Origin of the sequence: Claveliimonas monacensis (assembly GCF_014982975.1) — a bacterium.
GTDB classification, from domain to species: Bacteria; Bacillota; Clostridia; order Lachnospirales; family Lachnospiraceae; genus Claveliimonas; species Claveliimonas monacensis.
Window position 1 is genome coordinate 284,929 of record NZ_JADCKL010000002.1, and the last position, 54,309, is coordinate 339,237.

Sequence of the window (54,309 nt, forward strand, 5' to 3'; positions counted from 1 at the left end):
TGAGAGGCATGAATGCGTCGTATGTCCGGCTACGGATGATATCGCCGCCCTTTGTCAGATCCTGCAGGGCAATATAGCCGGATACAGAAGTCTCCTTCAGAAGGGAGATGAACTCATTTCCAAGTGCAGGGAGCACATTCTTGAATGCCTGAGGCATGACAATATAGATCATGGTCTGCCGGTAGTTAAAGCCAAGGCTTCTGCCCGCCTCAAACTGTCCGTTGTCGATGGACATGATACCGGACCGGAAAATCTCCGCCACATAGGCTCCCGAGTTGATACCGAAAGCCATGACTGCCACGGCTACCTTGTTTACAGTCGCGCTTGCGAATATACCGTAATAGATGAGCATAAGCTGAACAACCACCGGTGTTCCCCGGATCACTGTAAGATAAATCTGACAGATGGCATTCAGTATTTTCATTTTGCCGGTGCGGTCATGGGTAGCACGCACCATACCCACCAGAAAACCGAGAACAATACCAACGATCACGGCGCACAGTGTAATCTGTAGCGTCACAATGAGACCGTCTGTCAAATACTGCCACCGATTGTCTGTTATAAAATTGTTTATAAATTTTGACTGCAAATCCTGCAACATCTCTTACACCTTTTCTCTTTTACTCAGCGTCAGCTTCACTGTCCGCAGTGATGTATTTCGCAATGATCTCATCCAGCTCACCGGACTCTTTCAGTGTAGCCAGGGCATCGTTGATCTTATCTACCAGCTCTGTGTTATCCTTTGCTACCGCGATGGCGTAATCTTCCTCTGTAAATGCCTCGTCCAGGATCTTCAGCCCCTCGGCCTCTGCCACGAACTCTTTTGCCGGCTCGCCGTCGATGATAACCGCATCGATCTTATCCTGTGTCAGTGCCTGCACAGCTTCAAATCCCTTGTTGTACTGCTCTACTGTGGCATCCTCGATGTCTGTAGCGTAGATATCGCCTGTTGTCCCAAGCTGTACGCCGATGGTCTTTCCTGTCAGATCATCTGGGCCTGCAATCTCGCTGTCCTCTTTCACGATGATGACCTGTGTGGCGTGAGCGTAAGTGTCTGTGAAAGCCACGCTCTCCTCACGGTCCGGTGTGACAGTCATGCCTGCTGCCCCGATATCTGCTTTTCCGCTTGTAACTGCCGGGATGATAGCGTCAAACGCCATGTCTTCCACCTGCAGCTCCATGCCAAGCTCCTCGGCGATGGCAGAGGCGATGTCCACATCGATACCTACCACTTCGTCACCCTCATGGTACTCATAGGGCGGGAACTCTGCGTTTGTAGCCATGACAAGTGTGTTGTCCTCCTCTGATCCTCCCTCAGAACTTCCTCCGCAGGCTGCAAGCCCCATCGTACATGCAGCTACCAGCAGCATGCTCATTACTTTTTTCATCTTCATAATCCTTTCCCTCCAGAATATATTTTTTCACATTTAATGCATAAAGATACACGTCAGTAAATATTCTAACATGTTCCGAACAAAAAACAAGTGGCTTTTTCTATATAATTCATAGAAAAAACCACTAATTTTTTATGCAATGATCATCTGAACGATGGCCGCGATTATAATAATCGCACCAAGGACGATCCTGTAGTAACCAAACACTTTGAAATCATGATTCTTAATGTATCCCATCAGGAACTTGATCGCCAATACAGACACACCGAAGGAAACCACGCAACCCAGGATGAGAAGGCCCGCCTCCTTCGCCGTGAAGGAGAGTCCAAAGCCGATCAGCTTCAGGAAACTTGCGCCGAACATGACCGGAATGGCAAGGAAGAAGGTGAACTCTGCCGCCACGCCCCTCGATATCCCGATCATAAGGGCGCCCACAATAGTAGCGCCGGATCTGGATGTTCCGGGGATGAGAGCCAGCATCTGGAACACCCCGATCCAGACCAGCATCTGGACGGACAGCTCCGAGATCTTTGTCACCTTCGGGCGAACGTGTTTGTTCCGGTTCTCCACCACGATGAAAAGGACACCGTATACGATCAGCATGACCGCCACCGGAAGAGGCTTATAGAAGATGGCATCCAGGTAGTCGTTGAACAGGAGACCCACCACAGCTGCCGGCACGGAGGCGATCAGCACCTTGATCCACATCTGCCATGTCAGGAGCTTCTGCTTCTGTGTCTTCTTCGGCGAGAAGGGGTTCAGCTTGTGGAAGTAGAGCACCACGACCGCCATGATGGCGCCAAGCTGAATGACCACGTTGAACATCTCCATAAAGGCATCGCTCAGATCCGGCTGCAGGATGTCTCCCACAAGAATCAGGTGCCCGGTGCTGCTGACCGGAAGCCACTCTGTAATTCCTTCCACTATGCCAAGGATAATGACTTTGATAATATCTAACATTTTCTATCTCCTTTATTTTTTATCATTCTATGCATTCTTCCGCAGCGCCTGCAGGACGTACTTCTCGATCGCCGCCGCAGCGCCCTCCTGGTCGTTGGAAAGCGTGACCACATCCGCCGCAGCCTTCACGGCCTCCGTAGCATTTTCCATGGCAACGCCAAGCCCCGCTTCCCTGAGCATGGCGATATCGTTGGAGCCGTCTCCCACTGCCATGATTTCCTCTCTGTGTATTCCCAGGAGCTCTCCCAGGATCATAAGTCCTCTGCCCTTGTTCACGCCTTTCGCATTCACTTCTATATTATTGCTCAAAGCGCCTGTTATTTCAATATCAGGGATTTCTTTTTCTACCTCTTTCCAGGCTTTTTTACATTCCTCTGTCGTCCGGAACAGAGCCTGGACCTTGTCAGTGGGAGCCTTCCTCTCCTCATGCATGGCTCTGACGTCCGCCACCGGGCGCCTGGAGGATGCTATATAGCGGGCCATCGGGAGTCTGGGCACGTACTCGTCCAGATGCTTCAGCTTCTCCTCCTCCGCATATCCCACCCCGTCATAGTATATCTCCAGCATCGAGTCATAGCGGCTGCATATTTCCAACACTCTGCGCCCTGTCTCATAGGGGACAAGGTCCTCATAGAGCACCCGGCTCTCCTTAAGATCCACGATCCTGGCGCCGTTTGAGGCCACGGCGTACCGCACCCCGGGAAACTTAAGCACTTCCTCAGGAATTCCTGCCAGAGGGCGCCCCGTGGCGGGGAGCACTACGACTCCCCTGTCAATGGCCTCCCGCAGCACCTCCCTCGTGTGCTCTGTCAGCTCCTTTTCTGTTGTCAGGAGGGTACCGTCCATGTCCAGCCCTATCATCCTGATCCTGTACCCGTTAGTGCTGCACTTTGTCATATGCCAGTAATTCCTTCCCTTCTTTTGTAAAGATCATCAGGTTTCTGCTCACCTTGTCGTCACTCCTGTCATAGGCCTCTTTGCCGAACTCGACCATCCGCTCCAGCTTCTCCTCCTCTTTTGCAGGCACAAAGAGCACCATATCCTTTGAGGGCGCCATGATCACCAGATCGTCCTCCAGCTTCTGTGCACACACGTCCCATATATGCCTGAGGCACAGAGAGCTGGCCTCGTGGTGGCCGTCCGCAAGAACGGCAAATCCTCCATACCAGGTGTGACCAAAGACAAACTCCACATCTCTGGCAAGATTTTCACAGGCCTTGTAGTAGAGCTGCTCTATATCGCAGTCCGGCGGAAGCATATTATCCTTTATGATCTCATATGCATCCTCTCCCCTCTGTATGACCAACATTACTGTGAGATCCCCCACAAAAGAAATCAGGGGCGTGTCTTTTGCAGATATATTTTTCCCATTCAGAGCATGGCTGTCCCGAAGCTCTTCCTTCACCCAGGGATAGATCTTATCCCCGATATTTTCCATCCTGTACTTTTCTTCTTCGTATTTGTTCATAAACTCCGCAACCTCCCGGATAGATTTTATTCTATAAATTTATTCTTAATTATCATAACAAAATTTGCGAAATAAAGCAATTTGTTGTATAATGGTTAAGCGTTCGAGTACGGGAGAATCTGTATGCGGACGTTCGGAACTCGCCGACAGAAAGGAAATGTATATATGATGAGTACAAAATTCAAACGCATGCTGCGGGCCGGCGTTGTGGCCGGATGTGTCGCAGCCATGGGGTGTACAGGCACTCTGGTATACGCAGAACCTTCTACGGAAGAACTGGAAGAACAAAAGGGCGCCCTCGAAGATGAGGTCAGCAGCCTAAACAATGAACTGAATAGTCTGGGCAGCGATATCGAAGAGCTCTCGGCCAAAATGGAAGAGACCGCCGCTGCCATGGAAGAAACGCAGAAACAGATGGATGAAGCACAGAAGAAAGGCGAGGAACAGTACGAGGCAATGAAGCTCCGCATCAAATATATGTATGAGGCGGGCGACACCACATTCCTTGAGCTCTTATGCTCAGCGGAGGATATGACTGATTTTCTGAACAAGACCGATTTCGTTCAGAATGTCAGCGAATACGACAGGGATATGCTCCAGGAACTGGAAGATACCCAGAAAGAAATCAAAGAACAGGGCGATGCCCTCCAGGAACAGCAGGCATCTCTGGCAGAGATGGAGGAAGAACTGAACACGAAACGGTCAGAACTTGAACAGCAGATCGCTTCAAAATCCGATCAGATCTCAGAGTACAACAGCCAGATCCAGAAAGCTAAAGAGGCGGAAGCACTTCTCGCCCAGCAGCGGGCTGAGGCTGAAAAAGCAGCTTCCAGCGGAAGCGGAGGCGGCAGCACCGGCGGAGGCAACGTATCCACCGATGGCAAGCAGAGTCTTGGAAGGTTCAGGATCACCCACTACTGTCCCTGTTTCTACTGCACAGGCAGCTGGGGAGGCAGCAGCACAGCCAGCGGCACCGTTCCCACAGCAGGGCGGACTATCGCGGTAGATCCCAGTGTCATCCCTCTTGGCTCACAGGTCATCATTAACGGCCATGTCTACACCGCCGAGGATACCGGCGGCGCCATCAAGGGTAATGTGATCGATATTTTTGTAAATGACCACGGAACGGCATTGGCTTCCGGCGTCTATTACGCAGAAGTGTATAGAGCAAATTAATAGCAAAGAAGGCGCTCCCTTTTGGGAGCGCCTTCTCTTTGTGAGAAAAACTTATGAGAAAAACTATTTGCCGTAATAGCATTTGAGATAGATTTCTTTCATTTCCTTCATCAGCGGATATCTTGGGTTAGCGCCTGTACACTGATCATTGAAGGCCTGCTCTGTCATCTCATCCAGAGTATCCAGGAAGTATTTCTCGTCGATGCCGTATTCCTTGATCGATTTCTTGATACCGATCTTCTCTTTCAGTTCTTCCAGTTTTGCTATGAAATTCTCAAATACTTCCTTGTCTGTGTTGCCCTTGCATCCAGCATAGCGTCCAAGCTCTGCATAGTCTGCCAGTGCATGCGGATACTGATACTGTGAGAATGTTCCCATTCTTGTCGGAACCTCTTCTGCATTGTACCGCATAACCTCTGTCAGGAGCACTGCGTTTGCAATACCGTGCGGCAGGTGATGGAATGCACCCAGCTTGTGAGCCATGGAATGGTTCAGTCCAAGGAACGCGTTTGCGAAGGCCATACCAGCCATGCAGGAGGCGTTGCCCATGATCTCACGTGCCTTAGGATCTTTTGCACCGTTCTCATATGCAGATGGCAGATTTTCAAATACCATCTTCACCGCTTTCATGGAAAGACCCTTTGTAAAGTCAGTAGCCATGATGGATACGAAGGACTCGATAGCGTGTGTCATAACGTCGATACCGGATGCGCTTGTCAGTCCCTTAGGCTGAGTCATCATGTTGTCCACGTCTACGATTGCCATGTCTGGCAGCAGCTCGTAGTCAGCGATAGGCCATTTTACGCCTGTCGTAGCATCTGTGATGATGGCGAAAGGTGTCACCTCAGAACCTGTACCGGAAGATGTTGGGATTGCTACAAAATATGCTTTCTCGCCCATCTTCGGGAAGGTAAATACTCTCTTACGGATATCCATGAAATCCATAGCCATATCTGCGAAATCTGCTTCCGGATGCTCGTACATTACCCACATGATCTTTCCGGCATCCATTGCTGAGCCGCCACCCAGTGCGATGATCGTGTCAGGCTCGAATGCTCTCATCTGCTCTACACCTTTCTGTGCGCACTGCAGAGTCGGGTCCGGAGCAACCTCGTAGAAGCATGTATGCTTAATACCCATCTGGTCCAGCTTCTCCTCGATCGGTTTCACGTAGCCGTTCTGATACAGGAAGGAGTCTGTTACGATAAATGCTTTCTTCTTGTGCATAACTGTTCCCAGCTCATCCAGAGCAACCGGCATACAGCCTTTCTTAAAGTAAATCTTTTCTGGTGTTCTGAACCAAAGCATATTCTCTCTCCTCTCGGCTACTGTCTTAATGTTGATCAGATGTTTTACTCCTACGTTCTCTGATACGGAGTTTCCGCCCCAGGAACCGCATCCAAGAGTAAGGGAAGGTGCAAGTTTGAAGTTGTAAAGGTCACCGATTCCACCCTGAGAGGAAGGTGTGTTGATAAGGATACGGCAGGTCTTCATCGCTGCTGAGTGTTTTGCTATCTTCTCTGTCTCAGAAGGATCGATGTAGAGAGCTGATGTATGTCCATATCCGCCGTCAGCAACCAGCTTCTCAGCTTTCTCGAGCGCCTCGTCAAATGTCTTTGCCTTGTACATGGCAAGTACAGGTGACAGTTTTTCATGTGCAAACTCTTCGGAGATGTCTACAGACTCAACCTCGCCGATCAGAATCTTTGTATTTGCAGGAACTTTCACTCCAGCCATCTCTGCGATCTTCACGGCTGACATTCCGGGGATCTTGTTGTTCAGCTTGCCGTCGATGATGATGGTCTTGCGCACCTTGTCAAGCTCCTCGCCTGGTTTCAGGAAGTAGCATCCGCGGTAAGCGAACTCCTTCTTCACTTCCTCGTAAACGCTCTCCAGGACGGTCACAGACTGCTCGGATGCACAGATCATACCATTGTCGAATGTCTTGGAATGGATGATGGAGTTAACTGCGTTCTTGATATCTGCTGTATCGTCAATGATAACAGGTGTATTTCCAGGTCCAACACCTACGGCAGGTTTCCCGGAGGAGTACGCTGATTTAACCATTCCGGGGCCGCCCGTCGCGAGGATCAGGTCAGAGTCTTTCATAACTGTTGTGGTCAGTTCCAGTGAAGGAGCATCGATCCATCCGATGATTCCCTCAGGTGCTCCTGCCTTTACAGCGGCATCCAGAACAACCTTTGCAGCCTCGATCGTACATTTCTTTGCAGCCGGATGCGGGCTGATGATGATCGCGTTTCTTGTCTTCAGACAAATCAGTGTCTTAAAGATTGCTGTAGAAGTCGGGTTTGTAGTCGGAATAACGGCCGCTACCAGTCCTACAGGCTCAGCAATCTTCTTGATGCCGTAAGCCTTGTCTTCCTCAAACACGCCGCAGGTCTTTGTATGCTTGTATGCGTTGTATGTATACTCAGCCGCGTAATGGTTCTTGATGACCTTGTCCTCTACAAGGCCTCGCCCTGTCTCCTCCACTGCCATCTTTGCGAGAGGGATACGCATCTTGTTGGCCGCCATAGCTGCCTCAAAGAAGATCTTGTCTACCTGCTCCTGTGTGTAGGTTGCGAATACTTTCTGGGCTTCTCTCATTGCCTTCATCTTTGCTTCGAGAGCTTCCACGCTGTCAATAAATGTTGGTACCACCGCTTCTTCTTTCTTTTTCGCCATTTTGGTTTCCTCCGTAAATAGTTTTTCGTTGTTTTTCTTCAACCTGGGTTAAGTATACTTGATTGTTAAATATTTGTCAATAACTTTTTGATATTTTTTTAACAAATATTTATTTTTATCTTCTCTCTAATAATTCTTTTTTCCAGCCAACCTCCTTTGCAAATTTTTCTTTTGAATTTTTAAGTGAGCATATTCTATCATATTTTTCTTGATTTGTAACTATTATTTTGAAAAGTATATTATTTAACAATTAATTAACTGTCAATAGTTATCTCTTTCACATACTTTGACACAATAATAACATCTTCTGTTAATCAGAAAAACGGACAGCATTTCTGCTGTCCGCCTTTATCTCATATATAGATTTATCTCTGATATGCAGGAAACTCTTATACAAGCTCGATAAGAACTTCCATGGCAGCGTCACCTTTACGCTGACCGATCTTGATGATTCTTGTGTAACCACCATTGCGGTCTGCATACTTCGGTGCGATCTCATCGAATAATTTTGCTACCATATCGATCTCTTTTGTGTTTTTCTTTCTTCCAGCTGCTGTCTTCGGAACCTCAGTTACAGGGCACAGAACTTTCAGCATCTGACGTCTTGCATGAAGTCTGGAAGGCATATCCTTCTTGATCTTCTTCTCTACTTCGTCATATACTGTAACTTTCTTTCCGTCTACAACTTCTTTCACTCTCTTGCCATCTTTGTCCTTGCGGGCAACTTTAGCCATAACAGTAACTTCCTCGAAGTTATCCTTCTCTTTTACTGCCAGAGCGATCAGACCTTCTGCGATCTTGCGGATCTCTTTAGCCTTTGCCTCAGTTGTTCTGATCTTTCCGTTGTTTAAGAGAGCTGTTACCTGGTTTCTCAGTAATGCTTTTCTCTGGCTTGATGTTCTGCCGAGTTTTCTATATTTTGCCATTTTTCTTATCCTCCAATATTTAACATCTGGTTATGCATCTTCGGGCTTACTAGCCAAATGCCGCCGCCATGCATCTTTGGGCTTACTGACGGCTTACTCCTCGCCCTGGCTCAGCTCTAAGCCGAGTTCTTTTAATTTTGCCAGCACTTCTTCCAGGGATTTGCGTCCCAGGTTGCGGACCTTCATCATGTCCTCGGGGGTGCGGTTTGTCAGCTCTTCCACTGTGTTGATGCCTGCGCGCTTCAGACAGTTGTAGGAGCGCACGGAAAGTTCAAGTTCATCGATGCTCATCTCAAGAACTTTCTCTTTCTCATCGTCTTCTTTCTCGATCATAACTTCAGCGGCCTGTGCCACTTCAGAGAGATCGATGAACAGCTTCAGATGCTCGCTGAGAACCTTTGCGGCAAGGCTGACTGCCTCGTCCGGATGAAGTGTGCCATTTGTCCACACATCAAGTGTCAGTTTATCAAAGTCTGTGATCTGTCCCACACGGGTATTCTCAACCGTAAGGTTTACTCTCTCTACAGGTGTGTAGATAGAGTCAATAGGAATAACCGCAATAGGAAGATCCTCATTCTTGTTCTTATCTGAACTTACATATCCTCTGCCCTTTGTGATAGTCAGTTCCATGTAAAGTTTGCTGTCTGCGCCGCCATTTAACGTAGCGATGACAGTCTCCGGATTCATGATCTCAATGTCTGAGTCCGCTTGTATATCAGCACCAGTTACGACACCTTCACCTTCAAATTCAATGTAGGCTGTCTTTGGTTCATCTGTCTCAGATGTATTCTTTATAGCCAGGGACTTCAAATTCATGATAATCTCTGTCACATCTTCCTTCACACCCGGGATAGAACTGAATTCATGCAACACACCATCGATCTTCACCTGGCTGATAGCAGCTCCGGGAAGAGAGGAGAGCATGATCCTTCTAAGAGAATTTCCAAGCGTTGTACCATAACCTCTCTCAAGAGGTTCTACTACAAATCTTCCATATCTCTTATCTTCTGACATTTCTGTAATTTCAATATTTGGTTTATTAAAATCAAACACTATATAGTCCCTCCTTATGGGCTGATAATTTACTGAGGGTTAATACTTTTCTAAATTAATTATTTAGAATACAACTCGACGATCAGCATCTCGTCTACAGGAACGTCAATCTCATCGCGTGTCGGAAGTTCTTTTACAGTTCCCTTAAGAGCCTCATGGTCAACATCGATCCACGCAGGTACAAGACGGCCGCCTGTAACCTCGATGATATCTTTGTATCTCTGGGAACCTTTGCATTTCTCTTTGATCTCGATCACATCGCCTGCTTTAACAAGATAAGAAGGAATGTTTACCTGCTTACCGTTAACCAGTACGTGCTTGTGATCTACGATCTGTCTTGCCTCGCGGCGTGTTCTTGCAAGCCCCATGCGGAACACTACATTGTCAAGTCTGGACTCCAGAAGAACCATCAGGTTTGTACCTGTCATACCCTTCTGCTGTTTTGCCTTCTTATAGTAGTTTCTGAAAGGTTTCTCAAGAACGCCGTAGATGAATTTTGCTTTCTGCTTCTCGCGGAGCTGCAGTCCGTACTCACTCATCTTTCTGTTTGATCTTTTTAACTGTCTGTTAGACTTTTTATCAATTCCTAAATAGACTGGGTCCATGCCAAGTGAACGGCATCTTTTAAGAACCGGAACTCTGTTTACTGCCATGTTTTCGTTTTCCTCCTGATTTCTAGGGATATGAAATCCAATTCATTGTTTCTATTGTTAATATCTCTTCTATTAAACCTGAAACACAATCCGAAGACTAGACTCTTCTGCGTTTCGGCGGACGGCATCCGTTGTGGGGAACCGGTGTTACGTCTCTGATGCTTGTAACGTCAATTCCACATGCCTGAAGGGCACGGATTGCTGCCTCTCTTCCTGAACCAGGTCCTTTTACCATAACATCTACTGTCTTTAAGCCGTGTACCAGAGCTGCTTTTGCTGCAGTCTCAGCTGCCATCTGTGCTGCATACGGAGTAGATTTCCTTGAACCTCTAAATCCCAGACCACCAGCACTTGCCCATGACAGAGCATTTCCCTGTGCATCTGTTAATGTTACGATTGTATTGTTAAAAGATGACTGGATATGTGCTTGTCCGTGTTCAACGTTTTTCTTGACACGTTTCTTTGTCACTTTCTTTGTAACTTTCTTTGCCATTTAAACTAACCTACTTTCTTGAAATTTGCGTTGTTTGACTTTTATAAGGTAGTTCAGACCCGCGGCCTGAACAAAGAAATACTCATACACTTTCATCGTGCAGAGGGTTCGCTCAACTATGCTCAAGCTGCACTCTTCGAGTTTGCTTTCGCTAAGATTCGCGAACGGCCTCGCGCTAAAATTCGGGCTTCGCCATTGCTCGCCCTCATCAAGCTGCTTTCGGCCTACTTCTTTTTATTAGCAACTGTTCTCTTAGGACCTTTTCTTGTTCTTGCGTTTGTCTTTGTCTTCTGTCCACGAACCGGGAGTCCTTTTCTATGACGGATACCTCTGTAGCATCCGATCTCCTGTAATCTCTTGATGTTCAGCGCGATCTCTCTTCTCAGGTCGCCTTCTACCATCTGTGTCTCGTCGATCACTGCGCTGATCTTCTTTACATCCTCATCTGTCAGATCTCTGCAGCGGATGTCAGGATCTACTCCTGCTTCTTTCAGAATACGTGTTGCGCTCGGTCTTCCGATACCGTAAATATAGGTCAGTCCGATTTCTACACGTTTGTCTCTTGGTAAGTCTACACCTGCAATACGAGCCATGTGATTTTCCTCCATTGATCTTTGTTGTTTAATATTGTCCTAAATTGAGGCTGCGGGTACTGGATCCTCTCCTGTTCCCTACCAGAGCACATATCTCAAGGACATTTCTCCCGCGCTCCGATATCCCAGCCCAGGCGTGTCGGTATTCACGCCCTTTCCGGCAGCCGACTCCTCATCGGCTAATGACCGCCGGTATTGTAAGCAATATACTAGAAACCCCTGTGGAACATCCACACTCTCTCGGTGTTTCATGTATATTAAATAGTACGAACACTGCACACACACCCTGGCGTGTCATACTATCAGCCGCCCAAATTAACCCTGACGCTGTTTATGCTTTGGGTTCTCGCAGATAATGCGAATGCTTCCTTTTCTCTTGATTACTTTGCATTTCTCGCAAATTGGTTTTACTGATGATCTAACCTTCACGTCAAATCCTCCTTTCATCCACTGCCTGCTTGGTTCCAAGGCGCTTTTACCGGAAATCCCGTAACAAGGCATAAAAATCCCCGGGAAACGCGCCTATATAGTATAGCACTACCGTTCAAGCAAAGTCAATAGATTTTCCGGTTGTTTCTAAGATAATTTTACAGCTTTTATTTGTCTCTCCAGATGATCCTTCCCTTTGAGAGGTCATAGGGTGACAGCTCCAGTGTCACTTTGTCTCCCGGCAGGATCTTGATAAAATTCATACGCAGCTTTCCGCTGATATGAGCCAGCACCTGGTGTCCGTTCTCCAGTTCTACCTGGAACATTGCGTTTGGCAGTTTCTCTACTACGGTTCCTTCGATTTCGATAACGTCAGCTTTTGACATGTCTCCTTAATCCTCCTGTTTTCCTTTTTCCTGGTTCAAGTAGTTTTTCAGTATCCTTTTTACGGCCACATCGTCCAGCGGGGCCGCCTCATACCTGGTACAGACAGGCTGTACATGCTTCTTTTTCTTCCTTTTCGGCCGGTCTACTGAGCGGAGCATTCCATCTGCCAGATAAACATATGCACTGTCACTTTCCATTATAACATACATTTTTCCTGTGTCATGTCCCGCCAGTGATCTGGCCAGCATTCCTGCCTTATATCTGTCCATCCTTTTTCCTCTCTCCATAACCTGACAGGGACAGCAGCACCGGCTCCCCTTTTGTGATCAGCACAGTGTTCTCGTAATGGGCAGACAGGGAATGGTCCTTTGTGACAACGGTCCAGTCATCGTCCAGCCACTCCACCTCCCATGTTCCCGCATTGATCATGGGCTCAATAGCCAGGGTCATGCCCTCTTTGAGGAGAACCCCTTTCCTTCCCTGCTCGTAGTTGGGTATCTCCGGCGATTCGTGAAGATTTGTGCCGATCCCGTGGCCGCACAGGTCTCTCACTACACCGTAGCCCCTCTCGCTGGCATATCTGCCGATGGCAGACGATATATCAAATAGATGATTGCCTTCTTTTGCGTACTTTATACCTTCAAAAAAGCATTCCCTTGTCACATCGATCAGTCTCTGCGCATCCTCGCTGATATGCCCGATGCCGTATGTCCTGGCGGCATCGGAGTGGTAGCCTTTGTAGATGACTCCGGCGTCCAGACTCACGATATCTCCCTCTCGGATGAAGCGGTGGGGGCTGGGTATGCCGTGAACCACTTCCTCGTTCACAGAGACGCAGATGGAGGCCGGATATCCGTTGTAGTTCAGGAAGGAGGGCACGCAGCCGTGGCTGCGTATCAGCTCCTCCCCGATCTTATCTATCTCCAGGGTACTCATTCCCGGACGAAGCTCTTTTGCCAGTTCATTGTGGACAGCCTCAAGGATCCTGCCCGCTTCCGTCATAAGCTCGATCTCTCTGGGTGATTTTATCGTAATCGGCATGCTCTTACGCTCCTAAAATGTCCACAATTGCCTGGAATACATCGTCGATATCTAGTGTTCCATCCACCGTCTTCAGAATGCCTGCCTCTGTGTAATAGTCGATCAACGGCTGAGTCTGCTCATGGTACACATTCAATCTCTTCTGCACGGTCTCCGGCTTGTCATCGTCTCTTAAGATCAGCTCTGCGCCGCACACATCACAGATCCCTTCCTTCTTTGTGGGGGCATACTCTACATGGTATGTAGCGCCGCAGCCAACGCAGGCTCTTCTTCCGCCCATACGGCGAACGATATTCTCGTCCGGCACATTCACATCGATAGCGTAATCCATCTTCTGTCCCATCTTTGCCAGAGCCTCTGTGAGAGCCTCTGCCTGGGGGATCGTTCTCGGGAAGCCGTCCAGAACATAGCCGTTCTTGCAGTCATCCTGGTTCACACGGTCTACAACCAGATCCACAACCAGCTCATCTGGAACCAGAAGTCCCTGATCCATGTATGTCTTTGCCTTTTTGCCAAGCTCTGTGCCGTTCTTGATATTTGCCCTGAAAATATCACCGGTGGAAATGTGAGGGATCTCATATTTTGCAGCGATCTTTTTTGCCTGGGTTCCTTTTCCAGCTCCAGGTGCACCTAACATAATAATTTTCATATGTCACTTCCTCCTTATAGCATTTTAACCCGCGAAAAATTTTCCGCGAGTTTAAAACTGAAACATGCCCGGCGTGAGCGCCAGCGATGCACAAAATGCACCCTGGCAGATCACTTTGGACACAGCCCACGCAGGGGCTTAACTATTTAAAAATCCTTTATAATTGCGTACCAGCATCTGTGACTCGATCTGTTTGATCGTCTCCAGTATAACACTGACAATGATGATCAGAGATGTGCCGCCAAAGGAAACATTTGCTCCCAGCCATCCGTTAAAGAAAATAGGCACGATCTGCACAAGAATCAGTCCACATGCGCCGATAAAGATGATGTAATTTAAGATCTTCGTGAGATATTCAACTGTTGGTTTTCCCGGACGGATACCGGGAATAAATCCACCGCTCTTCTTCATGTTATTTGCGATCTCCATTGGATTAAAGGTAATGGATGTATAGAAATAAGCAAAAAACACGGTCAGGATGATATATACCACCAGGCCCCATGAATACTGGAGCTGCTGCGGATTACACCAGTTTGACTGGTTCAGTCCGCGGAGGATCTCACTTCCAATGCCATCCCCATCGCCTTTTCCAAGGAAGGTCACGATCAGGATCGGCGTCTGCATCAGTGAGGATGCGAAGATGATCGGGATCACACCTGCAGTATTCACACGGAGCGGAATGTAGGTGGACTGTCCACCAAACATTCTGCGTCCCTGCATTTTCTGGGAATACTGCACAGCAATCCTTCTCTGTCCATCCTGCAGGAAAATAACGAAAACGACAAGCGCCAGAATGATCGCAAGGATGATCAGCGCTGCCAAACCGCCTGATGCAAGACTCTTCCCTTTCACAAACTGCTCATAAAGAGTAGCCATGTCGCTGGGGATACGGGAGATAATATTGATCACCAGCACAATGGAGATACCGTTTCCGACACCCTTTTCTGTGATTCTCTCACCGACCCACATAAGGAAAGCACTTCCGGCTGTCAATGTCAGTACAACGATAGCTGCATTGACAAAGTTGAACTCTTTGAGAAGTCCCTGACGTCCAAATCCAACTGCCATAGCTGTTGACTGGATCAGTGCCAGGACGACCGTCAGATAACGGGTAATAGCCGCGATCTTCTTTCGTCCGTCTTCCCCATCCTTATGCATCTCCTCCAGTTTCGGAATCGCGATGGTCAGAAGCTGCATAATGATGGATGATGTAATGTATGGTGTGATGCTCAGAGCAAGTACGGACATCTGTTCAAAGGAACCACCGGTGATGGCGTTAAAAAAGTTAAACGCCTCACCAGTGTTCTGTGCAAAGAAGTCCTGGATGAAATCCGGATCCACACCAGGTGTGGGCAGCTCAGATCCAATCCTGATCACAATCAGCATCATGAGCGTATACAGGATCTTTTTTCTGATATCCGCAATCTGAAATGCCCTTCTCACTGTCTGAAACATTAGATCACCTCTGCTTTTCCACCAAGAGCCTCTATTTTAGCAGCTGCACCTGCGCTGAATGCATTTGCCTGAACTGTAAGTTTCTTTGTCAGTTCACCGTTTCCAAGGATCTTTACGCCGTCCTTAGGATTTTTTACAATGCCCTTCTCGATCAGTGTATCTACAGACACAACTGCATCGTTTTCAAATACTTCGAGAGCGCTCACATTGATACCAACAATTGTCTTGCTGTTTCTGTTTGTGAAACCTCTTTTCGGTATTCTTCTATATAATGGCATCTGTCCACCTTCAAAACCTGGTCTTGTGCCGCCTGAACGGGCCTTCTGTCCCTTGTGTCCCTTTCCGGCAGTCTTGCCGTTTCCGGAGCCATGTCCACGTCCTCTTCTGAAGTTGTTGCTCTGTTTTGCCCCGTCAGCAGGTCTTAAATTTGATAAGTCCATTATGACACCTCCTTACTTCTTGATAGTCTAAACTTCTTCTACCTTTACTAAATGCTGCACCTGTTTTACCATGCCTCTTGTAGCTGCATTGTCCGGTAAAACAACTGTCTTTCCAGTCTTTTTCAGTCCTAAAGCTTCTACTGTTTTCTTATGCTTCGGCACAGCACCGATCGTAGATTTTACTAAAGTAATCTTTAAATCTGCCATTTTTATCTGCCTCCTTAGCCTAAGATTTCCTCAATGGATTTACCGCGAAGCTTTGATACCTCTTCAGGTGTCTTTACTTCCTTTAATCCCTCGATCGTAGCAAGCACAACATTCTGCTTGTTGTTGGAGCCAAGAGATTTTGTACGGATGTTCTTGATTCCTGCCATCTCGATGACAGCACGCGCCGGACCTCCGGCGATCACTCCGGTACCGTCCGGAGCTGTCTTCAGAAGCACGGATGCGCTTCCGAATTTACCGATCTGATCATGTGTGATACTTCCGTTCTCGTCCAGTGCCACTTTGATCAGTTTCTTTGCTGCATCTTCTTTTCCTTTGCGGATCGCTTCCGGGATCTCAGCTGCCTTTCCTAAGCCTGCGCCCACATGGCCGTTACCATCGCCTACAACTACAAGAGCAGTAAATCTCATGTTGCGGCCACCCTTAACAACCTTGGTTACACGCTTAATTGACACTACTTTTTCATTTAATTCTAACTGACTAGCATCAATACGTTCCTGTTTCATGTGTGTTCTCCCTTCCTAGAATTCCAGTCCAGCTTCACGAGCTGCGTCTGCAAGTGCCTGGATCTTTCCGTGATATACAAATCCGCCTCTGTCGAATACGACTTCCTTGATGCCCTTCTCCAGAGCCTTCTCTGCGATCACTTTTCCCAGAGCAGCTGCTGCTTCAACATTATTGGTCTTCTCAAGGTTTGCTTTCACATCTTTCTGAAGAGTGGAAGCTGCAACCAGAGTGTTCCCTGCCACATCATCAATAATCTGTGCATACATATGATTATTGCTTCTGAATACGGCTAAACGTGGGCATTCAGGTGTACCGCTTAAACGGTTACGTAACTTTCTGTGCTTTTTAACACGTACTTCTGTTCTTGATTTCTTGCTAACCATTTTCACACTCTCCTTATTTATTTCTTACCAGTCTTACCAACTTTACGTCTGATAACTTCATCGGCATACTTGATACCTTTGCCCTTGTATGGCTCCGGTCTTCTCTTGTCTCTGATCTCAGCCGCATACTGGCCAACTTTCTCTTTGTCAATTCCCTGGACAGTGATCTTGTTCTGGCCTTCCACAACAGTCTCAACGCCTTCCGGATCGGTCATTTCTACCGGATGAGAGTATCCTAAGCTGAGTGTCAGCTTATTTCCGGCTTTTGCAGCCCTGTAACCAACACCGTTTACTTCCAGGACTTTCTTGTATCCTTCAGTAACACCAACAACCATGTTGTTGATCAGTGTTCTTGTCAGGCCGTGAAGGGATTTCATCTTCTTCAGGTCGTTCGGTCTTGTGACAACGATCTGATCTCCCTCCTGCTTAATTTCCATTTCAACCGGAAGCTCTTTCTCAAGAGTTCCCTTAGGACCTTTAACGGTCACTTTGTTATTCTCTGCAATCTCAACAGTTACGCCTGCCGGGATTGTAATTGGCAGTCTTCCTATACGTGACATACCATGTCCTCCTTAACTTAAATTTTCGGAGCAGATGCTTTAGCCTGCTCTGTTTTCAGTCACATTGAGCACTTAGCGAGGTTTTTTACGAGCTTAGTGCGAAAGTGCACTCGGCCCACTTGGCGAGGTCCCTCACGAGCCTAGTGGCCGTAGTGTGTCCTCTTCCCCGCATGCTCATTTATTTTTTATAAGGATGTTCTTCTCGCTCCGCTCGAAGAACGGCCTTCTCACTAGGTTCAAGCTGCGCCTTACGGCTTGCTTTCACCAAGTGTTCAGTGCCTACCAAACGAAAGCCAGAACTTCTCCGCCTACGCCCAGTTTTCTTGCTTCTCTGTCAGTGATCACGCCCTGGTTTGTGGAGATGATCGCTGTTCCCAGTCCACCGAGAACCTTGGGAAGCTCCTCGCTGCTGGCGTATACACGCAGACCCGGCTTGGAGATTCTCTTCAGTCCGGAGATGACTTTCTCGTTCTTATCTGCGCCATATTTTAATGTCACACGGATCGTGCTGAACGCGCCGTCCTCTACGATCTCGTATTTTGCAATATATCCCTCATTGTATAAGATGTCTGCAATAGCGACCTTCATCTTGGATGCGGGGATATCTACTGTATCGTGTTTTGCAGTGTTTGCATTACGGATTCTTGTAAGCATATCTGCAATAGGATCACTCATAGTCATGGATTGCTTCCTCCTTTACCAACTTGCCTTTTTCACACCCGGGATCTGTCCTTTGTATGCCAGTTCGCGGAAGCAAACACGGCAGATACCATATTTTCTCAAATATGCGTGCGGACGACCGCAGATCCTGCAGCGGTTGTATTCTCTTGTGGAGAATTTCTGCTTGCGCTGCTGTTTGATTTTCATTGCTGTCTTAGCCATAATTTACCTCCTTATTTTGTAAACGGCATGTTGAACTGTTTTAACAGCTCGCGAGCCTCTTCGTCTGTCTTTGCAGTGGTTACAAAGATGATGTCCATACCTCTCACTTTGTCAACCTTATCGTACTCGATCTCCGGGAAGATGAGCTGCTCTTTGATACCGAGAGCGTAGTTACCTCTTCCGTCAAACGCGTTCGGGTTTACACCTCTGAAGTCACGTACACGGGGAAGGGCAAGATTGATGAGACGGTCAACGAACTCATACATCTTCTCTCCTCTTAAAGTAACCTTGCATCCGATCGGCATACCCTCTCTGATCTTGAAGTTTGCCACAGATTTCTTGGCCTTGCAGATCACTGCTTTCTGTCCTGTGATCTTCTCCAGGTCAGCAACCGCTGACTCTAAAACTTTGTGATTGTCTTTTGCCTCGCCTACGCCCATGTTGATAACAACCTTGTCGAGCTTCGGCACTTCCATGATATTTTTATAACCAAACTTTTTGTTCATCGCGTCGATGATCTCGTTCTGGTACTGTTCTTTCAGTCTGCTCAAAGCACTGGACCTCCTTCCTCAACAATTAATCGATTACTTCGCCTGTTGACTTTGCAACGCGGACTTTCTTGTCGCCATCCATCTTGAACCCTACTCTTGTAGCTTTTCCTTTGTGGATGTACATTACGTTAGAAATATCAATAGGTCCTTCCTGATGAACGATACCGCCATTCTGATTGGAAACACTCGGTTTTGTGTGTTTTGTCAGCATGTTGATACCCTCAACGAGAACTGTACCGTCTTTCTGATTAACAGCGATAACTTTGCCTTCTTTGTCTTTGTCTTTTCCAGCAATAACCTTAACCATATCGCCCTTTTTGATCTTCATAGTTGACATCTTATTCTCGCACCTCCTTAAAGTACTTCCGGAGCCAGGGAAACGATCTTCATAAACTGTTTGTCACGAAGCTCCCTTGCAACGGGCCCGAAGATACGGGTTCCTCTTGGGTTTTTGTCTTCTTTAATAATTACAGCAGCGTTCTCGTCGAAACGGATGTAGGAACCATCTTTACGGCGAGTACCTTTTACAGTACGTACAACTACAGCCTTAACTACATCGCCTTTTTTTACAACGCCGCCTGGTGTTGCATCTTTAACGGAAGCAACGATCACATCGCCGATGCTCGCATATCTTCTTGTGGAACCGCCAAGCACACGGATGCAGAGTAACTCTTTCGCACCTGTATTGTCTGCTACTTTCAGTCTGCTTTCTTGCTGTATCATGCAGGTTTCCCTCCTTATACTATTTCACTTTTTCCATGATCTCGACAAGTCTCCATCTCTTATCCTTGGACAGCGGCCTTGTCTCCATAACTTTTACCTTATCGCCGATGCTGCACTCGTTTGCTTCATCGTGGGCTTTCAGCTTATAAGTTCTCTTTACGATTTTTCCGTAAAGTGGATGTTTTACATTGTCTTCAACAGCAACTACGATCGTCTTGTCCATCTTGTTGCTGACTACTTTACCAACACGTGTCTTTCTAAGATTTCTTTCCACGGTGTTACTCCTTTCTCTGCGTTTTACTCAAAAAGCTAGGCATTGCTCTTTTCTGTGATCACAGTCTGGATCCTTGCGATGTTCTTTCTAACTTCTTTGATTCTGCTGGTGTTGTCCAGCTGGTTTGTTGCGTTCTGGAACCGTAAGTTGAAAAGTTCCTTTTTAGCAGCTACTAATTCTTCGTTCAGCTCTGCAGCTGATTTTGTTCTTAAATCTTCTACAAATGCATTAATTTTCACTGTTATCACCGCCTTCTAAGTCTGCGCGAGAAACGACTTTACATTTACAAGGTAACTTGTGTGTTGCCAGGCGAAGAGCTTCTCTTGCCACTTCCTCAGGTACGCCTGCGATCTCGAACATTACGCGTCCCGGTTTTACAACTGCCACCCAGTATTCCAGGGTACCTTTACCGGAACCCATACGTGTTTCAGCTGGTTTTGTAGTTACTGGTTTATCTGGGAATATCTTAATCCATACTTTACCGCCACGCTTGATGTAACGTGTCATAGCGATACGGGCAGCCTCGATCTGGTTTGATTTGATCCAGCAGGGCTCTGTTGCAACGATACCATATTCACCATATGAAAGCGTGTTTCCACGAAGCGCTTTTCCTTTCATGGAGCCACGGAACTGTTTACGACGTTTTACTCTTTTTGGCATTAACATTATTTATCGCTCCCTTCCTTTGCTGCCTTTTCCGGAAGAACCTCGCCTTTGTAGACCCAAACTTTTACGCCAACTTTTCCGTAAGTTGTGTCTGCCTCGGCAAATCCGTAGTCAATGTCTGCTCTCAGTGTCTGAAGAGGGATTGTTCCCTCGCTGTAGAACTCTGTACGGGCCATATCTGCTCCGCCAAGACGTCCTGATACGGAAGTCTTAACTCCAAGAGCGCCAGCCTTCATTGTCCTGGACATACAGGACTTCATTGCACGTCTGAAGGAGATACGGTTCTCAAGCTGCTGGGCGATGTTCTCAGCTACCAGCTGCGCGTCTTTGTCCGGTCTCTTCACTTCTTTGATGTCTACAACCAGTTTCTTGTCTGTATATTTTGCAAGCTCGCCTTTCACTTTCTCGATCTCGGAGCCGCCCTTACCGATAACTACGCCCGGTTTTGCTGTGTAGACAATGATCTTCACGCGGTCAGATGCTCTCTCGATCTCGATTCTGGAAATGCCTGCGCTGTATAATCTCTTCTTCAGAAATGTTCTGATTTCATGGTCCTCTACAAGATTGTCAGCGAAATCTTTCTCTGCGTACCATCTGGAGTCCCAATCTTTGATAATGCCGACTCTTAAACCATGAGGATTAACTTTCTGTCCCATAATACCCTCCTTATCTTTCATCAAGCACAAGTGTGATGTGGCTCATTCTCTTCTCGATCCTGTAAGCCCTGCCCTGTGCTCTAGGTCTGATTCTCTTCATTGTTGGTCCCTTATTTGCATAAGCCTCTGCAATATAAAGGTTCTCAGCATTCATACCATTGTTGTTCTCAGCATTTGCGATTGCTGACTCTAACAGTTTCTTTATAATACTTGAAGCATATCTTGGATTGTAAGTTAAAATTCCAAGTGCTGTTGTTACATCCTTACCTCTGATGGCGTCCAGTACGAAGCATGCTTTCTGAACAGAAACCCTAGCATAGGATAACTTTGCTGAAGGTCTTGTGTCCTTGTTAGCATTTCTCTCTCTCTTGATCTGGGATCTATGTCCTTTTGCCATGGATGAACCCTCCTTTCAAATTAGCCTTATTTATCTCACTCTTGATTTCTTTTCGTCTTTTCCATGTCCTCTGTATGTTCTGGTTGCTACGAACTCACCGAGTTTGTGTCCAACCATATCTTCCGTCACATATACCGGCACATGTTTTCTTCCGTCATGAACGGCGATCGTGTGTCCTACCATGCTCGGGAAGATCGTAGAACGGCGAGACCATGTCTTGATAACGGACTTCTCTCCGGATGCGTTCATTGCATCGATCTTTTTAAGCAGGCTTGCGTCTGCGAATGGTCCTTTTTTAAGTGAACGAGCCATTAGTTCTACCTCCTTGTGAAACTATTTATTTGATTCCTTTACCGTCACGTCTTCTTACGATCAGCTTGTTAGAATGTTTATTCTTCTTGCGGGTCTTAAGACCAAGAGCCGGTTTGCCCCAAGGTGTACACGGACCCGGACGGCCGATACCGGTCTTACCTTCACCACCACCGTGCGGATGGTCATTCGGGTTCATAACAGAACCGCGCACTGTAGGGCGGAAGCCCATGTAGCGTTTACGTCCCGCTTTACCGATGTTGATCAGGTTGTGATCTCCGTTTCCTACCACACCGATAGATGCGCGGCACTCGATCGGAACCATTCTCATTTCACCAGATGGAAGTCTGAGGGTTGCATATTTTCCTTCTTTAGCCATTAACTGGGCGCTGTTTCCAGCGGAACGAACAAGCTGTCCGCCCTTGCCCGGGTAAAGCTCAATGTTGTGGATCTGTGTACCAACCGGGATGCGTGAAAGCGGCAGGCAGTTTCCTACTCTTACCTCAGCCTCAGGTCCGTTCATGACTTTCATGCCATCTGTCAGTCCCTGGGGTGCCAGGATGTATGCTTTCTCACCATCCTCGTAGCAGATCAGCGCGATGTTTGCAGATCTGTTCGGATCGTACTCAATACCAACTACTGTAGCCTGGATACCATCTTTTCTTCTCTTGAAATCGATGATCCTGTATTTTCTCTTAGCTCCGCCTCCGCGGTGTCTTACTGTAATCTTTCCCTGATTATTACGTCCTGCCTGGCTGCTCTTGGAAGCAAGCAGAGATTTCTCTGGAGTCGTCTTTGTGATTTCAGCGAAATCAGATCCAGTCATCTGTCTTCTGGAAGGCGTATATGGGTTATAGGTTTTAATTCCCATGATTGCTTCTCCTTTCAATGCTAATTATTTGTGTCACGGAATTGCACCGTATATCCGCGATAAGCAGAGTGAGAATTATTGCGGATAAGACTGCCACGCTTGCGTGAGCAGGCTTATGCGAAATAATTTGAGCGTGTAACGCGACTGAGGGACCGCAGGTCCCGAGGTCACGCTGCTTATCGCTGTGGATCCATTGGAGTTATCCGCAATGGATTTACAGGTTCGCTCAACTAGGCTCGAAAGCACCTCGCCAAGTTTCGCGAACGGGGTCCGACTAAGCTTCAGCCTTCGCTATCGCTCGCCTTCAGCAAGTCTTATAACCCCTCGAAAATCTCAATGTCAGCGCTCTCCTCTGTCAGCTGAACGACAGCTTTCTTTGTCTTTGCTGTCTTGCCGAACTGCATGGTTCCGCGGACTCTTCTTCTCTTTCCTTCGTTGTTCATGGTGTTCACGCTCTTAACTTTTGTTCCGGCGAACATCTTCTCAACGGCCTCTTTGATCTGAGATTTTGTAGCCTCTGTGTGTACGAGGAATGTATATTTCTTCTCGCCCATCAGCTCCATACTCTTCTCAGTCACTACTGGTTTAAGGATTACATCATAATATTTGATATCAGCCATTATGCGTACACCTCCTCGATACTAGCAACAGCAGCTTTTGTTGTGATCACTGTGTTGTATTTTAAGATGTCGTACACATTAATTGTATTTGTCTTTGTGGTCTTTACATCAGCGATATTCTTTGCAGAAATCTCAGCGTTTGTATTTCCGTCTTCTAATACGACTAATGCTTTCTTCACATCCAGGTTCTTCAGAACATTTGCAAAGTTCTTTGTCTTGTGATCTGCAAATGCGATCTCATCGATAACGATGAACTTGTTCTCCGCAACCTTAGCAGAAAGTGCAGACTTGAGAGCAGCTCTCTTCTCTTTTCTGTTCATTTTGAAAGAGTAATCTCTCGGAACCGGTGCGAATACTACGCCGCCGCCTGTCCACTGGGGAGCTCTTGTTGAACCCTGTCTTGCGTGACCTGTTCCCTTCTGCCTCCACGGTTTTCTTCCGCCACCGGAAACCTCTGAGCGAGTCTTCGCTTTCTGTGTTCCCTGACGATTATTTGCAAGCTGGCTTACAACTGCCATGTGTACCAGGTGGTCATTTACTTCCACGCCGAATACAGCATCGTTCAAGTCGATCGTACCAACTTCTTTACCTTCGATATTGTAAACAGATACGTTTGCCATCTTAAGTGTTCCTCCTTCCTCGCAAAAACTAGTTAGCAGCTTTCACTGTTTCTTTAATAGTTACCAGAGATTTCTTCGGTCCCGGTACAGAACCCTTGATGAGCAGCAGGTTGTTCTCTGCGTCTACACGCACAACCTCAAGATTCTGAATTGTGATCTTCTTGTTCCCCATCTGTCCAGGCATCTTCTTGCCCTTGAACACCTTGCTCGGATCAGATGCAGCTCCGTTGGAACCTGCGTGACGGTGGAACTTGGAACCATGAGCCATGGGTCCTCTGTGCTGTCCGTGTCTCTTGATCGCGCCCTGGAAACCTTTACCTTTGGAGATTGCTGTAGCGTCTACTTTATCGCCAACCTCAAAGATGTCAGCCTTGATCTCCTGTGCCGGAGCATACTCCTGTGCGTTCTCAAATCTGAACTCTTTTACGTATCTCTTTCCAGAAACACCGGCCTTTGCGAAATGTCCCTGCTCAGCCTTTGTCAGGCCGTGGCGGTGAACGATCTCTTTCTTGCCGCTTTTATCTTTGTTGATGATCTTGTCTTTCTTGTCAACAAATCCAACCTGAACTGCATCGTAACCGTCGTTTTCAACTGTCTTAACCTGTGTTACTACACAAGGACCAGCCTGAAGAACTGTTACAGGTGTCAGCACGCCGTCTTCGTTGAAGATCTGTGTCATTCCGACTTTTGTAGCTAAGATAGCTTTCTTCATTATAAATACCTCCTGTGATTTACAGCGGAACACCTTTTGGTGTTCATCCTAAATTTTAGGAATACTGCTTTTGTGATTGATGCAGAGCTTATTTGCTCTTCATTTTGATATCAATATAAACACCAGCCGGCATCTCCAGTCTTGACAGAGCGTCTACTGTTTTCTGTGTCGGTGTGATGATATCAATCAGTCTTTTGTGAGTTCTCTGCTCGAACTGTTCTCTGGAGTCTTTGTACTTGTGAACAGCACGCAGGATCGTAACTACTTCCTTCTTTGTCGGAAGCGGTACAGGTCCGCTCACCTTTGCTCCATTTTTCTTTACAGTTTCGATGATCTTTTTCGCGGATGCATCAACAAGCTGATGATCATACGCTTTGAGTGTGATTCTCATTACTTGACTTGCCATAAAAAAAGTCGCCTCCTTTTCGTACTTTTGTTTTCAGTACGACAAGCGGTGACTGTACACTCTCCCGTGTGTGTCGTGAGAAACACGCACGTTGTTACTGCATCTCAGCAGCTGTTATAGTAGTTTCGTACAGTGACTTGTCGCCAGTTTCCTAACTTGACATTCGCTCCACGGAAAACCCGCCCTCACTTATGACTTTGCCGGGGCGGCAACCTCACGCTTCACAGCTATCATGTCACAGCCGTTTTATTATATATGAAATGCCTTGTGTTTTCAAGTGTTTTTTTACTTTTTTTTAATAATTCATCTTATATAGATATTTTACTTGTTTTTTTCCCTCTCATCCTCTACCATTTACTATCATGGCACCCTATTAAAATACATTATATATAGAAGGAAAGCAAGTTATGGATATCAAAAGATGGAAAGTTATGCTGGCTGTTGACGACTACGGCAGCTTCACCCGGGCGGGCGAGGCCCTGGGCTACACCCAGTCCGGCGTCACACAGATGATGAAAGCCCTGGAGAAGGAGGTCGGTTTTTCGCTCTTTATAAAAGGAAAGAAGGGCGCCGTCCTGACCCCCGAAGCTCAGTCTCTGATCCCCTCCGTCCGGGCACTCCTCAGTGCGGATGAGGTTGTCCGCCAGGAGATATCCTCTCTGAAGGGGACTCCCACCGGCACCATAACGATCGGTACATACTTAAGCTGCTCTATCCACTGGATCCCGGAGATCATCCAGAAATTCAGGGAGAGCCACCCGAATATCGTCTTCAAGGTCATAGAGGGGGCCGAGGACGACCTTCCGGACTGGATCCAGGAGCGCCGGGTGGACATTGGATTCCTCAGCCACCAGGAGGGACATCATTTTCAGTTTCTGCCGGTCATGGACGATGAGCTTTTCGCTGTTCTCCCCAAGGGTCATCATCTCGAAGGCTGCAGCTCTGTCCCCATGGAAAAATTCAGCGGCGCTCCCTTTGTCACGACAGAATATGCGCCTGGCAGCGACATCTACAGGATCCTGAAGGAATTTCACATCAGACCTGACATCCGCTTTCTCTCCATCAACGAGTTCTCTGTCCTCTCCATGGTGGAGCACGGACTGGGCATCACCATCCTCCCCGGCCTCCTCCTGCGGGGGCAGACCGGCAGCTTTGTAAAACGCAGGCTGGAGCCGCGCTCCTTCCGCCGGCTTGGGCTGGGCTACTCTTCCTACGATGACCTCTCTCCTGCTTCCAGGATCTTTCTGGAATACGCAAAAAGCTTTCTTCTGGATGACTGATCTTTTGCGCGCAAAACATTAGTTATTCTAATGCTGGCATTAACTTTTTTCATGTTTTTATTGACATCTCGCCTCTTTTCATCATATACTAGAAGGGAGGATTGAGATGTAACGGTGCTCTCGCAAATGCTGAGAGTGCCGTTTTTTTATTTTCTCCCTCGATCAAGGGAGGCACAGAAGGCAGAAACAGCCAACTCCCGAAAGAAAGGAAGTATCTTTATGAGTAATCAGACAAACCAGGAAACTCGTCAATGGGGCTCCCGATTTGGCTACCTCATGGTTGCCGCCGGCGCTGCGATCGGCCTTGGAAACATCTGGAGATTCCCCTATCTTGCCTACCAGGGGGGCGGTGGTGTATTTCTTGTGGTCTACATCATCGTGGTAGCACTGATCGGTCATCCCATGGTACAGATGGAGACTGCCATCGGCCGCTATACAGGCAAGGATGCGGTCAGCGCCTTCCAGCGCATCAACAAAAAGTGGGGCTTTGCAGGCTGGATGGCCAATGTCTGCACTCTGATGATCAACATGTACTACGTCGTTGTGGGAGGCTGGGTTGCCAAGTACGCGTTCCAGTATCTCACAGGCGGCGACTTCGGCGCTGACAAGCAGGCCTATTTCGACAGCTTCACCTCCTCGACCGTAGAGCCCATCGTCTGGGCCATGATCCTCCTTCTGTTCGTCTCGGTGCTTCTGTATTTCGGCATCACCAACATTGTGGAGAAGATCTCCAAGGTCATGCTGCCGCTCCTCTTTGCCCTGCTCATCATCTGCGGCATCTGGGCCTTCTTTGTAAATGAGAACGCCATCGAGGGCGTGAAGTATTACCTGCTTCCTGATTTCAGCAAGTTCAGTTTCACCACCTTCGCCCAGGCAGCGACGCAGGTGCTGTTCTCCGTGGGCATCGGCTGGGGCCTCTATGTGACCCTGGGCGCCAACATCCCCAAGCAGAACAACCTGAAGAGCGACGCAGTCATGGTCTCCGTCTTTGACACGGCCGCCGCGATCCTGGCCGGCTTCGTCATCGTTCCCTCCGCCTTTTCCGGCGGCGTGGACATCGAGTCCGCAGGCCCCAGTCTTGTGTTCAATGTCATGACGGACATCTTTGAGAAACTGCCGGGCGGCCGGATCATCGGCTTCTGCTTCTTCCTGGCCATCCTCTTCGCCGTGATCTCCTCGCTGTTCAGCTTCTTCGAGATCTCTGTGCGCACCTTTGAGGATAACCTGCACATGGGACGGCTGAAGGCCTCCGTCACGACGGCTGTCATCGTCGGCATCGGCAACATCTTCGCCTCCCTCGGTTTTGGGCTCTTAAGCGGTGTGAAGCTTCCCTGGATCGATGCAGGCGGCTTCAAGACCCTGGGCATCTACGACTGGCTGGACACCTTCACAGCCTACCTCCTAATGCCCATCGGCTGCATCCTCGTCTGCATCTTCATCGCGAAAGTATGGGGCTTTAAGAACTACGAGAAGGAGGCCACCAACGACGGAAAGTTCGGCCATGTGAACACCTATGAAAAGTTCCTGACCGTCTTCGTGGTTCCCTTCTTCATGATCATCATCCTGCTGACCGTGTTCGGCTTCATCAAATAAGAGCGGAAGCAGTAATTTGAACAATCAGGCGTTTGTTTTTATCGCTCAAATTAGACAGAATGCTCAGTTTCAGTTGACTTGTTAATTTTTTGATGATACAATGGCAGTGATAACCGGGTTCGCCTCCGCTATAATCGGGGGTAGCTTTAGGGGGGCGGGCTCTGAAACAATTTTTATTCATAATCTGGAGGGATGTTTTTATGGCAATGTACATCATGAAAGGGTTATGCGTGATCGGTATCATCCTGAACATTGTTCTGATGATCCGCAAGAACAAAGAGCTCCGCGCCAACCCTGAGAAAGACCCTGAAATCGGTTTAACCGGCGAGGAACTGTGGCAGAGAGGTAAACAGCCGAAGAACCTTGTCGCAACGATCATCACCGGTTTTGTAGCGAACTTCCTGGATACCCTTGGAATCGGTTCCTTCGCTCCGTCATCTGCTTCCTTTAAGCTGACGAAGTCTGTAGACGATATCCTGGTTCCCGGTACTCTGAACGTAGGCGACACTGTTCCTGTATGTGTGGAGGCTTTCCTGTTCTTCGGTTTCGTAGATATGGATATCCTGACACTGGTTCTGATGCTGGTTGCTTCCGTAGTCGGATCCTTCGTAATGGCTGACATCGTAACAAAGTTCGACAGAAAGAAAGTTCGTTACGCACTGTTCATAGGTCTGTTCATCCTGGCTACCGTGATCCTGATGAAGGTTATGGCCATCGGACCGTTCGGTACGATCGGTACAGAGCTCGGACTTCGTGGAGCGAAGCTCGTGATCGCTGTTGTCGGCAACTTCATCTTCGGCGCTCTGATGAGCATCGGCGTTGGTCTGTACGCTCCTTGTATGGCTATGGTTCTGGCTCTTGGTATGGATGCCGGATGCGCATTCCCCGCTATGATGGGTTCCTGCGCATACCTGATGGCATTCGGCAATGGCCCGAAGTTCATCGCTCAGGGAAGATACGACATGGTTGCATGCTGGACACAGGCTATCTTTGGAGCCATCGGCGTTTACTGCGCATACGCTTTCGTATCCAGTCTGCCGCTTGACGTACTTACAAAGGTTATCGCTGTTATCGTTTACATCACAGCATTCCTGTACCTGCACGACGCTATCAAGAAAGGTTCTGCAGCGTAAGCAGACTCATAAAAACTGCATATTGAAAGAAAAAAAGGTTCTGCGTGGTCATCCCACACAGAACCTTTTTCTTATCTTCTTTCTTTTTCTCTCTCCTGCGCCTCGATCCGCATCCGCGTGATGTGGCCGCGTATCTGCATTCCAAAGTTCTTAAACCGGTTCCAGAGCCCCACAGGCAGCCAGCGGTAATCCGCGCCGCTCTTCTCAAGGATAAACTCCTTAAATTCCCTCTCCTCACCTTCGGTAAAATTTGCCTTCGGCAGGATCAGCAGATCGTCCTCGTTCATACCTACGTAGTATGTCTTTTCATCCTCCCAGATCCGGTAGATCGTCTTGTAGTAACCCATATTGTCCACAGACCCGTTCTGCCGCACCCGCACGCCTGTATTGCCGAACAGGTAGGTGAGCTCCTCGTTTTCCTTCACCGCCGGGTCCCCTCTCATCGTGCCAAGCGCCAGATACTGCCGGAACAGTCCCGTCGCAACAAGCAGGGCGCCCACGCCGTAGCAGACGATCACGCCGGGCAGCGCCATATTCTTTACCAGAGTCGGCACAAGCGCCAGCAGGATGCCCGTCATAACCAGGTTGAAGGTGACACGCGGGTGTTTCACCCGGTTATAGAATTTGATATATTTCATCATCATGGCCTTGTCCCGCCGGATGTCCACCACATACCGGTTCTTCCGCGGATCGGCCGCCGTCTGCTGCTCCATTTTCACTTCTTCCAATTTCTCTATTCCTCCCTTTCGTTTCGACAGGATTGCCGTCTCGTGGATATTATACCACATCTCCGGGCATATGCCTACAGAAAGTGCGGTCTGCCGTCGCTTTTGTCTGATAAAGTGATAATACGTCACTTTATTAAATTTATACAAATTCAGCATCTGACAATACACTTTATTTGTATAAACATACAATTTTTCCCCACCTTCTCCAGGTGTCTTGACACCCGGGCCATCTTGTGCTATAGTTAACCCGATCTTAATAAAGGTTGCAGTTGCAGTTAATCCAGTGCCGACCGTTTTCCCCAAGAATGATCCTGCACTGGAGAGCTACAATTTATATATACTTTTTTCTCCATAAGGAGAGACTTTTCCCCAGCTTTGTATATATACATACAAACTGCAATGCAACGAGGAAAAACCTCTCAATGACATACCAAGAAGAAAGGGCACGACATGAGCAGATGTCGTGCTTTTTCTTTTCTGTTTTTCCATGGTTTAAAATTTATCTGTGCTGCTCCATCTTTCTCATCTTGAGTTTCAGCAGCGCAAGCGCTTTCTTGCAGTCCAGCTCAACCATATTGTTTTCCCCAACCACATTGGTCTCTGTGCCGTCCGCGCTCTTATTGATATCGATGATACCGTCCAGATAATCGTTGGTAACGACAAACTGGGCCACTGTACCACTGAAGTTCAGACCAGTAACAGCTATTCCCCTTGTACCAAGCTGCTCGCATGTATTTGTAAAGTCCACATCGCTGTTTCCCCAGCCGTCGGAGGAAATAATCACACCGTCCGCGCGCATGGCTTCTGCCCACACAGCTGTTCTTGTTCCCACAAGCATTTTATCTACGTTATCGTCCGGTGTTCCCACAATGACAATACCCATCAGATCCACGTCCGTGTCCTGAGAAACCACATCCAGAAGCGGGTCTCTGAAATGATGAAGTGATGTTTCTTTTGTTGATGGTCCGATACCCATACTGTTCACCTCCTACTGCATGGAACGGATAATTCCGTCTCTGTATTCATTGGGCGTAACAAGGATCGGCATATTGCCCATATCTATGATGGAACGTCCGCCTTCCACACCTGATGGCTCTTTCGCAAACAGATGCGTATCGTACATAGCGCCCTGTCCGGCCACCTGTTTTACAATAAGTACTCTCTTCTTGCCAGGTCTCACGATATCGTGGTACTCGTGGCGCTCTGTGCATTTTTCGCCCTTGAATTTCTTCAGCTTCTCGCGGTATGTCTGGATAAACTTATCACACGCTCTGTGAGCGGCTGTCGGGCCGGGTCTCTCCTGTCCCATTCCCTCTTTCAGCGTAACATCAAAGGAGATGATATAGTCATCGTCACCCGGTGTTCCTGCTCTGTTCAGATAAAGCTGATCCTTCAGATTTCCCTCAGAAGATCCGAATTCGTGGCACTGTTTTCCAACTGTATCTACACCAGTCAGGATCACATATACTCCTGTGACTGTGTGGGTGATGCCCTCTCCGATCTTTCCGAGAACTTTTGTGGAAATCGGAATGATATCCATGATCGTATTTGTCCAGCGGTCGTGATCTCCCGGTTTGATGATCTGAATATCGATCTTCTCGATACAGTCTTTCTCCTCAGCAGCAAGCCCGTCCAGCATCTCTTTGCTGACAGTCATGTGCCCATCCACCGTGATATCGTTGTGCTCTCCCCACTCCACATCAGTCATATGGAATGCTTTGATCACAAGGCGGCGTAAATCTTTTACCTGTTCTGGCATTTTTCCACCTCCGTTACATTGTTATAATGTTAACATCTCATTTTTACAAAAAGGGCAGATGCTAAAACATCTGCCCTTAAAATCCTGTCTAGCGTTTAATCCAATATCTCAAATATTAGATCTTAGCAACGTATTCATACGGCAGCGGTACGATCGTTCCAGGTGTCTGGATCTTGATTAACTGCTCAAGAGTAGCTTTTACGATCTGTGTCTGCTGTTCTACGTTGTGAGGACCACCCGCATTAGCACCCATAGGTACTAACGGAGCTACCGCACGAGGAGTTCCGGTCTGACGTACAACCGGAGGAAGAGCTGCAATAATGATTGTAGGAATTCCAGCCTCTTCAATCGCTCTCTGCACCAGTACTGCAGAGCGGTGGCAGGTACCTCAGCCAGCGGTGAGGATTACTGCGTCAACATCCTCTTCTGTAAACATTTTAGCGATAGCCGGACCAGTCTCGTGTTTGAACTTCTCCTGGTTTCCGCCGCCGCCCATGAAACCTGCATGTACCGGAGCGCAAGCTCTGATAAATCCTTCTGCTGCAAGTTCATGAATTCTGTCGATGGGGAACATACAATTGATGTCTTTGTTAACATCACTGTTGTCATATCCACCGTGTGATACCATCAGCTCGCTGGATGGTGTTGTGTTCTCTATCTTTCTCCATGTGAAGTCACCGGCAAGATTAAATCTCTCCTGTGATTTCTTATGAACACCAGCCGCTGTTGCAAGAGCGATTGACATATCTTTCAGCTCTTTTGTAACAGGCGCCCATACTGCAGGAGGAGTAATAGGAACGAAAATTTCAGATTGTAAACCTTTAACAACCGTTAAACTCATTTTGAAACCTCCTTATTCTCCAATTGTCCACGCATCTTTTCCTGATTGCGTCGTTCTTTCTCTATATTGCTGACATATTTCTCATTTACTTCAGGACCGAGCTGCTCCGGAAAACTCATGTTCCATCCAAACTCCTGTCCCACTTTCGGCTCTGTGTCGCATATGAACATCCGCTTCGGAGCCTTGAAGAATCCAAGACGTCCTTTCAGATCCACGCTGATGCTGCAATCGTCAACATCCACGACAACGCCTTCCATGTAAATGATCCTGTCGCCATAGTGCAAGCGTTCGTTATTCATGAAACCGCCTCTGATTAGTCGTATTTTTCCTTACGTTTCTGGCTCATCGGCAGGGACTGCTCATTATCAACAAGCTCTACCTTCTTGCCGTATGCACCCTCGATCAGCTCTACGTTTGTAGACTTAACGTTCGGGTTCCACTTCTTCTCAGCAGCTTTCACTTCCTCGCCTGCCATAGCTGTCTTCAGCATAGCAAGTGCACGGATAGCATCCTCTTCACACAGAGTGTTGCATCCAAGAACTTCGTTCTCGATACCGGACTCGGATTTGTTGTTGTCAACCATGTATGTCATGTACTTGTTACCAACAACGAGAGCACCCTGTACTGCACAGTAGGACATTCCAACTGTCGGAACGCCTCTCATACCGATCTGCTCGATATGGCTTGCGAAGTCGATGTGGTTGTTTCCGAAACCTTCCGTTGTAACGAATGCTCCGTCAACGTCCATCATCTCTACCGTATGTCCTACACGTTTGGATACGTAGAATTTCTCAGCGTTGATCTGCGGGCTTCCTACGAATACTACACCGCAAAGGTCAACTTCCGGATCATGCAGAGCCTCAAGTACGAGCGGCTCTCTCCAGTAATGTCTGGACATCTCTTTGGATGCAGGTCCGATACATGTCAGAGCATGGATACAGCCATCCAGAACCTCAAGCGGAGATACGCATACAGGAACATTTCCTAAGTCAACGTTTGCTCTTGCTCCAAGGATACCAACCGGCTCTACAGGAAGGATGAAGTTGTCATGCATAGCTCCCTGTCCCATGATCTCTTTTACGATAACGACTTTCTTCTTGCCAGGACGACGAACCTGTTTCAGTTCCTGAGTCTCAGCAACAAGGCTCTCGTCAAGCTCTTTCATAACCTCGCGGATTTCCTGTGTAATAACATCAAATGCTGTGTGAGCAGCCATAGGTCCACGACGCTCCATGTTTGTCTTCTCCTGGATAACGATGTTACCCTTGATGAAGATCTCGCCTTTATCCGGGCATCCCGGACGGCCCCACATGATGTTCTCATCCAGATATCCTTCGGAAGAACCGAACTCACCGATCTGAACTCCGCCTTCATCTGTACCTGTCAGCATCATAACAACACCGTCAAGGACACGTGTTACACCTGTACCAAGGTCAGCATCGCCCTCTTTTGTAGCGATCGGCTGTACGTCCATGATTGTCTCAGAATATGTGTGGTATTTGTCAGGAGTGATGATCTCCAGGTGGAAATCTTTAACCAGTTCCTGGTTGTCGATTACTTCCTGCTCAATTCCCTCACGGATGTAAAGAGTTGTTCCCTCGATCTTTGTCTCAGGTCCTCTCTTAACTTCTGTGATCTTGAAATGTTTTCTTGTTAAGGTTCTTACTACCTTCTCTTCCTCTGCCTCAGCTGCCGGTGCTGCTGCGCCTGCAACTGCTGCCTGTGCTGCGGGGATCTCTGCTACTGCAGCTCCGCCGTTTCCAAGTGCTCCTACCGGGATCTCAAGGTCGATGTCCTTTCCTTCTCCGATGTGGATCTTCAGCATACCGCCTGCTGCAACCGGTGCTGCTGCCGCCGGTGCTGCTACAGGTGCTGCCTCCTCCTCTGCAGGAGCTTCCTCTGCTACTGGTGTGCTTGGTGCTTTTGCTCCCTCTACTTTGTCTGCAGTAAGCGGGCAAAGAGAATCGCAGGTCTCTTTCAGTTTCGCACCTAAAACTTCCTCGATGGTAAGGCATCCATCAAGGTTCAGTAATCCTGAATCTACAAGATCGTCAAAGATTGCCGGATCTTCCAGATTAGCTGGCTCGATTGTAATGCCGCCTTCGGCTCTACAACAAAGTACTGCAGGATCATGTGCATGTGCTTTAGCTGTTTCAGCTGTGATTGACATATTTTTTCCCTCCTTGTTTTGTTGCCTGTGGATATCCCTTAAGGGATACCCCGTTTTTTATCCATGCTTTGCACGGATAAGGGTGTATATTTGCAGCCGCCGATAAACAAAAGAACACCTCTCATTTTTTCTCACCTGCGGAAGTATCGGGGTAGCTCCCGCAGGGTTTATCCGCGACAGAAATACCGTTTTTTTTAGAAATCGATATCCTGGCTTACTTCTTTGGATATCTTCAGTGTTCTGTAAAGAGGATGTCCAATTGTCCTCATTACGTGGTCTGTCTGATGGAAGACTTTCAGTCCCATCTTCGGGCCGGAAGCCATAACTGTGTTGGAGCAGTCAGAGCAGTTACCGATGATGATGTACTCGCATCCGTCTTTCTTGAACTGCATGTTGTTCTTAACCTGTCCAGGACAGTTACCAGGTCTTAAGCATTTCAGCGGAGCGCCCGGCTTGTTCTCGATAGCCTGTTTGCATCTGCATACAGATATGACATTGGCATTCATCTTGGAAGCGATCTCACGCATACGCTCCTCGCTTCCGCCGCAGGCACAGACAAGAAGTCCTGTCTTTGCGCCGTGGAGATCCGGGAATTCCATTGTCACAAGGATACCGCCGGTAGTCTTTGTGATAGGAGCATCCAGTTCTGTGGATTTCCCTGTGAAAGCTCCTCCCATGATGATCTCGCCGTACTCGCCGTCAATACCGCCAGCCTTCTCGATCAGCTCTCCAACGCTTACACCAACCGGAACATCCATGAATACGTGTGCTTCATTGCCGCCCACCAGTTTGCCGCGAACGGTTACGTTCTTTGTGATGCATGGTTTTCTCTCATCGATAGCTTCTGCTACTTTTGCAACTGTCTCCAGGTTTACAACCACGGATCTTGCTGCTGACGGAAGCTGTGTTGTCGTAAGGTTCACGCCAAGGCACTCTCTTACTACGGCACGCTCCTCGCCCATCGGATAGATATCTGCCATCATGTGCATGGAGATATCAGGCTCGCTCTTCAGAGCTGCATCCAGGATCTTGATGGCTTTGTGATGTTTCTTCTTAATAGCAAAGATTGCTTTGTCGGCATGTGTGATCTCCATACAGTATTTCACACCGCGGATCACTTTATCCGTCTGCTCCTCAAGCTGCTGGATGTTGTGCTCCAGTCCGGGCTCACACTCTGCCGCATTGATCAGGATGTAGCTGTGCTCCAGCTTGAATCCTTCCGGCAGCTCCGGGTTGATCTCCGGATCCATCTCACCCATGGGAGTCTCAGCAAGGTTGATGTTCAGCTTAATGCCTGTCGGGAAACCGGCGCCGCCCATTCCGACGATTCCTGCTTCCTTTACCATCTCAAGTTTTGTTCCCTCTTTGATAGGAACGAATTCTTCTTTCTGTTCTTCGTCTGGTTTGATGATGATGCGATCATCTGTCACTTCCTCTACCACACCGTAAACACTGGAAAAAATATTTGCCCCAAGTCCAGTCGGTGTGGCGATCAGTGTGCCTTTTTCCACTGCATCGCCGGCTTTCACGATAGCCTGGCATGGCGCGCCCACATGCTGGCGCAGTAAGATCTGTACATTTCCCATGACACTCTTCTCCTTTTCTTTTTTATTAAGCAAAAACAGATACGGTTCATCCGTTTCCATTTACTTATCACATTCAAAACTTCAAAAGAAGACTTATCGGTCAGATTAATAAATTTTATCTATAAATCGCTTCTGCTACTTTTTTAACAGAATACCGCTGTTTTCTGGCGGAGGCATGTGGGAATCGAACCCACCCAGGACGCTCCTAACGCCCTACACTAGTTTTGAAGACTAGGAGGCACACCAGTCACCCATCTACCCCCGTATTCATTTCTCATGCTCATTAACAATAGCACAGGTTTTTTCAGAATTCAAGCCTTTTCTGAACACTTATATATTAACAAAAAATCATTGACTTTTCAAGGCATTTACCCCATAATAGTGATTATAAAGATGAACTGCGTACTAGAATGCAGTCTAATCGTTAATTTCCTGTCATTCAGAGGGTGATTTTTGTATAAGGCACAGAGGAAACATGGGGGTTTTCAATGTGTTTTTATAAAAACTTATAGTTTTTGTCTATAAGGAAACATTTTAACAATTTAAGGAGGTAGTAATTATGGAGTTAAAAGCTAATGTTAACTTCGACCGCTTTGAGGCTGCACTTCAGGTAGTGGACGCTCACACTGAAGGAGAATTCTGCCGTGTAGTAATCGGTGGATTCCCGGAGCCAGAAGGCAACACAATGATCGAGAAAAAGAAATGGATGGAGAAGAATTACGACCAGGTTCGTACTGCTCTTATGTTCGAGCCAAGAGGACATCACGACATGTTCGGCGCTTTCCTCTGCACACCAGTTAACCCCGAAGCTTCCTTTGGTGTTATGTTCATGGATACAGGCGGATACCTGAACATGTGCGGACACTGCACCATCGGCGCTGTCACAGTTGCTGTTGAGGCTGGTCTTGTTGAGTCCCACGAGGGCGAGAACGACGTTGTTCTCGAAGCTCCTGCCGGACTGATCCGCACAAAAGCCATCGTTAAGAACGGTAAGGTTGAGAGCGTTACTCTGACAAATGTTCCTGCATTTGTTTACAAAGAGAACCAGAAAGTTACGATCGACGGCAAAGAGATCAACTTCACCATCTCCTTCGGCGGAAGCTTCTTCGCTCTGGTTGATACTGCACAGCTTGATATCGGAGAGATCAACGGAAAGACAGTTCCCGCTTACACAGAGCTGGGTATGAAGATGCTGGATGTCATCAACAAAGAGATCCCTGTAAAGCATCCGCTGCTTGACATTGACACCGTTGACCTTGTTGAGTTCTACGGACCTACTCCAAACCCGGACAAGGCTGACTTAAGAAATGTTGTTATCTTCGGCGATGCTATGGCTGACCGTTCACCATGCGGAACAGGTACAAGCGCTAAGCTGGCTACTCTTCATCACTGGGGAGAGATCAAAGTCGGCGAGGAATTCCGTTATGAGAGCTTCATGGGAAGCCTCTTCAAAGGCGTGATCAAAGAGACAACAAAGGTTGCTGACTATGATGCAGTTATCCCGATGATCACAGGAAGCGCATATCTGACAGGTGTCGCTACATACCTGATCGATCCGGAAGATCCGCTGAAATACGGCTTCCAGGTTGGCTAATCCAGGCAGAGCCGGGGATATTCAGAATATTCTTTATATCAGGACAATCAGGGAGAGCGGTTCGTACCGCTCTCCTTTTGCATTAACCTCTTTCAGAAAGGGATGAGAACATGGCAAGAAAACGGCAATCCACAAAGAGCCGGATCGTAAAGGCGGCGTGGAACCTTTTTTATAAAAACGGTTACGACAATACTACCGTGGAGGATATCATCAATGCTTCCAAGACCTCCAAGGGAACTTTTTACCACTATTTCAAGGGAAAAGAAGCGCTTCTGAACACGCTCTCCAACTTATTTGACCAGAAATACGAGGAACTGTCCGCCACCATCGAGCCGGGCATGAGCGTCTATGACAAGCTGCTCTTCTTGAACCATGAACTGTTCTTTATGATCGAAAACAGTGTGGATCTCCACCTGCTGGCTTACCTGTACTCCTCCCAGCTGATCACCAAGGACAAAAAGTCCCTCTCCGACAAAAAGAGGTTCTATTTCCAGTGGCTCACCCAGCTGATCCAGGAGGGACTGGACAGCGGGGAGTTTGCCGATACGTCAACAGCCGCTGAGCTGATGGATATCTACGCCATGTACGAGCGGGCTCTTTTGTACGACTGGGCCCTATTCAAGGGAAAGTTCTCCCTGACCGCCCGGAGCGACAAGCTGCTCCCCCATGTTCTGGATACGTTCCGCCAGGGCGTCTGACATTTCAACTGTCGGCCGCCGCGGATTTTACAAGACACAAAGAGAGACTGCAGGGCAACTTTGCCTCTGCAGTCTCTCTTTGCATTCTTTTTTCAATTGTCATTCCACAGGGAATGGGATCACACCATGCACTCGTGGAGAGCCTCACTCTCTATCCCCGCCTCCCCCATTACAGAAAGGATGGCTTCCCGCTCTTCCAGGGCCGCACACCACGCAAGGCCGCATCCGGCGGATATGGCTCTGGGCACAGGAATGAGACGGCCGGGGGCATTCTTTTCCTTGCACGTCTTCTCCATGGCCATGGCATCGGCTGTTGTGTGAAAAGTAACAACCAGTTTTAATTCTTTTTTTCTCATTATTCGATCACTACTTCAAAGCAACCGTCTTTCTCTGTTGACACTGCCTTCTTGCCGTGGTCTTTTGCGTATTTCTCCACGTTCATCTTCTGATGGGGCTCACTTACAAGCACCTTCACAGGGCCGTCTGCATTTTTGAGAGCCTCGGCGGTCAGCATCAAAGGTTCCGGGCAGGAAAGACCTCTTGCATCTACTTCCTTCATATTATTTTACCTTCTTTCTTAGAATAACATATCTGAAACTATTTTGCACTCTCTCTTTTATTTGTGAATGCAATGATAAAGCACACGATGATACAGATGATCACAGCTACTTTTCCGGCAGGTGTGGCTGCTCCTGCAACAACATCTCCCGTCTCTGCATTAAGGGCTGTACCGCTGGATGCAAGTCCAAGGTTGTGGCACAGTGCAGCTCCAAAGAACAGGCCAAGAACTGTCACCGCAGAGTCAGAAGATCCCTGTCCGGCAAGGACAAGCTGGCGCAGCGGGCATCCTCCTGCAAGTACAGCAGCAAAGCCTACTGCGTACATGCCCAGGATGTTCCACAGATGCTCAGAGTGGGCAATGATGCCCGGTGTATCAAATCCCAGTACGAAGTTTCCTGTTGCAATGTTGTAGATCAGCATCACAACAAAGAGTCCGACGATCACAGTGAGAAGATCAAAGTTCTTCATCAGGATCACGTCTCTGATGCTTCCTGCGAAGCACATTCTGGACTTCTGGGCAAATGCGCCGAAGATCAGTCCGCCGATCAGAGAGATGATAATGGGTGCGTGCATGCTTCCCGGGCCAGCCTCACTGGACTTAAGAAGCGTTGTGCACAGCGCCAGCAAAAGGATACCTACCATAATAGCCGGCAGCACTACGCCGCTGGACTTCTGGGTCTCATGTGCTCTTCCCAGGCTGAAGCCTTTTTTCAATGCAAAAGCTCCTGTAGCAACACCCAGGATAAATCCGATCAGTGCCACCCAGGCGTTCAGATCGCCTGCGGACATACGGATCACCATACGGAGCGGGCATCCAAGGAACACAAGGGAACCGATCATAATGACCATTCCAAGGACAAAACGGATCATAGGTGAAGATCCGGCTGTGGAACGGTACTCTTTTGTGGCAGCCGAGATCGCAAAGGCTCCGAGAACGATGCCAATGATCTCAGGACGTGCATACTGCACAGTGTCAGCCTGGTGCATGCCCAGGGCACCGGCTGTGTCGCGGACAAAGCAGGCGATACAGATCGCCATATTGGCCGGGTTTCCAAAGTATGCAAGTGCTGCCGCTACCAGACCGCATACCACCCCTGCCAGCGCAAGTTTTTTCTTTGAGTCTGACAAGTTAAAATTCATTTGTACTTCCTCCTTTACTCTCTTTCACTCAAGAAAACAGATTTACCGAAAAGCCTGCAGGAACTGCTATTCCTCATCCTGAGCAAGCTCGCGGATGGCTCTTATGGCCGTCTCTACCTCCTCATCTGTGGTATAGTGGGAAAAACTGAACCTTACCGCCCCCTGTTCCACCGTTCCGAGAGCCTGGTGCATCAGAGGCGCACAGTGTGCTCCGGGTCTTGTGGAAATTCCATATTCTGTAAGAAGTTCATCACCAACTTCCGAGGAGTCATAGTCACCGATATTGAGGGAGACGATAGGACATCTCTCCCCTCCGGAAAAATCTCCATACACAGTAATGCCGGGAATATCTTTTACTCCATGGTAGAAATTCCACATACATTCCTGTTCTCTTCTGCGGATCTTGTCTATGCCTGTCCGCTCAATGTACTCCACGGCTGCGTGGAGTCCCGCTATGCCGTGTCCGTTCATAGTACCCGCCTCCAGAGCTGTCGGCATCTGGGAGGGATGAGTCCTGCTGTAGGTCTGAACGCCGCTGCCGCCGCTTTTTAAGGGCCGAACCCTAACTCCTTCCCGCACATACATGCCGCCGGTCCCCTGGGGTCCCAGGAGGCCCTTATGGCCTGTAAAGCATAGGATATCTATATGCATCTTCTCTACATCAATAGGGAATACGCCTGCCGTCTGGGAGGCGTCCACAACAAAGAGCAGACCATGCCTTGCAGCAATCTCCCCGACTCTCTCAATGTCCACCAGATTGCCTGTCAGGTTGGACCCGTGTGTACACACAATGGCCTTTGTCTCCGGACAAATGGCTTTCTCAAAATCTTCATACTCAATGCATCCCTTTTTATCGCTTTCCACGATGGTCAGGCGGACACCCCTTTCCTCCATCTCATAGAGAGGCCGCAGCACGGAATTATGCTCCAGCATGGTGGTGATCACATGATCTCCGGGATTTAAGACTCCCTTGATAGCTATGTTCAGACTCTCTGTGGAATTGCTGGTGAACACCAGCTGACGGGGATCTTTCCCCCCAAAAAAGTGACAGAGCTTCTCTCTCGTGTCATATATCGTTCTCGATGCTTCCAGCGAGGCTGCGTGCGCTCCCCTGCCGGCGTTCCCCATGGACTGCATGGCTGTCACAACCGCCTGGATCACTTCCTCCGGTTTCTGCATCGTCGTTGCCGCGTTATCCAGATAGATCATTTTCATTCCCCCAATCTGTCTTCTGGCCTTTTACCTACTTAGTATACAGCTCTTTTATTCCTCGCGTCTAATCATTAAAATCAATATGTGTCATTCATATATCGTTTTTTTCTATCACGCAGAAAGCGCTCTGTGGTTTTCTCTCCACAGAGCGCCCACTCATCTGTCACAGATGAAATCCTTATTTTTCAATGTGATACATTTCTTTCACTGTGCGGATAAACCGCTGCGCGGATTTGGACAGAGGATGATTCTTATTGTACACAAGATTCAGGTCTCTCCCGTCATCCGCTTCAGGTATGGGAAATTCCAGCACCCTGCCACTCTCCACCTCGTTTTTGGCCGCCAGTCTGGACAGGATGGAGATGCCCATCCCCTGCACCACTGACTTTTTGATGGTCTCCTGATTGGCGATGCTGGCAATGATGCGCAGCCTTTCGGAGCGGATTCCCAGATGGCGCAGCTGCTTTTCCGCCTCCTTGCGGGTTCCGGATCCCTCCTCACGCATGATCACGCTCTCTTCCTGTATCCAGTATATATCGCTTCCCATCCGCTTATATTCCCGGTATTTTTCCGTGTTTGGCGTGATCACCACCAGCTGGTCTTTGTAGAACGGAATGTATTTGCAGAATTTCTTCTCAAGCACAGTGCCCGTAAAACCGATATCCACGGAACCTTCCGCCACCTGTTCTGCTACCTGAGAGCTGTCCGACTCAATAATCCTCAGCTGTTCGCCGGGATGCTTTTCATTGAATTTTGTCAGGATGTCCGGAAGAAGATATTCTGCAGGGATCGTGGAGGCCGCGATCGTGACGCATTTTGGTTCCTGCTCGTCATGCCTTCCAAACTCTTCTCTTATTTTTTCTGTCAGATCCAGGATCTGGCGCGCATAGGTGTAGAGCTTCTGTCCCTCCGGAGAGAGCGACACTTCTTTTGTGTTCCGCACAAAAACCCGGGTATCCAGTTCTTTTTCCAGAGATGCAATGTGGGCGCTGATGGTGGGCTGTGTCAGGAACAGCTTTTTCGCAGCTTTCGAGAAACTGCCGGACTGCGCCACTTCCACAAATGCTTCCAATTGTTTTAAATTCATCAGTATGCTACCCTTTCACTTTCCGCGCCCGTCTTTCTGGTCACCTTGACAGTATCCATATACTCCAGAATAGGCTTTGCGCTTTTTCTGCTTGTCTGGAACATGTCCCGGACCTGGGCGATTGATATGACAGGCTCTTCTTTCAGTTTCTCACGGATCCGCTCTTTTGCCTGCTCCATGTAGGATGACAGCGTATACATCTCCTCTGTCACCTTCACAATCTTATTTTCTTCCAGAAGGATGTTCAGAATATCGTCCTCCACCTCCTGGCTTACATTCTTCACGGGAATCTCACCGTAACGCACGAAATCAAATCCCGCTTTTTCCATGGCGCCAAGAAGTGCCGCTGACACCTGGTCATAGGTCTTGTCCTTGCGGACCTGATACTCCGGTGTGGAGAGGAACTCATCCGTCCTCTTAAGCACCCCTTCCGCCTCCAGTCTGTCTATATAGAGGTCAAATATATTGGGCCTGATCTTCCGGAAATGGCTGGTGTGTATCTGCGCCTTCTTCACACCATAGCGATAGGGATATTTCTCCTCGTAGTCCCGCATCTCGCCAAGGATCATCTCCCGGGCTTTCATCTCAGCCTGCCTGTGCCAGACATAGGAATCTTTGCGCATGGGGAATACAAGAATCCTGCCTTCTTTTTCCAGCTCTTCCACATCCCGGGCGATTTCCTCCCCGGTAAGGGCTGTCAGCTTTGCCAGTTCCGCCAGGGTGATCATCGTCTCCCCGTGGGATCTGACGTGCATCTCCACCACGTCCGCTGTTGAGCCCGACTCTTTCCTCTCCAGGTCCTCGATGACCTGCTGCTGGAAGCGCCTGTGGACAGAAGGGTTAGGCTCCAGGATCACGCCGCCTCCGATGGTCTCCATGGGCGAGTAGAAGCGGACCACAAACTTGTCCCCCTTCTTCACCGCGATCTCTTCCTCCAGGCGAAGCTGCACGTAGCCGCTCTCCCCCGGCCCCAGTTCTTCCTTGTCCAGAAGGACGGCGCGGCAGAGGATCTCGCTTGTCCCAGTAAAAAGGTGCAGCCTTGTATGGTTTGTCAGCACCCGCATGGAAGAGTCCAGGATCTGCATCTTAACATCCAGAAGATCCGTGTTTTTCATGCTGTCGGGAGGCGCCAGGACACAGCCTCTGCTTATCTCCCTCTTCTTGATGTTAGAGAGGTTGATGGCGACACGCTGTCCTGCGTAACACTTGTCCACATCTTCTCCGTGCACCTGTATACTGCGGATCTTGCTGCTCTTTCCGATGGGGTACATCTCCAGTGTATCGTCTTTTGTGATGGTACCGCTCAGGAGCGTTCCTGTAATGATAGTCCCAAAGCCGGACAGAGAGAAGGCTCTGTCTATGGGAAGACGGGGAATGGTGGCTGTATCTTTCTCCTCCACCTCTTCCTCCGCCATCTTCTGGATCACGTCCACCAGGTGGGGAAGGCCTTCCCCGGTAGCCGCCGACACCCGGACAACCGGCGCCTTTTCCAGGAATGTACCTGCAAGCTCTTCCCGGATTTCCTCTTCCACCAGCTCCAGCCAGTCCTCCTCTACCAGATCACACTTATTGAGGACAATAATACTCTTCTCAATACCCAGCAGGTTCAGGATATCCATGTGTTCCCGGGTCTGGGGCATGATACCCTCATCTGCCGCCACCACAAGGAGCACCATATCCATGCCCACCACGCCGGCCACCATGTTGTTGATAAATTTCTCATGGCCCGGCACATCGATAATACCGGCCCGGTCTCCTCCCGGCAGGTCAAACCAGGTAAAGCCCAGATCTATCGTAATCCCCCGGCGCTGCTCTTCCTCCCACCGGTCCGTGTTTCTGCCGGTAAGGGCCTTGATGAGTGTGGTCTTGCCGTGGTCGATATGTCCGGCTGTTCCGATAATGATATGCTTCACTGCTCCAGCACCTCCAGTTCTTTCAGCTCCCGCGCCGTCAGATCCGCATCCTCCGCTGACACTGTACGCATATCCATGAGGATGGTATCATTGACAGTCCTTGGTATGATGGGAACTGGGAGATGGCGCATCCGCTCCTCCAGCTCAGGCACAGAGATCTTCTCCGGCGCAATGGCCACGCCCCAGCTCTCAAGTCTCTCCATCGGCAGGGAGCCTCCGCCGATCTGGGACTGGCAGGGTACCAGGCTGATCCCGGCCGGAAGGCCCAGTCTTCGAAGCTTCCGGGCAAAGGAGGCCGCAGACTTCTTCACGTCCTCAGCCGGGCGGGTGATCATCCGCAGAACCGGAATGTTCTGCACCGCCTTCTCCTCCGACAGGTACTCATGGAGCACCAGCTCCAGGGCCGCAGCCGTGAACTTATCGATCCGCAGCGCCCTGGTAAGCTGGTTCTTCTTCATCATGTCAATATACTTCTTTCTGCCCACGATAATACCTGCCTGGGGGCCGCCCAGCAGCTTGTCCCCGCTGAAGCAGACCACGTCCGCTCCCTTTTCTATGGAGCTGCGCACCGTGGGCTCGTATGTAAGCCCGTATCTGGACAGGTCGATGAGGACACCGCTTCCCAGATCCTCGATGACCGGGATGTCTTTTTCCCTTGCAAGGGGGATCAGTTCATCGATATCCACTGTCTCTGTAAATCCCACAATACGGTAGTTGCTTGTGTGAACCTTGAGGAGGGCTTTTGTCTCCTCCGTCACCGCCTCCTCGTAGTCTGAGAAATGGGTCTTATTTGTAGTCCCCACCTCCACAAGAGAGGCGCCGCTTTGTTCCATCACATCGGGAATACGGAACTTGCCGCCGATCTCCACCAGCTCGCCTCTGGAGACCACTACCTCCCCGCCTTTCGCCAGGGAGCTTAAGATCAGCATCACAGCCGCCGCATTATTGTTGACAGCCATGGCAGCCTCCGCGCCGGTCAGGCGGCAGAGCAGTTTCTCAAAGTGGGAGTATCTCTCTCCTCTCCTTCCCGCCTCAAGATTGTACTCCAGGTTGGAATATCCGCTGACAAGATCCGCCGCTCTCCTCATGTGTTCACCGGAAATAGGGGCACGTCCAAGATTTGTGTGAAGGATCGTTCCCGTCCCGTTGACTACTTTCTTCATATTCGGCGTATTGATGGCCTGCACTCTGGCCTCAATATACTTTACAAGAAGACCGGTTCTCTCCTGCGCCTTCTCTTCCTCCTGGCAGGTTCCGATAAAGGCCCTGAGGGCGTCTGTCTCGAGCCGTATGGCCTCCATGACAGTCTCCCTGCTGTAGTCCCTGATCAGCTCCTGTATTTTCTCGTCCGCAAGCAGAATGTCCACCTTGGGTATGCTGCGGTATAACTTACTTTTATCCATATTCCCTTCCTCGCATCCTGTTGGATCTGACCGCTAAGACAGGACGATCAGCTTGTCGCTTTTTGGTCCTACCTTTCCGATCACGGATACTTTTGTATCCATATGCGCGTGCTCAAAATCACGCATCACATTTTCCAGATCTTCCGGCGCCACAGACAGGAGAAGTCCACCCGATGTCTGCGGATCGTACAGAAGATCGATATAATGTTCCTCCACGCCCCCGGTCTCAACCTTGTTCATAGAGTAGCCCCTGTTCTTGTATGCTCCGGCCGGGACAAGGCCCATCTTTGCATAGTCTATGGCATCCTCCATGTAGGCGATGTCGTGGACGCGCAGTTCAAATGTCACTTCACTGGCCTCTGCCATCTCCACACAGTGGCCCAGAAGCCCGAACCCTGTGATATCCGTGCAGGCAGATACCCGGTATCTCTCCGCCACTTTCTTTGCCTTTTTATTCAGAGAGGCCATCACTGTCTGAGTCTCTCTTATAGCGGAAGGAGACGCCATCTCAGCTTTCACAGCCGTGTTGACGATGCCGCTTCCGATCTGCTTGGTAAGTACCAGGATATCCCCCGGTCTGCATCCGTAATTTTTGAATATCTTCTGCGGGTGCACAAAGCCGGACACGCACAGCCCGTACTTGGGCTCATCGTCCTGAACGGAGTGTCCGCCTACCAGGACAGCGCCGGCCTCTTTCACCTTGTCTGCACCCCCCGCCAGGATGTCTCCCAAGATAGCAGGGTCGAGACAGTTGGGGAATCCCACGATATTCAGGGCCACCGCGGGCTCACCGCCCATGGCCCAGACATCACTCAGGGAGTTGGCCGCCGCGATCTGGCCGAACATGTAGGGGTCGTCCACAATGGGCGTAAAAAAGTCCACTGTCTGGATCATGGCGATATCGTCTGTCACTTTATAAATGGCTGCATCGTCGGACGTCTCAATGCCGACGATCAGGTTGTCATCCTGGAATTTTGGCAGCTTGCTCAGAACCTGGGCAAGGGTCTCCGGACCTATCTTGGCCGCTCAGCCTGCCGTCTTGCTAAGTGTGGTCAGTCTGACATCTGATTTCATAATAAAAATATCCTCCTTCGCTCTCCCGTCCCGTTTATGGGCGCAGGATCTTAGCAGCGCCGGCCATCGTCTCCACGATGCTGTACATATTTGTCACAGATCCCACTGCCAGCTTCTCTTTCAGTCCGTAATAGTCCAGGCATGTACCGCATGTCTGGATCTCCACGCCCTGTGCCTCCAGGGATTTCAGATCCTCCAGGCAGTCTGAGCCTTCACATGTGAGTGTAGCGCCGCCGTTATAGAATAACATGGTCTTCGGCAGTTCCTCAAGCTGTGTCACTGCAAAAATGAAGCTTTTTGCCAGAACTTTTCCAAGTTCGTCATTTCCCTCTCCCATCCGGTCGGAAGCCATGACAACGATCATGTTTCCTCTTGCATCGGGAATGCAGGCTGTATCCTCCGCTGCGTCAGATGCGGCCGGAGCTCCCTCCATCTGGATCGTCACTTTGTATTCTCCTTCTCCCAGCTTCTCGGATGTCACTTTTCCGCCGCTTGAGGAAGCCATCTTTGTCACGTTCTGTACAGAGATTTCGTTATCAACCAGAACCTCGATGGTCTCCGGGCCTGTCAGGGCCTGCATGGCCTTCTTTGTCTTGATAACCGGTACCGGACACTTGTCTCCCATTGCATTTACTGTGATCATACTGTATTCCACCTTTCTTTTGCGGGCTGACGCCACTTATAGAAACATTCTATCACTGATAGTGCAAAAGGTAAAGGTCATATCCATAATATTCCACAAATTTCGCAAACATATTCCCAATAGAATTGAAGGCATGCGCAAGGTATGCTATAATTCTCCGCACAAGAGACATGTTACTAATCAGGAAACGAGGTTGATATATATATGTGGATAGCTGATAACTGGAAAGATTACGAGGTACTGGACTGCAGTCAGGGCGAAAAACTGGAACGCTGGGGGGATTATCTCCTGATCCGGCCGGACCCCCAGGTCATCTGGGATACCCCAAAGACACTGAAGGGCTGGAGGAAATGCAATGCCCACTATCACCGCAGCAAGAAGGGCGGCGGAGAGTGGGAATTCTTCGACCTCCCCTCCCAATGGGCCATCCACTACCGGGATCTGACATTTAATCTGAAGCCCTTCAGCTTCAAGCACACCGGACTTTTCCCGGAGCAGGCTGCCAACTGGGATTGGTTTTCTGAAAAGATCAGACAGACAGGGCGGCCTGTCAAGGTACTGAACCTTTTTGCCTACACTGGCGGCGCCACTTTGGCTGCAGCTGCGGCAGGAGCTGCGGTGACCCACGTGGACGCCTCCAAGGGTATGGTCACCTGGGCGAAGGAGAATGCTGTCTCCTCCGGTCTGAAGGACGCGCCCATACGATGGCTGGTGGACGACTGTACCAAGTTCGTAGAGCGGGAGATCCGCCGCGGAAACCACTACGATGCCATTATCATGGATCCGCCTTCCTATGGCAGGGGACCCAAGGGAGAGATCTGGAAGATCGAGGATTCCATCCATCCCTTTATCAAGCTCTGCACAAAGCTCCTGTCAGACCAGCCTCTCTTCTTCCTTGTGAATTCCTACACCACAGGGCTGGCCCCTGCTGTACTCACTTATATGCTGAGCACAGAGCTGAAGGACTTCGGAGGACACGTAGAATCACAGGAGATTGCTCTGCCTGTGACATCCTCAGGACTCTTCCTTCCCTGCGGCGCTTCCGGACGTTGGGAAGTATAGGCGCGCACCTTTTTTACCGGACTGTGGCACAATAAATGGTTTTTTTTGCACTTTCAATGATTTTCCATGTAAAGCAGTTGTTTTTCTTTTGTTTGTCTGGTACATTGGAACTATGTTGAATGTAAAGATTATAAAAAACCCGGATGAACTGAATATGACTACTCCCCACGAGATCACGCATCTTCTGTGGGGCACCAGATCCATTCCCCGCACGTATGTTTATATTGGCTTTGTGCCGGGGGATGGATTTTATGTACGTATGGTATGTGAGGAGAAAGATCCAAGGAGGACTTACACAGAACCCCAGGATCCTGTTTACCAGGACAGCGCCATGGAGGCTTTCCTTCTCTTTTCACATGACGGGCAGGCGCCCGGCACATACCTGAATTTTGAGATCAATGCCAATGGCGCACTTCTGGCGGCCTACGGTCCCAACCGCACTTACCGCTCCTATTTCTCACCGGAAGAATTCCGGCACTTCCGCCCTGCAGCTGAGGTGAAGGAGGACCACTGGAGCGCTTCGGTGCATATTCCACTGTCGATCCTGGAGCATATATACGGGCCACTCGACTTGAAGAAGGGAAGCACTTTTTACTGCAACTTCTACAAGATATCCGAGAGCCAGGATATCGAGCATTATGCGGCTTACGCCCCCATCAGCTCCCCTGTCCCGTCGTTCCATATGCCGGAATATTTTGCAGAGTCGGTTCTCGAATAACAGAGAAATATTTTTTGAGGAGGATATATCTATGAAAATCTACAAAGCTACTGACTACCGCGACATGAGCCGCAAAGCGGCAAATATCATTTCTGCCCAGATCATTATGAAGCCTGACTGTGTGCTGGGTCTTGCCACAGGCTCCACTCCCATCGGTACATACGAGCAGCTGGTGGACTGGTACAAAAAGGGCGATCTGGATTTCTCCGGAGTCACTACAGTCAATCTGGATGAGTACAAGGGGCTGACAAAAGACAATGACCAGAGCTATTACTACTTTATGCACAGCAACCTTTTTGATCATGTAAATATTCTTCCGGAAAACACACATCTTCCGGACGGTACAGAGCCAGACAGCGCCAAAGAATGTGCCCGCTATGAGAGCCTGATCCAGTCTCTGGGCGGTGTGGACCTGCAGCTTCTGGGACTTGGACACAACGGCCACATCGGATTCAATGAGCCGGGTGCAGCGTTTGAGAAAGAGACCCACTGTGTGGATCTCCAGGAGAGCACCATCGAGGCCAACAAGCGCTTCTTCAACTCTGCCGACGAGGTACCGCGCCAGGCCTACACCATGGGCATCAAGACCATCATGCAGGCAAAGAAGATCCTTGTGGTAGTTAATGGCGAAGGAAAGGCAGATATTGTAAGAGACGCCTTCTTCGGTCCGGTCACTCCTTCCGTTCCGGCCTCCATCCTTCAGATGCACAACGATGTGACTCTGGTAGCTGACGCCGCCGCTCTCTCAAAGATGCCAAAGCTGAAATAAAAAGCCATATAAAAAGCATGGACAGGAAGTAGCTCTTGAAGCATCTCTTCCGCTGTCCATGCTTTTCTTTTGTCTCATTTTCCCTTACTTCTTTCCCTCCAGGAGTCCAATCACCTCCGTCAGGTCCCGGCACACCCGGAAGGCCAGCCTCTTTAGCTCCTCATCCGGCTGCACCAGGTCCGGCACCATGACTGCCGTCATGCCTGCGGCGGATGCGGACCGGATGCCATTGGGCGAGTCCTCCAGTGCCATGCTCCGCTCCGGCGCTGTGCCCAGAAGGGCGCAGGCCTTCAGGTAGATCTCCGGGTCCGGCTTGGCGTTCTCCACCATATCGCCAAACATAAAGCCGTCGAAATAGGAGTAGATCCCTCCCCGCTTCAGCATGTAGGTGGAGTGCTCTCTTCGGGAGGAGGTGGCCACCGCCATCCTGTATCCGTTCTCCCTCCCGTAGGAGAGGAGCTCCAGGACTCCCGGCTTCAGAGGCACGCCCTCCGTCTCCTCGATCTGCCTGTAATACCGCCTCGTCCGTTCGGCGAATTCCTCCATGGGAAAGTCCGGTCCAAAGACTCTGTGAAAAAATTCCGTCCTGCTCTTCAGGTTCATGCCCAGAGTGTGGTAGATCTGCTCCCCCACCTGGCCTGCTCCCAGCTCCTCTCCAGCCATGTTCCAGGTTCGCTGCACAACTCGCTCTGAGTCAAACAGAAGTCCGTCCATGTCAAACACCAGGGCTTCTATACTCCCCTGCCTTCCGGCGCCCATCAGAATTCAATCCCCTGTCCCAGGGCGTCCTTCAGGTAGCTGGTGACGTCCTCCAGCTTCCGGATCATCTCCTGCTTCTCCTCCCAGGCATCCCCTGTCATCTCTTTGTTCACAAGTGCGTTTTTTACGTGTTTCAGTTCACGGATCAGTTCTTCTGTCATAACAGCGTCTCTCCTTCGCTCATCGTTTTTCCCGGGACGGAAGACCGTTGTCCGCCAGTCCCATTTCCCGCTTCAGCGGTTCATCGGGGATATCCTTCGCCTCGTCCACTCGCTTCCAGAAATGGGTGAGGGCAAAGGCTGTCCGGCTTCCAAAACGGAGTCTTCCGATCTCTCCGTTCATCCCAAGGCTTCTTGTGCCAAGCCAGTATTCTGTGAGCATCCAGCACACTGCAACCAGCGCCGCCGCAAAAAGAATGATCAAAAGAATTTCTCTCGTCATAGCTTCCGCCTCCCTTCTTATCTTTGTTTTAATTGTAGTTCCTTTTTCTGTAATAGTCAATTATTTATCTGATAATTACTGTTTTTATTTTTGTTTATTACACTCTTTTCTCCTGCCTGTTTTTCCTGAAAGTGTTATAATAGAGAAGTCGGCGGCGCATCGGAGGCATCCGTCTCCGCAGACAGACAGTTCGGCGTCCGTCAGCGGCGCCGTATTTTCAGAAAGGAATGACAGCATTGAACAGATTAACTACCTACATTCTGAAGCGCTATCTGCTCCTTCTTGCGAGCCTGGCCATCATGGCCTTCGGCGTGGCCTTTTCCATCAAGGCGAGCCTTGGCACTTCTCCCATATCAAGCGTACCCTATGTGATCAGCCTCTTCTCCCCTCTGACTGTGGGGACGGCCACCATTGCCATGCACTGCGTCTTTATCCTGCTGCAGATCCTGATCCTGCGAAAAAATTATCATCCCATCCAGCTCATGCAGCTCCCGGTAGCCTTTTTCTTCGGCTATCTGACGGACTTCGGCGTGTGGGCCGTGCAGGGCATCTCCTGCCACACATACTGGCAGCAGTGGATCGTCTGCCTCATCGGCATCCTGCTGGTAGCCGCCGGCGTCAGCCTGGAGGTGAAGGCCGGCGTGGTGGTGCTGGCCGGAGAAGGGGTTGTGCTGGCCATCTGCAGGGCAGTCCCCTCCCTCAAGTTCGGCTACATGAAGGTGAGCTTTGATGTGACTCTCGTCGTCATCGCCTGCATCTTATCCATCAGCTTTACGGGCCGTCTCCAGGGGGTCCGGGAGGGAACCGTTGCCGCGGCCGTCATGGTGGGGCTCATCGCCAGGCAGTTCGGCAAGGTGCTGGCCAGATGGAAGCTGGAGGACGAGCAGAGCTCGTAAAGCACTGACCGGGCCGGGGACGGGCAGGCTGTGTAAAGGTTTTTATGGACGGATCTTAGCGCAAAATGTATAATCAAAGTATCTTTACCAGAAGACTGTAAATTGAAAAAAATCTATGAAAGGACGGACACTGCCATGAAATGCCCTTACTGCGGTCAAGAGACTCCCGACGACTCCACCTTCTGCGCTGAGTGCGGCGAAAGACTGGACGACATGCCCCTGGATCCCTCCCTCGATTTTCCGGAGGACCCGGAGGAACAAAAACCCCGGGGAAAGAAAAAGACGCCCCTGCTGATCGCGGCCTACGAAAGCAGACAGTCCAAGTCAGGGGATGACTCCTCTTCCACCGATGTCTCTGCCGCAGACAGCGGCTACATTCTTCCCCAGAGCAGTGCCCGGCTCCTCACGGAGAGGGACCTGAGCGGCTTGTCCCTTAGGGAGATCAACTATGCCAAAAATGAAATTTACGCGCGCCACGGACGGATGTTCAACTCCCGGGAGCTCCAGGATTATTTCAACAGCCAGAGCTGGTACAGCGGGGCTGTCTCCCCGGAGGACTTCAGCGAGTCTGTCCTGTCCGATGTGGAGAAGCAGAACGCACAGTTCCTCTCCAGCGCGGAGTTTTCCATGGATCCAAATGGGTATCAGCTTGACGCAAACTGAGGCAAAAGGCGCAACTCTCCTGCCGGTAGATTGCCTGCTGCACCATGCGAGGGGTAAAATGGGCGCAGGAGGAATTGGCTGACAAGCTGTTTGTATCGGATAAAACAGTCAGCAAGTGGGAACCAGGCATTGTACGCGCATGAGACGGATGGGACTGAAAATCCTGCGGCAAATTCCCTGGACAGGTCAGTGCGCAGCTTCCTCCGCCAGCGGAAAAAGCTGTGGATATCTGCGTTTCTTGTCTCTCTGGGCATTGTCATCGCAGAGACTATTTTAATGCTTGCTTCCGGAATGACTGCAGCGCAGATGGGGGACAGCCTTTATGTCTCATTTGTCATGCTCCTCTTTGCGGGAGGGCTTTGCATCTTTGTCAGAGAAGTCCTGCCGCCCTGCTATGACAGGGACAGGATCAATTTTGTCTCCCAAGGCATACTCCGGATCCATATGCCCGGTCTGACATTCAACAACCGGATATCCCACCTTATTGCTAAAGTTTAAAAATATCTGCATGTGTTCCGGTATCAACAAACGTAAGTGTTAGAATGTCATTTTCAATCTCAAAAAATTTGCAAAAAAATGGTCGAAAAAATTTTTAAAAAATTAGCACTCATCCCTTGACAGTGCTAACAATAAGTGTTATAGTACAACTAGAACAAAGGAAAGGGGTTCAAAAAGGAGCGGTGCTCCGGCAGAACGAACCGCTTCCGGTGTTCCGAGAACTCGACACCTCGGATTTCTCCGACAGTGCTAACAATTACAACATATGATCTTTTGAAAGGAGATATGACTTATGATGATGCCTAGTATTTTTGGAGAAAACTTATTTGATGACTGGATGGACTTCCCATTCGACGATGATTTTGACAAATACTTCTTTGGAAAGAAGAACCCGTTATATGGAAAACATGCTAAGAATATGATGAAGACCGACGTGAAGGAGACAGACAACAGCTACGAGGTAGACATTGACCTGCCTGGATTTAAGAAGGACGAGATCAACGCCAAACTGGAGAACGGATACCTTACCATCTCCGCCGCCAAGGGACTTGACAAGGACGAGAAGGATAAGAAGGGCAAATACATCCGCAAGGAGCGCTACGCAGGTGCCATGAGCAGAAGCTTCTATGTGGGCGAGGGCGTGACCCAGGATGAGATCAAGGCCAAATACGAGGACGGTATCCTGAAGCTGACTGTTCCGAAAAAGGACGCAAAGGCTGTTGAGAAGAACGACTACATTGCCATCGAAGGATAATTTTCCAAAGGATGATTTTCCAGAGGATCATTTCCCCGGAAATGGAATGGGCGGTTCCCGAAAGGGAGCCGCCTTTTTTATGCCTTCTTTAATCATTCCATAGCAACAAAAAAACAATTCAGATATGCGAGCCTGCGACAGATCATTTCACCCCATTTTTCTCTGCCGGC

The 54,309-nt window shown here is 49.1% G+C and carries 70 protein-coding genes and 1 tRNA gene (1 of these 71 only partly in view); 13 read left to right on the forward strand and 58 right to left on the reverse strand.

All coding sequences use genetic code 11. The annotated features are described in order from the left end of the window. From INF30_RS04545 to INF30_RS04565, 5 genes are all read right to left on the reverse strand, one after another. Positions 1 to 601, reverse strand: the 5' portion of a protein-coding gene (locus INF30_RS04545) for an amino acid ABC transporter permease (protein ID WP_226394375.1). 92 nt of this gene lie to the left of the window's left edge; the window shows 601 of its 693 coding nt (coding positions 1-601); it begins with the start codon at positions 599 to 601; its stop codon lies beyond the left edge, outside the window. 19 nt (positions 602 to 620) lie between these two features. After that, complete coding sequence (locus tag INF30_RS04550) at positions 621 to 1,394, reverse strand: basic amino acid ABC transporter substrate-binding protein (protein WP_226394376.1); 774 nt, start codon at positions 1,392 to 1,394, stop codon at positions 621 to 623. A 132-nt stretch (positions 1,395 to 1,526) separates the two neighbouring features. Next, the gene (locus INF30_RS04555; RefSeq protein ID WP_076780592.1) at positions 1,527 to 2,354 is read right to left on the reverse strand and encodes an undecaprenyl-diphosphate phosphatase; all 828 of its coding nucleotides are present in this window, start codon (positions 2,352 to 2,354) and stop codon (positions 1,527 to 1,529) included. Between the two features lie 27 nt (positions 2,355 to 2,381). After that, positions 2,382 to 3,251: a Cof-type HAD-IIB family hydrolase gene (locus INF30_RS04560; RefSeq protein WP_076780590.1), complete on the reverse strand. Its 870-nt coding sequence runs from the start codon at positions 3,249 to 3,251 to the stop codon at positions 2,382 to 2,384. Beyond that, positions 3,232 to 3,822, reverse strand: a complete 591-nt coding sequence (locus INF30_RS04565) for a hypothetical protein (RefSeq protein WP_076780588.1) — start codon at positions 3,820 to 3,822, stop codon at positions 3,232 to 3,234. Before INF30_RS04565 ends, INF30_RS04560 begins: the two co-directional genes overlap by 20 nt. Positions 3,823 to 3,987: 165 nt before the next feature. Between INF30_RS04565 and INF30_RS04570 the strand changes: the two genes are divergently transcribed. Beyond that, positions 3,988 to 4,998 carry a 3D domain-containing protein gene (locus INF30_RS04570; protein ID WP_157888475.1) on the forward strand — a complete coding sequence of 337 codons (1,011 nt, stop codon included), beginning with the start codon at positions 3,988 to 3,990 and terminating at the stop codon, positions 4,996 to 4,998. Positions 4,999 to 5,061: 63 nt separating this feature from the next. On the opposite strand, the gene adhE is transcribed toward INF30_RS04570, so the two are convergent. From adhE to rpsJ, 33 genes are all read right to left on the reverse strand, one after another. Next, the gene (gene adhE, locus INF30_RS04575) at positions 5,062 to 7,683 is read right to left on the reverse strand and encodes a bifunctional acetaldehyde-CoA/alcohol dehydrogenase (protein WP_226394377.1); all 2,622 of its coding nucleotides are present in this window, start codon (positions 7,681 to 7,683) and stop codon (positions 5,062 to 5,064) included. A 389-nt stretch (positions 7,684 to 8,072) separates the two neighbouring features. Then, positions 8,073 to 8,609 (reverse strand): bL17 family ribosomal protein, encoded by a 537-nt coding sequence (locus tag INF30_RS04580; protein ID WP_076780585.1) that lies wholly within the window; start codon positions 8,607 to 8,609, stop codon positions 8,073 to 8,075. A gap of 93 nt (positions 8,610 to 8,702) precedes the next feature. After that, on the reverse strand, positions 8,703 to 9,662 hold the full coding sequence (locus tag INF30_RS04585) for a DNA-directed RNA polymerase subunit alpha (protein WP_033124798.1): 960 nt from the start codon (positions 9,660 to 9,662) through the stop codon (positions 8,703 to 8,705). A 59-nt stretch (positions 9,663 to 9,721) separates the two neighbouring features. Beyond that, positions 9,722 to 10,315 (reverse strand): 30S ribosomal protein S4, encoded by a 594-nt coding sequence (gene rpsD, locus INF30_RS04590; protein ID WP_076780583.1) that lies wholly within the window; start codon positions 10,313 to 10,315, stop codon positions 9,722 to 9,724. 97 nt (positions 10,316 to 10,412) lie between these two features. Further along, on the reverse strand, positions 10,413 to 10,808 hold the full coding sequence (gene rpsK, locus INF30_RS04595) for a 30S ribosomal protein S11 (RefSeq protein WP_033124796.1): 396 nt from the start codon (positions 10,806 to 10,808) through the stop codon (positions 10,413 to 10,415). A gap of 224 nt (positions 10,809 to 11,032) precedes the next feature. Continuing rightward, on the reverse strand, positions 11,033 to 11,401 hold the full coding sequence (gene rpsM, locus INF30_RS04600; protein ID WP_076780581.1) for a 30S ribosomal protein S13: 369 nt from the start codon (positions 11,399 to 11,401) through the stop codon (positions 11,033 to 11,035). Between the two features lie 315 nt (positions 11,402 to 11,716). Continuing rightward, on the reverse strand, positions 11,717 to 11,830 hold the full coding sequence (gene rpmJ, locus INF30_RS04605) for a 50S ribosomal protein L36 (RefSeq protein ID WP_003022746.1): 114 nt from the start codon (positions 11,828 to 11,830) through the stop codon (positions 11,717 to 11,719). A 167-nt stretch (positions 11,831 to 11,997) separates the two neighbouring features. Continuing rightward, the gene (gene infA / locus INF30_RS04610; protein ID WP_004607275.1) at positions 11,998 to 12,216 is read right to left on the reverse strand and encodes a translation initiation factor IF-1; all 219 of its coding nucleotides are present in this window, start codon (positions 12,214 to 12,216) and stop codon (positions 11,998 to 12,000) included. A 6-nt stretch (positions 12,217 to 12,222) separates the two neighbouring features. Further along, on the reverse strand, positions 12,223 to 12,486 hold the full coding sequence (locus INF30_RS04615; protein ID WP_076780579.1) for a KOW domain-containing RNA-binding protein: 264 nt from the start codon (positions 12,484 to 12,486) through the stop codon (positions 12,223 to 12,225). Further along, a complete protein-coding gene (gene map / locus INF30_RS04620; RefSeq protein WP_076780577.1) occupies positions 12,473 to 13,258 on the reverse strand; it encodes a type I methionyl aminopeptidase in 786 nt (261 codons plus the stop codon). Before map ends, INF30_RS04615 begins: the two co-directional genes overlap by 14 nt. Before the next feature lie 4 nt (positions 13,259 to 13,262). Then, a complete protein-coding gene (locus INF30_RS04625) occupies positions 13,263 to 13,907 on the reverse strand; it encodes an adenylate kinase (RefSeq protein ID WP_226394378.1) in 645 nt (214 codons plus the stop codon). Positions 13,908 to 14,045: 138 nt separating this feature from the next. Beyond that, the gene (gene secY, locus INF30_RS04630) at positions 14,046 to 15,362 is read right to left on the reverse strand and encodes a preprotein translocase subunit SecY (RefSeq protein WP_226394379.1); all 1,317 of its coding nucleotides are present in this window, start codon (positions 15,360 to 15,362) and stop codon (positions 14,046 to 14,048) included. Then, the gene (gene rplO, locus INF30_RS04635) at positions 15,362 to 15,802 is read right to left on the reverse strand and encodes a 50S ribosomal protein L15 (protein ID WP_076780571.1); all 441 of its coding nucleotides are present in this window, start codon (positions 15,800 to 15,802) and stop codon (positions 15,362 to 15,364) included. Before rplO ends, secY begins: the two co-directional genes overlap by 1 nt. A 27-nt stretch (positions 15,803 to 15,829) precedes the next feature. Continuing rightward, positions 15,830 to 16,009, reverse strand: coding sequence for a 50S ribosomal protein L30 (gene rpmD / locus INF30_RS04640; RefSeq protein ID WP_076780570.1), 180 nt, complete (start codon positions 16,007 to 16,009; stop codon positions 15,830 to 15,832). A 14-nt stretch (positions 16,010 to 16,023) separates the two neighbouring features. Beyond that, a complete protein-coding gene (rpsE, locus tag INF30_RS04645) occupies positions 16,024 to 16,533 on the reverse strand; it encodes a 30S ribosomal protein S5 (RefSeq protein ID WP_226394380.1) in 510 nt (169 codons plus the stop codon). Positions 16,534 to 16,548: 15 nt separating this feature from the next. Further along, the gene (gene rplR / locus INF30_RS04650; protein WP_033124787.1) at positions 16,549 to 16,917 is read right to left on the reverse strand and encodes a 50S ribosomal protein L18; all 369 of its coding nucleotides are present in this window, start codon (positions 16,915 to 16,917) and stop codon (positions 16,549 to 16,551) included. A gap of 17 nt (positions 16,918 to 16,934) precedes the next feature. Beyond that, the gene (rplF, locus tag INF30_RS04655; protein ID WP_076780567.1) at positions 16,935 to 17,477 is read right to left on the reverse strand and encodes a 50S ribosomal protein L6; all 543 of its coding nucleotides are present in this window, start codon (positions 17,475 to 17,477) and stop codon (positions 16,935 to 16,937) included. 279 nt (positions 17,478 to 17,756) lie between these two features. Continuing rightward, positions 17,757 to 18,158 (reverse strand): 30S ribosomal protein S8, encoded by a 402-nt coding sequence (gene rpsH, locus INF30_RS04660; protein WP_226394381.1) that lies wholly within the window; start codon positions 18,156 to 18,158, stop codon positions 17,757 to 17,759. A gap of 15 nt (positions 18,159 to 18,173) precedes the next feature. After that, the gene (locus tag INF30_RS04665) at positions 18,174 to 18,359 is read right to left on the reverse strand and encodes a type Z 30S ribosomal protein S14 (protein WP_016220062.1); all 186 of its coding nucleotides are present in this window, start codon (positions 18,357 to 18,359) and stop codon (positions 18,174 to 18,176) included. An 11-nt stretch (positions 18,360 to 18,370) separates the two neighbouring features. Further along, a complete protein-coding gene (rplE, locus tag INF30_RS04670) occupies positions 18,371 to 18,910 on the reverse strand; it encodes a 50S ribosomal protein L5 (protein WP_076780563.1) in 540 nt (179 codons plus the stop codon). Positions 18,911 to 18,935: 25 nt separating this feature from the next. Next, entirely contained in the window at positions 18,936 to 19,247 is a 312-nt protein-coding gene (rplX, locus tag INF30_RS04675) for a 50S ribosomal protein L24 (protein ID WP_033124783.1), read from the reverse strand. Positions 19,248 to 19,264: 17 nt separating this feature from the next. Then, the gene (gene rplN / locus INF30_RS04680; protein ID WP_033124782.1) at positions 19,265 to 19,633 is read right to left on the reverse strand and encodes a 50S ribosomal protein L14; all 369 of its coding nucleotides are present in this window, start codon (positions 19,631 to 19,633) and stop codon (positions 19,265 to 19,267) included. A 19-nt stretch (positions 19,634 to 19,652) separates the two neighbouring features. After that, on the reverse strand, positions 19,653 to 19,907 hold the full coding sequence (gene rpsQ / locus INF30_RS04685; RefSeq protein WP_076780562.1) for a 30S ribosomal protein S17: 255 nt from the start codon (positions 19,905 to 19,907) through the stop codon (positions 19,653 to 19,655). A gap of 35 nt (positions 19,908 to 19,942) precedes the next feature. Next, entirely contained in the window at positions 19,943 to 20,146 is a 204-nt protein-coding gene (gene rpmC / locus INF30_RS04690; protein WP_076780560.1) for a 50S ribosomal protein L29, read from the reverse strand. Continuing rightward, positions 20,136 to 20,573: a 50S ribosomal protein L16 gene (rplP, locus tag INF30_RS04695; protein ID WP_033124779.1), complete on the reverse strand. Its 438-nt coding sequence runs from the start codon at positions 20,571 to 20,573 to the stop codon at positions 20,136 to 20,138. Before rplP ends, rpmC begins: the two co-directional genes overlap by 11 nt. After that, positions 20,573 to 21,229, reverse strand: coding sequence for a 30S ribosomal protein S3 (gene rpsC / locus INF30_RS04700; protein ID WP_076780558.1), 657 nt, complete (start codon positions 21,227 to 21,229; stop codon positions 20,573 to 20,575). The genes rplP and rpsC overlap by 1 nt, the downstream gene beginning before the upstream one ends. 10 nt (positions 21,230 to 21,239) lie before the next feature. After that, complete coding sequence (rplV, locus tag INF30_RS04705; RefSeq protein ID WP_076780556.1) at positions 21,240 to 21,626, reverse strand: 50S ribosomal protein L22; 387 nt, start codon at positions 21,624 to 21,626, stop codon at positions 21,240 to 21,242. Positions 21,627 to 21,656: 30 nt separating this feature from the next. Further along, positions 21,657 to 21,938: a 30S ribosomal protein S19 gene (gene rpsS / locus INF30_RS04710; RefSeq protein WP_076780555.1), complete on the reverse strand. Its 282-nt coding sequence runs from the start codon at positions 21,936 to 21,938 to the stop codon at positions 21,657 to 21,659. 25 nt (positions 21,939 to 21,963) lie between these two features. Further along, the gene (gene rplB, locus INF30_RS04715; RefSeq protein WP_076780553.1) at positions 21,964 to 22,806 is read right to left on the reverse strand and encodes a 50S ribosomal protein L2; all 843 of its coding nucleotides are present in this window, start codon (positions 22,804 to 22,806) and stop codon (positions 21,964 to 21,966) included. 314 nt (positions 22,807 to 23,120) lie between these two features. Further along, the gene (gene rplW, locus INF30_RS04720; protein ID WP_076780551.1) at positions 23,121 to 23,426 is read right to left on the reverse strand and encodes a 50S ribosomal protein L23; all 306 of its coding nucleotides are present in this window, start codon (positions 23,424 to 23,426) and stop codon (positions 23,121 to 23,123) included. Beyond that, on the reverse strand, positions 23,426 to 24,046 hold the full coding sequence (gene rplD / locus INF30_RS04725; RefSeq protein WP_076780549.1) for a 50S ribosomal protein L4: 621 nt from the start codon (positions 24,044 to 24,046) through the stop codon (positions 23,426 to 23,428). Before rplD ends, rplW begins: the two co-directional genes overlap by 1 nt. Positions 24,047 to 24,074: 28 nt before the next feature. Next, entirely contained in the window at positions 24,075 to 24,758 is a 684-nt protein-coding gene (gene rplC / locus INF30_RS04730; protein ID WP_076780547.1) for a 50S ribosomal protein L3, read from the reverse strand. An 88-nt stretch (positions 24,759 to 24,846) separates the two neighbouring features. Further along, positions 24,847 to 25,164 (reverse strand): 30S ribosomal protein S10, encoded by a 318-nt coding sequence (rpsJ, locus tag INF30_RS04735; protein WP_076780546.1) that lies wholly within the window; start codon positions 25,162 to 25,164, stop codon positions 24,847 to 24,849. Between the two features lie 407 nt (positions 25,165 to 25,571). On the opposite strand from rpsJ, the gene INF30_RS04740 reads away from it, so the two are divergent. The 3 genes from INF30_RS04740 to INF30_RS04750 all read left to right on the forward strand — a co-directional run bounded on the left by INF30_RS04740 (position 25,572) and on the right by INF30_RS04750 (position 29,170). After that, a complete protein-coding gene (locus INF30_RS04740) occupies positions 25,572 to 26,444 on the forward strand; it encodes a LysR family transcriptional regulator (RefSeq protein WP_226394382.1) in 873 nt (290 codons plus the stop codon). Positions 26,445 to 26,663: 219 nt separating this feature from the next. Further along, the gene (locus tag INF30_RS04745; RefSeq protein WP_226394383.1) at positions 26,664 to 28,037 is read left to right on the forward strand and encodes a sodium-dependent transporter; all 1,374 of its coding nucleotides are present in this window, start codon (positions 26,664 to 26,666) and stop codon (positions 28,035 to 28,037) included. Positions 28,038 to 28,237: 200 nt separating this feature from the next. After that, complete coding sequence (locus INF30_RS04750) at positions 28,238 to 29,170, forward strand: permease (protein ID WP_226394384.1); 933 nt, start codon at positions 28,238 to 28,240, stop codon at positions 29,168 to 29,170. Between the two features lie 71 nt (positions 29,171 to 29,241). Here INF30_RS04750 and INF30_RS04755 read toward each other — a convergent pair whose 3' ends face one another. The 8 genes from INF30_RS04755 to INF30_RS04790 form a co-directional block, all read right to left on the reverse strand. Further along, complete coding sequence (locus INF30_RS04755; protein ID WP_226394496.1) at positions 29,242 to 29,889, reverse strand: YcxB family protein; 648 nt, start codon at positions 29,887 to 29,889, stop codon at positions 29,242 to 29,244. A gap of 508 nt (positions 29,890 to 30,397) precedes the next feature. Then, positions 30,398 to 30,874, reverse strand: a complete 477-nt coding sequence (locus INF30_RS04760; RefSeq protein WP_076780539.1) for a glycine/sarcosine/betaine reductase component B subunit — start codon at positions 30,872 to 30,874, stop codon at positions 30,398 to 30,400. A 12-nt stretch (positions 30,875 to 30,886) separates the two neighbouring features. Next, positions 30,887 to 31,657, reverse strand: a complete 771-nt coding sequence (gene prdD / locus INF30_RS04765; protein ID WP_076780537.1) for a proline reductase cluster protein PrdD — start codon at positions 31,655 to 31,657, stop codon at positions 30,887 to 30,889. Between the two features lie 115 nt (positions 31,658 to 31,772). Continuing rightward, on the reverse strand, positions 31,773 to 32,498 hold the full coding sequence (prdB, locus tag INF30_RS04770; protein ID WP_083582634.1) for a D-proline reductase (dithiol) protein PrdB: 726 nt from the start codon (positions 32,496 to 32,498) through the stop codon (positions 31,773 to 31,775). After that, positions 32,495 to 32,797: a CBO2463/CBO2479 domain-containing protein gene (locus INF30_RS04775; RefSeq protein ID WP_083582632.1), complete on the reverse strand. Its 303-nt coding sequence runs from the start codon at positions 32,795 to 32,797 to the stop codon at positions 32,495 to 32,497. The genes prdB and INF30_RS04775 overlap by 4 nt, the downstream gene beginning before the upstream one ends. Positions 32,798 to 32,811: 14 nt before the next feature. Further along, the gene (gene prdA, locus INF30_RS04780; RefSeq protein WP_076780535.1) at positions 32,812 to 34,668 is read right to left on the reverse strand and encodes a D-proline reductase (dithiol) proprotein PrdA; all 1,857 of its coding nucleotides are present in this window, start codon (positions 34,666 to 34,668) and stop codon (positions 32,812 to 32,814) included. Positions 34,669 to 34,862: 194 nt separating this feature from the next. Further along, complete coding sequence (gene prdC / locus INF30_RS04785) at positions 34,863 to 36,254, reverse strand: proline reductase-associated electron transfer protein PrdC (protein ID WP_076780533.1); 1,392 nt, start codon at positions 36,252 to 36,254, stop codon at positions 34,863 to 34,865. Between the two features lie 165 nt (positions 36,255 to 36,419). Then, positions 36,420 to 36,517 (reverse strand) — tRNA-Sec (locus INF30_RS04790). A 296-nt stretch (positions 36,518 to 36,813) separates the two neighbouring features. Here INF30_RS04790 and INF30_RS04795 point away from each other — a divergent pair. Further along, positions 36,814 to 37,848, forward strand: a complete 1,035-nt coding sequence (locus INF30_RS04795; protein ID WP_226394385.1) for a proline racemase family protein — start codon at positions 36,814 to 36,816, stop codon at positions 37,846 to 37,848. Positions 37,849 to 37,958: 110 nt separating this feature from the next. After that, complete coding sequence (locus tag INF30_RS04800; RefSeq protein WP_226394386.1) at positions 37,959 to 38,546, forward strand: TetR/AcrR family transcriptional regulator; 588 nt, start codon at positions 37,959 to 37,961, stop codon at positions 38,544 to 38,546. Positions 38,547 to 38,665: 119 nt separating this feature from the next. On the opposite strand, the gene INF30_RS04805 is transcribed toward INF30_RS04800, so the two are convergent. From INF30_RS04805 to yedF, 9 genes are all read right to left on the reverse strand, one after another. Then, entirely contained in the window at positions 38,666 to 38,902 is a 237-nt protein-coding gene (locus INF30_RS04805) for a DUF3343 domain-containing protein (RefSeq protein ID WP_076780526.1), read from the reverse strand. Beyond that, positions 38,902 to 39,105: a sulfurtransferase TusA family protein gene (locus INF30_RS04810; RefSeq protein WP_033124760.1), complete on the reverse strand. Its 204-nt coding sequence runs from the start codon at positions 39,103 to 39,105 to the stop codon at positions 38,902 to 38,904. Before INF30_RS04810 ends, INF30_RS04805 begins: the two co-directional genes overlap by 1 nt. Positions 39,106 to 39,143: 38 nt before the next feature. Next, entirely contained in the window at positions 39,144 to 40,247 is a 1,104-nt protein-coding gene (gene yedE, locus INF30_RS04815) for a YedE family putative selenium transporter (RefSeq protein ID WP_076780524.1), read from the reverse strand. Between the two features lie 66 nt (positions 40,248 to 40,313). After that, a complete protein-coding gene (locus INF30_RS04820) occupies positions 40,314 to 41,456 on the reverse strand; it encodes an aminotransferase class V-fold PLP-dependent enzyme (protein WP_226394387.1) in 1,143 nt (380 codons plus the stop codon). Positions 41,457 to 41,637: 181 nt separating this feature from the next. Next, positions 41,638 to 42,546 (reverse strand): selenium metabolism-associated LysR family transcriptional regulator, encoded by a 909-nt coding sequence (locus tag INF30_RS04825; protein ID WP_226394388.1) that lies wholly within the window; start codon positions 42,544 to 42,546, stop codon positions 41,638 to 41,640. Further along, a complete protein-coding gene (gene selB, locus INF30_RS04830; protein WP_226394389.1) occupies positions 42,546 to 44,459 on the reverse strand; it encodes a selenocysteine-specific translation elongation factor in 1,914 nt (637 codons plus the stop codon). The genes INF30_RS04825 and selB overlap by 1 nt, the downstream gene beginning before the upstream one ends. Then, positions 44,456 to 45,862 carry an L-seryl-tRNA(Sec) selenium transferase gene (gene selA / locus INF30_RS04835; RefSeq protein ID WP_226394390.1) on the reverse strand — a complete coding sequence of 469 codons (1,407 nt, stop codon included), beginning with the start codon at positions 45,860 to 45,862 and terminating at the stop codon, positions 44,456 to 44,458. The genes selB and selA overlap by 4 nt, the downstream gene beginning before the upstream one ends. A gap of 33 nt (positions 45,863 to 45,895) precedes the next feature. Continuing rightward, on the reverse strand, positions 45,896 to 46,936 hold the full coding sequence (gene selD / locus INF30_RS04840) for a selenide, water dikinase SelD (protein WP_083582630.1): 1,041 nt from the start codon (positions 46,934 to 46,936) through the stop codon (positions 45,896 to 45,898). A 34-nt stretch (positions 46,937 to 46,970) separates the two neighbouring features. Then, on the reverse strand, positions 46,971 to 47,579 hold the full coding sequence (gene yedF / locus INF30_RS04845) for a sulfurtransferase-like selenium metabolism protein YedF (RefSeq protein WP_226394391.1): 609 nt from the start codon (positions 47,577 to 47,579) through the stop codon (positions 46,971 to 46,973). 204 nt (positions 47,580 to 47,783) lie between these two features. Between yedF and INF30_RS04850 the strand changes: the two genes are divergently transcribed. The 3 genes from INF30_RS04850 to nagB all read left to right on the forward strand — a co-directional run bounded on the left by INF30_RS04850 (position 47,784) and on the right by nagB (position 50,128). Then, positions 47,784 to 48,641, forward strand: a complete 858-nt coding sequence (locus tag INF30_RS04850) for a class I SAM-dependent methyltransferase (RefSeq protein ID WP_226394392.1) — start codon at positions 47,784 to 47,786, stop codon at positions 48,639 to 48,641. A gap of 112 nt (positions 48,642 to 48,753) precedes the next feature. Then, positions 48,754 to 49,359, forward strand: a complete 606-nt coding sequence (locus INF30_RS04855; protein WP_076781174.1) for a carbohydrate-binding family 9-like protein — start codon at positions 48,754 to 48,756, stop codon at positions 49,357 to 49,359. A gap of 31 nt (positions 49,360 to 49,390) precedes the next feature. After that, on the forward strand, positions 49,391 to 50,128 hold the full coding sequence (gene nagB / locus INF30_RS04860) for a glucosamine-6-phosphate deaminase (RefSeq protein ID WP_226394393.1): 738 nt from the start codon (positions 49,391 to 49,393) through the stop codon (positions 50,126 to 50,128). An 84-nt stretch (positions 50,129 to 50,212) separates the two neighbouring features. Here nagB and INF30_RS04865 read toward each other — a convergent pair whose 3' ends face one another. From INF30_RS04865 to INF30_RS04875, 3 genes are read right to left on the reverse strand one after another with little or no spacing between them, the layout of a single operon-like run. Next, on the reverse strand, positions 50,213 to 50,887 hold the full coding sequence (locus INF30_RS04865; RefSeq protein ID WP_191429184.1) for an HAD family hydrolase: 675 nt from the start codon (positions 50,885 to 50,887) through the stop codon (positions 50,213 to 50,215). Continuing rightward, on the reverse strand, positions 50,887 to 51,048 hold the full coding sequence (locus tag INF30_RS04870; RefSeq protein WP_191429183.1) for a hypothetical protein: 162 nt from the start codon (positions 51,046 to 51,048) through the stop codon (positions 50,887 to 50,889). The genes INF30_RS04865 and INF30_RS04870 overlap by 1 nt, the downstream gene beginning before the upstream one ends. A gap of 19 nt (positions 51,049 to 51,067) precedes the next feature. Next, on the reverse strand, positions 51,068 to 51,328 hold the full coding sequence (locus tag INF30_RS04875) for a hypothetical protein (protein ID WP_226394394.1): 261 nt from the start codon (positions 51,326 to 51,328) through the stop codon (positions 51,068 to 51,070). A 236-nt stretch (positions 51,329 to 51,564) separates the two neighbouring features. Between INF30_RS04875 and INF30_RS04880 the strand changes: the two genes are divergently transcribed. The 4 genes from INF30_RS04880 (at position 51,565) to INF30_RS04895 (ending at position 54,139) form a co-directional block, all read left to right on the forward strand. After that, entirely contained in the window at positions 51,565 to 52,224 is a 660-nt protein-coding gene (locus INF30_RS04880; RefSeq protein ID WP_330601250.1) for a YczE/YyaS/YitT family protein, read from the forward strand. Positions 52,225 to 52,359: 135 nt separating this feature from the next. Next, the gene (locus tag INF30_RS04885; RefSeq protein WP_226394396.1) at positions 52,360 to 52,887 is read left to right on the forward strand and encodes a YARHG domain-containing protein; all 528 of its coding nucleotides are present in this window, start codon (positions 52,360 to 52,362) and stop codon (positions 52,885 to 52,887) included. A 129-nt stretch (positions 52,888 to 53,016) separates the two neighbouring features. Continuing rightward, positions 53,017 to 53,385, forward strand: coding sequence for a hypothetical protein (locus tag INF30_RS04890; protein ID WP_226394397.1), 369 nt, complete (start codon positions 53,017 to 53,019; stop codon positions 53,383 to 53,385). A 292-nt stretch (positions 53,386 to 53,677) separates the two neighbouring features. Then, a complete protein-coding gene (locus INF30_RS04895) occupies positions 53,678 to 54,139 on the forward strand; it encodes an Hsp20/alpha crystallin family protein (protein ID WP_226394398.1) in 462 nt (153 codons plus the stop codon). Positions 54,140 to 54,309 lie beyond the last annotated feature (170 nt).

Coding starts and splice junctions, on each gene's coding strand:
- secY (WP_226394379.1), bottom strand. CDS start 15,362: ATGTTTCAGACAGTGAGAAGGGCATTTCAGATTGCGGATATCAGAAAA.
- rplD (WP_076780549.1), bottom strand. CDS start 24,046: ATGGCAAACGTATCTGTTTACAATATCGAAGGTAAAGAAGTTGGTACG.
- rplV (WP_076780556.1), bottom strand. CDS start 21,626: ATGGCAAAAGGACATAGATCCCAGATCAAGAGAGAGAGAAATGCTAAC.
- rplR (WP_033124787.1), bottom strand. CDS start 16,917: ATGGTTAGCAAGAAATCAAGAACAGAAGTACGTGTTAAAAAGCACAGA.
- rpsE (WP_226394380.1), bottom strand. CDS start 16,533: ATGAAACAGGAACGTATTGATGCTAGTCAGTTAGAATTAAATGAAAAA.
- yedF (WP_226394391.1), bottom strand. CDS start 47,579: ATGATCACAGTAAATGCAATGGGAGACAAGTGTCCGGTACCGGTTATC.
- rplX (WP_033124783.1), bottom strand. CDS start 19,247: ATGTCAACTATGAAGATCAAAAAGGGCGATATGGTTAAGGTTATTGCT.
- rpsK (WP_033124796.1), bottom strand. CDS start 10,808: ATGGCAAAGAAAGTTACAAAGAAAGTGACAAAGAAACGTGTCAAGAAA.
- INF30_RS04615 (WP_076780579.1), bottom strand. CDS start 12,486: ATGGACAGATATAAGGCAGGAATGCTGGCCAGATCACTGGCGGGACAT.
- INF30_RS04825 (WP_226394388.1), bottom strand. CDS start 42,546: ATGAATTTAAAACAATTGGAAGCATTTGTGGAAGTGGCGCAGTCCGGC.
- rpsH (WP_226394381.1), bottom strand. CDS start 18,158: ATGACTATGAGTGATCCTATTGCAGATATGCTTACAAGAATCCGTAAT.
- INF30_RS04775 (WP_083582632.1), bottom strand. CDS start 32,797: ATGAATAACGAACGCTTGCACTATGGCGACAGGATCATTTACATGGAA.
- INF30_RS04885 (WP_226394396.1), top strand. CDS start 52,360: ATGAAATGCCCTTACTGCGGTCAAGAGACTCCCGACGACTCCACCTTC.
- rplC (WP_076780547.1), bottom strand. CDS start 24,758: ATGAAGAAAGCTATCTTAGCTACAAAAGTCGGAATGACACAGATCTTC.
- INF30_RS04855 (WP_076781174.1), top strand. CDS start 48,754: ATGTTGAATGTAAAGATTATAAAAAACCCGGATGAACTGAATATGACT.
- map (WP_076780577.1), bottom strand. CDS start 13,258: ATGCCGATTACGATAAAATCACCCAGAGAGATCGAGCTTATGACGGAA.
- INF30_RS04850 (WP_226394392.1), top strand. CDS start 47,784: ATGTGGATAGCTGATAACTGGAAAGATTACGAGGTACTGGACTGCAGT.
- adhE (WP_226394377.1), bottom strand. CDS start 7,683: ATGGCGAAAAAGAAAGAAGAAGCGGTGGTACCAACATTTATTGACAGC.
- INF30_RS04665 (WP_016220062.1), bottom strand. CDS start 18,359: ATGGCTAAGACAGCAATGAAAATCAAACAGCAGCGCAAGCAGAAATTC.
- rplN (WP_033124782.1), bottom strand. CDS start 19,633: ATGATACAGCAAGAAAGCAGACTGAAAGTAGCAGACAATACAGGTGCG.
- rplP (WP_033124779.1), bottom strand. CDS start 20,573: ATGTTAATGCCAAAAAGAGTAAAACGTCGTAAACAGTTCCGTGGCTCC.
- INF30_RS04810 (WP_033124760.1), bottom strand. CDS start 39,105: ATGAAGGAAGTAGATGCAAGAGGTCTTTCCTGCCCGGAACCTTTGATG.
- INF30_RS04580 (WP_076780585.1), bottom strand. CDS start 8,609: ATGGCAAAATATAGAAAACTCGGCAGAACATCAAGCCAGAGAAAAGCA.
- rplO (WP_076780571.1), bottom strand. CDS start 15,802: ATGGACTTATCAAATTTAAGACCTGCTGACGGGGCAAAACAGAGCAAC.
- INF30_RS04745 (WP_226394383.1), top strand. CDS start 26,664: ATGAGTAATCAGACAAACCAGGAAACTCGTCAATGGGGCTCCCGATTT.
- rpsD (WP_076780583.1), bottom strand. CDS start 10,315: ATGGCAGTAAACAGAGTTCCGGTTCTTAAAAGATGCCGTTCACTTGGC.
- INF30_RS04895 (WP_226394398.1), top strand. CDS start 53,678: ATGATGATGCCTAGTATTTTTGGAGAAAACTTATTTGATGACTGGATG.
- prdD (WP_076780537.1), bottom strand. CDS start 31,657: ATGCCAGAACAGGTAAAAGATTTACGCCGCCTTGTGATCAAAGCATTC.
- INF30_RS04865 (WP_191429184.1), bottom strand. CDS start 50,887: ATGGGCGCCGGAAGGCAGGGGAGTATAGAAGCCCTGGTGTTTGACATG.
- rplB (WP_076780553.1), bottom strand. CDS start 22,806: ATGGGAATTAAAACCTATAACCCATATACGCCTTCCAGAAGACAGATG.
- INF30_RS04625 (WP_226394378.1), bottom strand. CDS start 13,907: ATGAAAATTATTATGTTAGGTGCACCTGGAGCTGGAAAAGGAACCCAG.
- INF30_RS04555 (WP_076780592.1), bottom strand. CDS start 2,354: ATGTTAGATATTATCAAAGTCATTATCCTTGGCATAGTGGAAGGAATT.
- rpmD (WP_076780570.1), bottom strand. CDS start 16,009: ATGGCAGATTTAAAGATTACTTTAGTAAAATCTACGATCGGTGCTGTG.
- nagB (WP_226394393.1), top strand. CDS start 49,391: ATGAAAATCTACAAAGCTACTGACTACCGCGACATGAGCCGCAAAGCG.
- INF30_RS04750 (WP_226394384.1), top strand. CDS start 28,238: ATGGCAATGTACATCATGAAAGGGTTATGCGTGATCGGTATCATCCTG.
- rpsM (WP_076780581.1), bottom strand. CDS start 11,401: ATGGCTCGTATTGCAGGTGTAGACTTACCAAGAGACAAACGTGTAGAA.
- rpsC (WP_076780558.1), bottom strand. CDS start 21,229: ATGGGACAGAAAGTTAATCCTCATGGTTTAAGAGTCGGCATTATCAAA.
- INF30_RS04805 (WP_076780526.1), bottom strand. CDS start 38,902: ATGAGAAAAAAAGAATTAAAACTGGTTGTTACTTTTCACACAACAGCC.
- rplF (WP_076780567.1), bottom strand. CDS start 17,477: ATGTCACGTATAGGAAGACTGCCAATTACAATCCCGGCAGGCGTAACT.
- prdC (WP_076780533.1), bottom strand. CDS start 36,254: ATGGGAAATGTACAGATCTTACTGCGCCAGCATGTGGGCGCGCCATGC.
- INF30_RS04820 (WP_226394387.1), bottom strand. CDS start 41,456: ATGATCTATCTGGATAACGCGGCAACGACGATGCAGAAACCGGAGGAA.
- INF30_RS04565 (WP_076780588.1), bottom strand. CDS start 3,822: ATGAACAAATACGAAGAAGAAAAGTACAGGATGGAAAATATCGGGGAT.
- infA (WP_004607275.1), bottom strand. CDS start 12,216: ATGTCAAAAGCTGACGTTATCGAAATCGAAGGAACCGTAGTAGAGAAA.
- rplW (WP_076780551.1), bottom strand. CDS start 23,426: ATGGCTGATATCAAATATTATGATGTAATCCTTAAACCAGTAGTGACT.
- INF30_RS04570 (WP_157888475.1), top strand. CDS start 3,988: ATGATGAGTACAAAATTCAAACGCATGCTGCGGGCCGGCGTTGTGGCC.
- INF30_RS04740 (WP_226394382.1), top strand. CDS start 25,572: ATGGATATCAAAAGATGGAAAGTTATGCTGGCTGTTGACGACTACGGC.
- yedE (WP_076780524.1), bottom strand. CDS start 40,247: ATGAATTTTAACTTGTCAGACTCAAAGAAAAAACTTGCGCTGGCAGGG.
- INF30_RS04875 (WP_226394394.1), bottom strand. CDS start 51,328: ATGACGAGAGAAATTCTTTTGATCATTCTTTTTGCGGCGGCGCTGGTT.
- rpsJ (WP_076780546.1), bottom strand. CDS start 25,164: ATGGCAAGTCAAGTAATGAGAATCACACTCAAAGCGTATGATCATCAG.
- prdA (WP_076780535.1), bottom strand. CDS start 34,668: ATGTCAATCACAGCTGAAACAGCTAAAGCACATGCACATGATCCTGCA.
- INF30_RS04800 (WP_226394386.1), top strand. CDS start 37,959: ATGGCAAGAAAACGGCAATCCACAAAGAGCCGGATCGTAAAGGCGGCG.
- rpsS (WP_076780555.1), bottom strand. CDS start 21,938: ATGGCTCGTTCACTTAAAAAAGGACCATTCGCAGACGCAAGCCTGCTT.
- INF30_RS04760 (WP_076780539.1), bottom strand. CDS start 30,874: ATGGGTATCGGACCATCAACAAAAGAAACATCACTTCATCATTTCAGA.
- INF30_RS04795 (WP_226394385.1), top strand. CDS start 36,814: ATGGAGTTAAAAGCTAATGTTAACTTCGACCGCTTTGAGGCTGCACTT.
- INF30_RS04870 (WP_191429183.1), bottom strand. CDS start 51,048: ATGACAGAAGAACTGATCCGTGAACTGAAACACGTAAAAAACGCACTT.
- selA (WP_226394390.1), bottom strand. CDS start 45,862: ATGGATAAAAGTAAGTTATACCGCAGCATACCCAAGGTGGACATTCTG.
- INF30_RS04560 (WP_076780590.1), bottom strand. CDS start 3,251: ATGACAAAGTGCAGCACTAACGGGTACAGGATCAGGATGATAGGGCTG.
- INF30_RS04550 (WP_226394376.1), bottom strand. CDS start 1,394: ATGAAGATGAAAAAAGTAATGAGCATGCTGCTGGTAGCTGCATGTACG.